Annotated in this window: 51 protein-coding genes and 1 tRNA gene (1 of these 52 cut by a window edge); 27 read left to right on the top strand and 25 right to left on the bottom strand. The window is 68.6% G+C overall.

Going from position 1 to position 56,551, the window contains the following annotated elements; all coding sequences use genetic code 11:
* The 7 genes from BQ8420_RS29215 to BQ8420_RS29185 all read right to left on the bottom strand — a co-directional run.
* Positions 1 to 552 carry the 5' portion of an alpha/beta fold hydrolase gene (locus BQ8420_RS29215; RefSeq protein WP_200816144.1) on the bottom strand. Its footprint begins 351 nt before the window's first position, so 552 of the gene's 903 nt are visible here — the first part of the coding sequence; the start codon lies at positions 550 to 552; its stop codon lies off the left edge, out of view.
* Complete coding sequence (locus BQ8420_RS29210; protein ID WP_087103376.1) at positions 549 to 1,682, bottom strand: branched-chain amino acid ABC transporter permease; 1,134 nt, start codon at positions 1,680 to 1,682, stop codon at positions 549 to 551. Before BQ8420_RS29210 ends, BQ8420_RS29215 begins: the two co-directional genes overlap by 4 nt.
* The gene (locus tag BQ8420_RS29205) at positions 1,682 to 2,581 is read right to left on the bottom strand and encodes a branched-chain amino acid ABC transporter permease (protein ID WP_087103373.1); all 900 of its coding nucleotides are present in this window, start codon (positions 2,579 to 2,581) and stop codon (positions 1,682 to 1,684) included. Before BQ8420_RS29205 ends, BQ8420_RS29210 begins: the two co-directional genes overlap by 1 nt.
* Entirely contained in the window at positions 2,578 to 3,327 is a 750-nt protein-coding gene (locus BQ8420_RS29200) for an ABC transporter ATP-binding protein (RefSeq protein WP_087103371.1), read from the bottom strand. The genes BQ8420_RS29205 and BQ8420_RS29200 overlap by 4 nt, the downstream gene beginning before the upstream one ends.
* Complete coding sequence (locus BQ8420_RS29195) at positions 3,324 to 4,139, bottom strand: ABC transporter ATP-binding protein (protein ID WP_087103368.1); 816 nt, start codon at positions 4,137 to 4,139, stop codon at positions 3,324 to 3,326. The genes BQ8420_RS29200 and BQ8420_RS29195 overlap by 4 nt, the downstream gene beginning before the upstream one ends.
* A 2-nt stretch (positions 4,140 to 4,141) precedes the next feature.
* The gene (locus BQ8420_RS29190) at positions 4,142 to 5,317 is read right to left on the bottom strand and encodes a substrate-binding domain-containing protein (protein WP_087103366.1); all 1,176 of its coding nucleotides are present in this window, start codon (positions 5,315 to 5,317) and stop codon (positions 4,142 to 4,144) included.
* 188 nt (positions 5,318 to 5,505) lie between these two features.
* Positions 5,506 to 7,263: a PASTA domain-containing protein gene (locus tag BQ8420_RS29185; RefSeq protein WP_087103364.1), complete on the bottom strand. Its 1,758-nt coding sequence runs from the start codon at positions 7,261 to 7,263 to the stop codon at positions 5,506 to 5,508.
* A 117-nt stretch (positions 7,264 to 7,380) separates the two neighbouring features.
* Between BQ8420_RS29185 and BQ8420_RS29180 the strand changes: the two genes are divergently transcribed.
* Positions 7,381 to 8,388 carry an ADP-ribosylglycohydrolase family protein gene (locus BQ8420_RS29180; RefSeq protein WP_235006558.1) on the top strand — a complete coding sequence of 336 codons (1,008 nt, stop codon included), beginning with the start codon at positions 7,381 to 7,383 and terminating at the stop codon, positions 8,386 to 8,388.
* A gap of 1 nt (position 8,389) precedes the next feature.
* On the opposite strand, the gene BQ8420_RS32105 is transcribed toward BQ8420_RS29180, so the two are convergent.
* Positions 8,390 to 10,090: a DUF2207 domain-containing protein gene (locus BQ8420_RS32105; protein WP_087103362.1), complete on the bottom strand. Its 1,701-nt coding sequence runs from the start codon at positions 10,088 to 10,090 to the stop codon at positions 8,390 to 8,392.
* Positions 10,091 to 10,216: 126 nt separating this feature from the next.
* Between BQ8420_RS32105 and BQ8420_RS29170 the strand changes: the two genes are divergently transcribed.
* From BQ8420_RS29170 to BQ8420_RS29155, 3 genes are all read left to right on the top strand, one after another.
* Positions 10,217 to 10,738, top strand: coding sequence for a YbaK/EbsC family protein (locus BQ8420_RS29170; protein WP_087103395.1), 522 nt, complete (start codon positions 10,217 to 10,219; stop codon positions 10,736 to 10,738).
* 209 nt (positions 10,739 to 10,947) lie between these two features.
* Positions 10,948 to 11,136, top strand: a complete 189-nt coding sequence (locus BQ8420_RS29165) for a hypothetical protein (RefSeq protein ID WP_200816143.1) — start codon at positions 10,948 to 10,950, stop codon at positions 11,134 to 11,136.
* Between the two features lie 439 nt (positions 11,137 to 11,575).
* Positions 11,576 to 11,758 carry a DUF397 domain-containing protein gene (locus BQ8420_RS29155; protein WP_087103392.1) on the top strand — a complete coding sequence of 61 codons (183 nt, stop codon included), beginning with the start codon at positions 11,576 to 11,578 and terminating at the stop codon, positions 11,756 to 11,758.
* Between the two features lie 36 nt (positions 11,759 to 11,794).
* Here BQ8420_RS29155 and BQ8420_RS29150 read toward each other — a convergent pair whose 3' ends face one another.
* Positions 11,795 to 12,394, bottom strand: coding sequence for a bifunctional 2-polyprenyl-6-hydroxyphenol methylase/3-demethylubiquinol 3-O-methyltransferase UbiG (locus BQ8420_RS29150; RefSeq protein ID WP_235006557.1), 600 nt, complete (start codon positions 12,392 to 12,394; stop codon positions 11,795 to 11,797).
* A gap of 160 nt (positions 12,395 to 12,554) precedes the next feature.
* On the opposite strand from BQ8420_RS29150, the gene paaZ reads away from it, so the two are divergent.
* Positions 12,555 to 14,588 (top strand): phenylacetic acid degradation bifunctional protein PaaZ, encoded by a 2,034-nt coding sequence (paaZ, locus tag BQ8420_RS29145; protein ID WP_087103360.1) that lies wholly within the window; start codon positions 12,555 to 12,557, stop codon positions 14,586 to 14,588.
* 155 nt (positions 14,589 to 14,743) lie between these two features.
* Complete coding sequence (locus BQ8420_RS29140) at positions 14,744 to 15,220, top strand: SRPBCC family protein (RefSeq protein ID WP_087103358.1); 477 nt, start codon at positions 14,744 to 14,746, stop codon at positions 15,218 to 15,220.
* A gap of 54 nt (positions 15,221 to 15,274) precedes the next feature.
* Here the strand turns inward: BQ8420_RS29140 and BQ8420_RS29135 are convergent, their stop codons facing one another.
* From BQ8420_RS29135 to pdhA, 3 genes are read right to left on the bottom strand one after another with little or no spacing between them, the layout of a single operon-like run.
* Entirely contained in the window at positions 15,275 to 16,681 is a 1,407-nt protein-coding gene (locus BQ8420_RS29135; protein ID WP_087103356.1) for a dihydrolipoamide acetyltransferase family protein, read from the bottom strand.
* The gene (locus BQ8420_RS29130; protein WP_087103354.1) at positions 16,678 to 17,667 is read right to left on the bottom strand and encodes an alpha-ketoacid dehydrogenase subunit beta; all 990 of its coding nucleotides are present in this window, start codon (positions 17,665 to 17,667) and stop codon (positions 16,678 to 16,680) included. Before BQ8420_RS29130 ends, BQ8420_RS29135 begins: the two co-directional genes overlap by 4 nt.
* Before the next feature lies 1 nt (position 17,668).
* The gene (gene pdhA, locus BQ8420_RS29125) at positions 17,669 to 18,754 is read right to left on the bottom strand and encodes a pyruvate dehydrogenase (acetyl-transferring) E1 component subunit alpha (protein ID WP_087103352.1); all 1,086 of its coding nucleotides are present in this window, start codon (positions 18,752 to 18,754) and stop codon (positions 17,669 to 17,671) included.
* A 384-nt stretch (positions 18,755 to 19,138) separates the two neighbouring features.
* On the opposite strand from pdhA, the gene BQ8420_RS29120 reads away from it, so the two are divergent.
* Positions 19,139 to 19,636 (top strand): phosphoribosyltransferase, encoded by a 498-nt coding sequence (locus tag BQ8420_RS29120; protein WP_087103350.1) that lies wholly within the window; start codon positions 19,139 to 19,141, stop codon positions 19,634 to 19,636.
* On the opposite strand, the gene BQ8420_RS29115 is transcribed toward BQ8420_RS29120, so the two are convergent.
* Both BQ8420_RS29115 and BQ8420_RS29110 read right to left on the bottom strand, forming a co-directional pair.
* Positions 19,572 to 21,554 (bottom strand): hypothetical protein, encoded by a 1,983-nt coding sequence (locus tag BQ8420_RS29115; protein ID WP_235006556.1) that lies wholly within the window; start codon positions 21,552 to 21,554, stop codon positions 19,572 to 19,574. The genes BQ8420_RS29120 and BQ8420_RS29115 overlap by 65 nt on opposite strands.
* Positions 21,542 to 22,303: an ABC transporter ATP-binding protein gene (locus tag BQ8420_RS29110; RefSeq protein ID WP_087103347.1), complete on the bottom strand. Its 762-nt coding sequence runs from the start codon at positions 22,301 to 22,303 to the stop codon at positions 21,542 to 21,544. Before BQ8420_RS29110 ends, BQ8420_RS29115 begins: the two co-directional genes overlap by 13 nt.
* 299 nt (positions 22,304 to 22,602) lie before the next feature.
* Between BQ8420_RS29110 and BQ8420_RS29100 the strand changes: the two genes are divergently transcribed.
* Complete coding sequence (locus tag BQ8420_RS29100; RefSeq protein WP_087103343.1) at positions 22,603 to 24,261, top strand: catalase; 1,659 nt, start codon at positions 22,603 to 22,605, stop codon at positions 24,259 to 24,261.
* Between the two features lie 77 nt (positions 24,262 to 24,338).
* Here BQ8420_RS29100 and BQ8420_RS29095 read toward each other — a convergent pair whose 3' ends face one another.
* A complete protein-coding gene (locus BQ8420_RS29095; protein ID WP_087103341.1) occupies positions 24,339 to 25,700 on the bottom strand; it encodes an MFS transporter in 1,362 nt (453 codons plus the stop codon).
* Positions 25,701 to 26,072: 372 nt separating this feature from the next.
* On the opposite strand from BQ8420_RS29095, the gene BQ8420_RS29090 reads away from it, so the two are divergent.
* Positions 26,073 to 27,197 carry a DegT/DnrJ/EryC1/StrS aminotransferase family protein gene (locus BQ8420_RS29090; protein WP_087103339.1) on the top strand — a complete coding sequence of 375 codons (1,125 nt, stop codon included), beginning with the start codon at positions 26,073 to 26,075 and terminating at the stop codon, positions 27,195 to 27,197.
* 66 nt (positions 27,198 to 27,263) lie between these two features.
* Here BQ8420_RS29090 and BQ8420_RS29085 read toward each other — a convergent pair whose 3' ends face one another.
* The gene (locus BQ8420_RS29085; RefSeq protein WP_087103336.1) at positions 27,264 to 28,430 is read right to left on the bottom strand and encodes an RNA-guided endonuclease TnpB family protein; all 1,167 of its coding nucleotides are present in this window, start codon (positions 28,428 to 28,430) and stop codon (positions 27,264 to 27,266) included.
* Between the two features lie 231 nt (positions 28,431 to 28,661).
* On the opposite strand from BQ8420_RS29085, the gene BQ8420_RS29080 reads away from it, so the two are divergent.
* The 7 genes from BQ8420_RS29080 to BQ8420_RS29050 are packed head-to-tail and all read left to right on the top strand — an operon-like array spanning position 28,662 to position 35,022.
* A complete protein-coding gene (locus tag BQ8420_RS29080) occupies positions 28,662 to 29,663 on the top strand; it encodes an ABC transporter ATP-binding protein (RefSeq protein WP_087103334.1) in 1,002 nt (333 codons plus the stop codon).
* Positions 29,660 to 30,472, top strand: coding sequence for an ABC transporter permease (locus tag BQ8420_RS29075; protein ID WP_087103332.1), 813 nt, complete (start codon positions 29,660 to 29,662; stop codon positions 30,470 to 30,472). Before BQ8420_RS29080 ends, BQ8420_RS29075 begins: the two co-directional genes overlap by 4 nt.
* 46 nt (positions 30,473 to 30,518) lie before the next feature.
* A complete protein-coding gene (locus BQ8420_RS29070; protein WP_087103330.1) occupies positions 30,519 to 30,755 on the top strand; it encodes a hypothetical protein in 237 nt (78 codons plus the stop codon).
* 14 nt (positions 30,756 to 30,769) lie between these two features.
* Positions 30,770 to 32,026, top strand: coding sequence for a DegT/DnrJ/EryC1/StrS family aminotransferase (locus BQ8420_RS29065; RefSeq protein ID WP_087103329.1), 1,257 nt, complete (start codon positions 30,770 to 30,772; stop codon positions 32,024 to 32,026).
* Positions 31,974 to 33,398: a dTDP-4-amino-4,6-dideoxy-D-glucose ammonia-lyase gene (gene desII / locus BQ8420_RS29060; protein WP_087103327.1), complete on the top strand. Its 1,425-nt coding sequence runs from the start codon at positions 31,974 to 31,976 to the stop codon at positions 33,396 to 33,398. Before BQ8420_RS29065 ends, desII begins: the two co-directional genes overlap by 53 nt.
* A gap of 27 nt (positions 33,399 to 33,425) precedes the next feature.
* Positions 33,426 to 33,689, top strand: a complete 264-nt coding sequence (locus BQ8420_RS29055; RefSeq protein WP_087103325.1) for a hypothetical protein — start codon at positions 33,426 to 33,428, stop codon at positions 33,687 to 33,689.
* Between the two features lie 43 nt (positions 33,690 to 33,732).
* Complete coding sequence (locus BQ8420_RS29050) at positions 33,733 to 35,022, top strand: activator-dependent family glycosyltransferase (protein ID WP_087103323.1); 1,290 nt, start codon at positions 33,733 to 33,735, stop codon at positions 35,020 to 35,022.
* Between the two features lie 71 nt (positions 35,023 to 35,093).
* Here BQ8420_RS29050 and BQ8420_RS29045 read toward each other — a convergent pair whose 3' ends face one another.
* Entirely contained in the window at positions 35,094 to 35,810 is a 717-nt protein-coding gene (locus BQ8420_RS29045) for a class I SAM-dependent methyltransferase (RefSeq protein ID WP_087103320.1), read from the bottom strand.
* A complete protein-coding gene (gene rfbB, locus BQ8420_RS29040; RefSeq protein WP_087103318.1) occupies positions 35,797 to 36,822 on the bottom strand; it encodes a dTDP-glucose 4,6-dehydratase in 1,026 nt (341 codons plus the stop codon). Before rfbB ends, BQ8420_RS29045 begins: the two co-directional genes overlap by 14 nt.
* 1,492 nt (positions 36,823 to 38,314) lie before the next feature.
* On the opposite strand from rfbB, the gene BQ8420_RS29035 reads away from it, so the two are divergent.
* Genes BQ8420_RS29035 through BQ8420_RS29010 form a run of 6 tightly spaced genes read left to right on the top strand, consistent with a single transcriptional unit; the run spans position 38,315 to position 44,561 of the window.
* The gene (locus BQ8420_RS29035) at positions 38,315 to 38,998 is read left to right on the top strand and encodes a hypothetical protein (protein WP_087103316.1); all 684 of its coding nucleotides are present in this window, start codon (positions 38,315 to 38,317) and stop codon (positions 38,996 to 38,998) included.
* Positions 38,995 to 40,020: an aminoglycoside phosphotransferase family protein gene (locus BQ8420_RS29030; RefSeq protein WP_087103314.1), complete on the top strand. Its 1,026-nt coding sequence runs from the start codon at positions 38,995 to 38,997 to the stop codon at positions 40,018 to 40,020. The genes BQ8420_RS29035 and BQ8420_RS29030 overlap by 4 nt, the downstream gene beginning before the upstream one ends.
* Entirely contained in the window at positions 40,017 to 40,928 is a 912-nt protein-coding gene (locus BQ8420_RS29025; protein WP_087103312.1) for a T3SS effector HopA1 family protein, read from the top strand. Before BQ8420_RS29030 ends, BQ8420_RS29025 begins: the two co-directional genes overlap by 4 nt.
* Complete coding sequence (locus BQ8420_RS29020; RefSeq protein WP_087103310.1) at positions 40,925 to 41,788, top strand: hypothetical protein; 864 nt, start codon at positions 40,925 to 40,927, stop codon at positions 41,786 to 41,788. Before BQ8420_RS29025 ends, BQ8420_RS29020 begins: the two co-directional genes overlap by 4 nt.
* A 23-nt stretch (positions 41,789 to 41,811) precedes the next feature.
* Positions 41,812 to 42,456, top strand: coding sequence for a flavoprotein (locus tag BQ8420_RS29015; RefSeq protein ID WP_087103308.1), 645 nt, complete (start codon positions 41,812 to 41,814; stop codon positions 42,454 to 42,456).
* Complete coding sequence (locus BQ8420_RS29010; RefSeq protein ID WP_087103306.1) at positions 42,453 to 44,561, top strand: prolyl oligopeptidase family serine peptidase; 2,109 nt, start codon at positions 42,453 to 42,455, stop codon at positions 44,559 to 44,561. The genes BQ8420_RS29015 and BQ8420_RS29010 overlap by 4 nt, the downstream gene beginning before the upstream one ends.
* Here BQ8420_RS29010 and BQ8420_RS29005 read toward each other — a convergent pair.
* The gene (locus BQ8420_RS29005) at positions 44,500 to 45,693 is read right to left on the bottom strand and encodes a sensor histidine kinase (RefSeq protein ID WP_087103304.1); all 1,194 of its coding nucleotides are present in this window, start codon (positions 45,691 to 45,693) and stop codon (positions 44,500 to 44,502) included. The two genes, BQ8420_RS29010 and BQ8420_RS29005, sit on opposite strands and share 62 nt — an antisense overlap.
* An 80-nt stretch (positions 45,694 to 45,773) precedes the next feature.
* Between BQ8420_RS29005 and rfbA the strand changes: the two genes are divergently transcribed.
* The 3 genes from rfbA (at position 45,774) to BQ8420_RS32100 (ending at position 47,663) form a co-directional block, all read left to right on the top strand.
* Positions 45,774 to 46,664, top strand: coding sequence for a glucose-1-phosphate thymidylyltransferase RfbA (gene rfbA / locus BQ8420_RS29000; RefSeq protein WP_087103302.1), 891 nt, complete (start codon positions 45,774 to 45,776; stop codon positions 46,662 to 46,664).
* Entirely contained in the window at positions 46,654 to 47,367 is a 714-nt protein-coding gene (locus tag BQ8420_RS28995) for a DNA-binding response regulator (protein WP_235006555.1), read from the top strand. The genes rfbA and BQ8420_RS28995 overlap by 11 nt, the downstream gene beginning before the upstream one ends.
* A gap of 137 nt (positions 47,368 to 47,504) precedes the next feature.
* The gene (locus BQ8420_RS32100; protein ID WP_157090917.1) at positions 47,505 to 47,663 is read left to right on the top strand and encodes a hypothetical protein; all 159 of its coding nucleotides are present in this window, start codon (positions 47,505 to 47,507) and stop codon (positions 47,661 to 47,663) included.
* A gap of 131 nt (positions 47,664 to 47,794) precedes the next feature.
* On the opposite strand, the gene BQ8420_RS28990 is transcribed toward BQ8420_RS32100, so the two are convergent.
* A complete protein-coding gene (locus BQ8420_RS28990) occupies positions 47,795 to 48,478 on the bottom strand; it encodes a TetR/AcrR family transcriptional regulator C-terminal domain-containing protein (RefSeq protein ID WP_087103299.1) in 684 nt (227 codons plus the stop codon).
* 39 nt (positions 48,479 to 48,517) lie between these two features.
* On the opposite strand from BQ8420_RS28990, the gene BQ8420_RS28985 reads away from it, so the two are divergent.
* Together BQ8420_RS28985 and BQ8420_RS28980 are read left to right on the top strand one after the other, a co-directional pair.
* Positions 48,518 to 49,408 carry a CPBP family intramembrane glutamic endopeptidase gene (locus BQ8420_RS28985; protein WP_087103297.1) on the top strand — a complete coding sequence of 297 codons (891 nt, stop codon included), beginning with the start codon at positions 48,518 to 48,520 and terminating at the stop codon, positions 49,406 to 49,408.
* A 76-nt stretch (positions 49,409 to 49,484) separates the two neighbouring features.
* Complete coding sequence (locus BQ8420_RS28980; RefSeq protein WP_235006554.1) at positions 49,485 to 49,925, top strand: NUDIX domain-containing protein; 441 nt, start codon at positions 49,485 to 49,487, stop codon at positions 49,923 to 49,925.
* 100 nt (positions 49,926 to 50,025) lie between these two features.
* Here the strand turns inward: BQ8420_RS28980 and BQ8420_RS28975 are convergent.
* The 5 genes from BQ8420_RS28975 to BQ8420_RS28955 all read right to left on the bottom strand — a co-directional run bounded on the left by BQ8420_RS28975 (position 50,026) and on the right by BQ8420_RS28955 (position 56,518).
* Positions 50,026 to 50,102: transfer RNA gene (locus BQ8420_RS28975), tRNA-Ile, on the bottom strand.
* Positions 50,103 to 50,301: 199 nt separating this feature from the next.
* On the bottom strand, positions 50,302 to 50,910 hold the full coding sequence (locus BQ8420_RS28970; protein ID WP_087103293.1) for a DUF3566 domain-containing protein: 609 nt from the start codon (positions 50,908 to 50,910) through the stop codon (positions 50,302 to 50,304).
* Positions 50,911 to 51,011: 101 nt separating this feature from the next.
* On the bottom strand, positions 51,012 to 53,633 hold the full coding sequence (gene gyrA / locus BQ8420_RS28965; protein WP_200816142.1) for a DNA gyrase subunit A: 2,622 nt from the start codon (positions 53,631 to 53,633) through the stop codon (positions 51,012 to 51,014).
* 49 nt (positions 53,634 to 53,682) lie between these two features.
* Complete coding sequence (gene gyrB, locus BQ8420_RS28960; RefSeq protein ID WP_087103289.1) at positions 53,683 to 55,620, bottom strand: DNA topoisomerase (ATP-hydrolyzing) subunit B; 1,938 nt, start codon at positions 55,618 to 55,620, stop codon at positions 53,683 to 53,685.
* 439 nt (positions 55,621 to 56,059) lie between these two features.
* Positions 56,060 to 56,518 carry a DUF721 domain-containing protein gene (locus BQ8420_RS28955; RefSeq protein ID WP_200816145.1) on the bottom strand — a complete coding sequence of 153 codons (459 nt, stop codon included), beginning with the start codon at positions 56,516 to 56,518 and terminating at the stop codon, positions 56,060 to 56,062.
* Positions 56,519 to 56,551 lie beyond the last annotated feature (33 nt).

The raw sequence follows: 56,551 nt of genomic DNA, 5'->3' as shown, positions 1-56,551 counted from the left end.
GTCCACCCAGTCGTTCCAGCGTCCGACGAAGGCCGGGTGCTCCCTCCAGAAGTCCCGGTAGGCGTCGGGGGACTCGAAGGTCATGCGCAGGCGTGCCATCGCCGGGCCGATGACGGCCTCGATGTCGGTGTCGGGCGGCACGGGCAGGCCGAACCCACCGTCCACCAGGAGCAGCCCGGCCACCCGGTCGGGGCGGCGTACGGCCAGCATCGCGGCGACGAACGCGCCCATGGAGTGGCCGACGACCACCGTCCGTCGCACCCCGAAGCCGTCGAGTACGGCGATGAGGTCGTCGGTGTGGGCGGCCAGACCGTGTGGTCCGGGCAGGTGCCCGCTGGCGCCCCGCCCCCGCAGGTCCGGGGCGAGGAGGGGTGGTCCCCCGCGCACCGCGAGTTCGGCCGCGGTGCGGGCGAAGGAGTAGCCGTTGGCGGTGATGCCGTGGACGGCCAGGACCGGGACCCCGGGGCCGGAGCCCCAGGTCGTCACGGCCAGGTCGCCCCCGACGACGGGGACGGTGTGCTCGTCCCCGTCGATGCGGGAGGGTGTGGTCACGCCGGGTCCGCCTTTCGTGTGCGTTCGGTGCGCCGGTCCCGGACGGCCGCCCTGATCCTCCCCGGGAGGGCGACGAGGCCACCGGGGAAGAAGAAGACCATCAGGACGAAGAGCGTGCCGAGGATGAACAGTGGCTGGGAGAGCGGGGCGCCGATCCAGGCGGGCAGGGCTTCGAAGGCCCCTCCCGACTGGAGGAGTCGGTGCTCGGCGTAGGTGTACAGGGCCGCGCCGAGGAGAGGACCCCATCGGGTGCCCGCGCCGCCCAGCGCGACCATCACCAGGAGGGTGAGGGTGAACTCGGCGGTGGTGATGCCGGGGGTGACCCCTCCGTTGACCAAAAGGTAGGCCACACCGCCGAGGGAGGCCAGGCCACCGCCGACGGTGAACGCCACCAGCTTGTAGGGGTAGGGGTTGATGCCCAGGACCGCCACGCGTTGTTCGTTCGCGCGGATGCCCTGCCAGACCCGTCCCACGGGCGAGGCGCCCAGCCACCACACCACGGCCAGGACCACGACCAGGTAGCCGACGGCCACCCAGTACAGGTTGACGGTGTTGACCACGCCCACGAACGCGTCGGGTACGGCCTCGGCGCTGAGGGAGAGCCCTTCCTCACCGCCGGTCCAGCGGCCGGGGTCGCGGGAGATGAGGATGGATCCGGCCTCGGCGAAGGCGAGGGTGACCATGGCCAGCGCGATGCCGTTGACCCGCAGCGAAACCGCGCCGAGCAGCAGGGCCAGGAGGGTCCCGCCGGTCACCGCGATCACCGCCGCCCACAGCAGTGGCAGATCCAGGACCGACATGAGCAGGGCCGCGACGTAGGCGCCGCAGGCGAAGTAGAGGGCGTGTCCGAAGGAGAGCAGCCCCACCCGCCCGTAGAGCAGGTCGTAGCTGGTGGCCAGACCACCGAAGACCAGGCACAGGGCGAGCAGGTGCAGGGTGGAAGGGCTGTTGAGGGCGCCCTCGAACAGCCCGGGGATGTAGAGCGTGGAGAAGGGCAGGGCCAGCGCCACCACGAGGACCACGGCGGGCACCGCCCACCAGGGCAGGGAGCGGCGTCGACGCACGTCGGAGATGTCGGTCCGCTTCGGGGAACCGGTGCTCTCGCGGACGGTCGTGTCGGTGTCGGTCATCAGGCCACCCTCTCCGCGGACTTCTTCCCGGTCAGACCGCCCTGTCTGGTGAGCAGGACCGCGGCCAGCACGGCGACCACGGCGATGTCGCCGAGGCCCGCGACGGTGTAGTAGTTGGCGAACTGCTGGATGAGGCCGACGGTCACCGAGGCGATCGCGCAGCCGGTCAGCGAGGTGGTGCCACCGATCACGACCACGATGAACGCGAAGATCAGCAGCGACATCCCCTGGGTGGGCGTGACCACGCCGAAGTAGAGGCCGCCCAGGGATCCGGCCAACGCGGCGGCGGCCCCGCCGATCGCGAACACCAGGGTGAACGACTTGCGCACGTCGATGCCGAGGGCGGTGACCATGGCGCGGTCCTGCACGCCGGCGCGGACGATGAGCCCGTAGCGGGTGCGGGAGTTGAACAGCCACAGGGCGACGAACACCACGATCGCGGCGAGGATCAGCAGGTAGCGGTCCTTGGGCACGTTGACGCCCAGCAGCGGGAGCGTGCCCGACACCAGTTCCGGCTTGGGGAAGGTGTGCGGGTCGGCGCCCCAGATCGCCTGGATGAGGGCGGGGACGGCCAGGCTCAGGCCGACGGTGGCGAGGATCTGTTCGCGGTGTCTGCCGTACAGCGGACGGATGACGCACAGTTCGACCAGGACCGCGGCGAGCGTTCCGGCCGCCACGCCGAAGACCATGGCGAGCAGGAATCCCACCCCGGCCGGTCCGGCTCCGGGCAGGTTTTCGGCGGCCCACCAGGTGCCGTAGGCGCCGATCGCCAGAAACGCGCCGTGAGCGAAGTTGAGGACGTCCATCAGGCCGAAGATCAGGGACAGGCCCGAGGCGATGAGGAAGTACAGGGCGCCGAGTCCGAGCCCGGTGACGATGAGGAGTACGACGGTGCTCATGTGGTGTCCACCCGGCTCTCGGTGGGTTCGTCGGTGGCGGTCCGTGCCACGCCGAGGAGGGAGCGGACGCGGTCGGCGTCGTCGAGGAGCTCCGACGCGGAACCGGTGTGGATGACGTGTCCGGCGTCGATCACCACGGCCTGGTCGGCGACCCGGCGGACCAGGGAGAGGTTCTGTTCCACGAGCAGCACGGGGACGCTTTCGGCGGCGGTGGCGACGGCGTCGGCGACCTCACGGACGATCCGGGGCGCCAGGCCCTTGGTCGGTTCGTCGACGATGAGCAGTCGGTTGTCGTTGAGCAGGGCCCGTCCGATGGCGAGCATCTGCTGTTGGCCTCCGGAGAGGGTGCCCGCCGGTTGGTTCGCCCTCTTGCTCAGTTCCGGGAAGAGGTCGTGGACGAGGCCGTAGCGCGGTTCGCCCGGGCGTCGTTCGGCCAGGCGCAGGTTCTCGGCGACGGTAAGGGCCGCGAAGATCCCGCGTTCCTCGGGGACGTAGCCGATGCCCTTGGTGACGATGGCGTGGGTGGGGCGCTCGGTGATGTCGTCGCCGTCGAAGACGACCCGGCCGGTGCGCGGCACCAGGCCCAGGAGCGCCTTGACCGTGGTGGTCTTGCCGACGCCGTTGCGGCCCAGGACCGAGGTGACGCCGTGGTCGGGCACGGCGAAGGACACCCCCTGGAGGATGTGCGATCCCTCGATCCACACGTGCAGGTCGTCCGCTTCCAGGAGCGGTACGGGCGCGCTCACGCGCCGTCTCCGAGGTAGGCGGCCTGGACGTCGGGGTCGGCCATGGCGGTCTCGGGGTCGGCGTAGGTGAGAAGGGCGCCGTGATGCATGACGGCCAGTCGGTCGGCCATGTCGAGGAGCACCTCCATGTGGTGTTCGACCATGAGGACCGTGCATCCCTGTTCGCGGTGCACGTCCTGGATGACGTTGGTGAGTTCGCCGATCTCACCGGCGCTGACCCCGGCCATGGGTTCGTCGAGGAGGATGAGCCGGGGGCCGCGGGCCAGGAGCAGGGCGAGTTCGAGCTTGCGCTTGTCGCCGTGGGAGAGGTCCCCGGCGAGGTAGTCCACGCGGTGGGAGAGTCGGACCAGGTCCAGGACTCGGGCGGCGTCCGCCCCACCGGCGGGGGTGGCCAGACGCCAGAAGCGGCGGGACTCCCCCGTGCGGGCCTGAACGGCCAGGCCGACGTTGGCGCCGACGGTGAGGTCGCCGAAGACGCTGGAGGTCTGGAAGGTGCGGCCCATGCCCAGGCGTGCCCTGCGGTGGGGCGCGTGGCGGCCGATGTCCCGACCCGCGAGCCGGATCGTGCCGGCCGTGGGCTTGGTGAGGCCGCTGATCAGGTTGAACAGGGAGGTCTTGCCCGCCCCGTTGGGGCCGATGAGGGCCACGAACCCGCCTTCCTCGACGGACATGGTGATGTCGTCGACGATGACGGCGCCGCCCACGGACCAGCTCAGGTTCTGGAGGGCGAGGACGGGCGTGGTGGTGCCGGGCGCGGTCGCGCCCCCGTCGGGCGCGGAGGTCGCGCCCGACGATGGGGTGTGGGTCGTCATGGCTACTCCGCGATCGCGGGTTCGACGTCGGCGGCGGGGATCTCCGCGACGAGTTCGGGGTGGGCGTCGTCGCCCTCGCCGACCAGTTCGACCTGGTACATCGGCTGGATGAGGGCGTGGTCCTCGGGGCGGACGTGGAGTTCGCCCTTGACGCCGTCGAAGGTCCAGCCGGAGAGGGCGTCGACGCGGTCGGCGGTCTCGTCGCCGGCGGTGGCGGCCCGCACGACCATCTGTGCGGCGGTGAAGCCGTCGGGGGTGAACAGGTCGACCTCTCCGCCGTCGGCCTCGATGGTCTCCTTGAGGATCTGCGCGATCTCGGTTTCGGACGCCCCGTCGAAGTAGTGGGACAGGAAGGAGATGCGGTCGCCCGCCGCACCGAAGATCGGGTAGGAGGGTTTGATGTCGAGCCCGGTGACGACCTCGGTGGAGTCGAGGATGCCCTGCTGGTCGAGGGACTGCCACATGGCGGAGGCGGTCTCGCCCGCCCAGGCGACGAAGACGAGGTCGGGGTCGGCCTGGTTGACCTGCTCGGCGAAGGGGGTGAGGTCGGTGCTGTCCGGCGGGGCGAGGACGCTGTCGACGTTGGCGCCCTCGGCTTCGAGCACCTCGGTCGCGGCGCCGACGTTGTCCTGACCGAAGGCGTTCTGTTGGGCGAAGACGACGACGTCGGAGCCCTCGGGGTCGTCCATGAAGCTGGCGGCGGCGAGGATGTCCTGGTAGGTCTGCCGGCCGGAGCGGAAGGTGTTGTCGTTGATCCCGGTCACGGCGTCGGTGGCGGCGGCTCCGGAGATGAACAGGACGTCGTTCTGTTCGGCCAGGGGAGCGACCTGCACGGCGATGCCGGAGGCGGTGGATCCGGCGATGATGCCGTGCCCCTCGCCGATCAGTTCGCGGGCCGCGGATACGGCCTTGTCCGGTTCGCCGGCGTCGTCCAGGTAGGAGACCTCGATCTCCCGTCCCTCGATCTCCCGGGTGTCGTTGGTGGCGTGGTCGAGTCCGGCCTCGAAGCCCTGCCGGTACTGCTCGCCGTAGGTGGCCAACGGCCCGGTCGACGAATAGACGATGCCGACCTTGATCGGCCCTTCGCCGTCGGTTCCCGCGGCGTCGCCGGGACTGCCGCAGGCGGTCATGGCGAGCGTGGCCGCGAGGGCTCCGGCGGCCAGAGGGGTCTTTCGCATGTTCTTCCTCCAGTCGGCACCCGCCGTTGGTCGCGGCGCGACCCACCGGGGGAGGGGGGTGCCATCCCGAAGTTAGATCCGTGGTGATCGGTTTCACATGTAGCGAAGGCATACATTCGGTCGCGAACCGATGTAGCGATCGCCCACAGAGCCGAAGTCCCCTTCGGAGGGGGTGCGGGCGTTACCGATCAGCAGGGGCCTTGGTCGGACCAGGCGCCCCACTCACCGCCGACGTTCGGGGGGAGGGCCACGGTCCACCGTCGGGCCTCGTACACGCGCCCTTCGTACTGGACACGGTCACCGGAGTCATAGGTGGAGCCCGAGTCCCAGGCCTGGGCGGAGCACTCGGCGGGTGCCTCCGGTTCCTCCTCGGCCGGGTCCTCTTCCGGGTCGGGGTCGGCCGCCTCGTCCTCGGTCTCCTCATCCTCCGGTTCCTCGACCTCTTCCGGACCGGTGGAAACGGTGAGGGTGACCTCGCCGTCATCGGGGATGACCGTTCCGGGTTCCGGGTTCTGGGCGGCGACCCACCCCTCGGTGACGGTCTCGCTGGACGCCTCCACCAGGACGGCGGTCAGTTCCAGTGATTCGAGGGCGGCGGACGCCTCGTCCCGCGTCATGTCGGTCAGGGTGGGCACGATGACCCCTTCGCTGACGTGGAGAGTGATCCCTTCCTCGCGGTCGCCGTCCTCTCCCACCTCGGGGGTGGTGGACAGGACGGTGCCGGGGTCGTGGTCGGCCGAGTGTTCCTGGACCACCTCGATCTCGCTGAAGCCGGTGTCCCGCAGGAGGTCGCGGGCCTCCGCCTCGGTACCGCCCACCACGTCGGGCACCTCCACGTACCTCGCCCCGATGGACAACGACAGTAGGACCGCGTCGCCCTCGCGCAGTTCCGCCCCGGAGGCGGGGTCGGTCGCCGCGACCTCGCCCGGTTGGGCATCGTCGCTGTAGGTCTCGTCGTAGGAGTACGCCAACCCCAGTTCCAGGGCTTCGAGCTCCACCTCGGCCATCTCGGTGGTGTAGCCGACGAGATCGGGAAGTTCGGCGGTGTCGTCGGGCGCCAGGGCCCAGCCGGCGGCGACGAGCACCAGGGCCAGGACACCCGCGATCACGAGGAAGGGAGCCCGACGCCACAGGGGCACGGGGCGTTTCCCCGTGGACTCCGCCTCGGCGTCGATCACCGGGATCGGCTCCGTGCCCGGACCCGCGTCGCCGTCCGCTCCGGGAAGGGACCGCGCGACCTGTTCGACCATGGCGAGGTATTGGCCGGCGTCGCGTGGCCGATTCCTCGGGTTGGACTCGGTCGCGTCGGCGACGAGCCGGTCCAGTTCCGGTGACAGGCCGGGGACCAAGGAGGAAGGGGACGGCACGGTGTCGTCGTCGAACCGGTGCGAACCCGTCAGCAGGGTGTGGAGCAGGCTGCCGACGGCGTGGACGTCGGTGCGCGGGGTGACCCCCTCGATGCCGAGCATCCGGAAGCCGGTGACCGTCACCCGGCCCTCGCCGTCCAGGACCACGCTCCGCGGGCCGAGCCCGCCGTGGACGACGCCTTGGTCGTGGGCCTCGTTGAGCGCGGTGAGCACGCCGGTGACGATCGTCAAGGCGGCGTGCGGCGCGTACCGCAGCCCCCGCTCTCCCCCTTCGAGCACCTGGGCGACGGTCTGGCCGGGGAGGTGTTCGGTGACCGTGTACACGAGGTCGTCGTCGACGCCCTCTTCCAGGATCCGGGCCAGACCGGGGGCGTCGACGCGGGCGAGGGACCGCGCGCGGCCGAGGAAGGCCTGCATACTCGCGTGGTCGGCGGCGACCTCGGGGTCGAGAAGGGTCACCGTGACGGGCTGGTCGGCTTCGGTACCGGAGTAGACGGACACCGTTCCGTCTCCTCGAAGACGGTCACCGATGAGCACACGGCCACGCAGCGTGAGACCGGTGTGGGGGTCGGGGGTCATGAGTCGGATTGTACGGTGCCGAACCCTCACATATCGTCTTCGATCAGGCCGAATTCGGGCGATCACCCGGCGCTAGTCTGGTGTTTCCGAGCTTTCCGCCACCCTCTGTGAGGTGCCGTGATCCCCTCCGCCGTGTTCTCCCCCGACGTGATCGACCGTGCCGCCGGCACCCTGCTGGGCGCCGCTTGTGGAGACGCCCTCGGTGTCCCCTACGAATTCGCCCCGCGCCTGACCGAGGATCGGACACCCGAGATGGTCGGCGGCGGGTTGGGACCGTACGAGCCGGGCGAGTATTCCGACGACACCCAGATGGCGGTGTGTATCGCCGAGGCGCTCCGAGATCACGACGGACCCCGATCTCCGGAGGCCTTGGAGCAGACCGGCCGGAGTTTCCTGACCTGGTTCCGTGAGGGCGCCTCCGACATCGGTGTGCAGACGGCCCGGATCCTGAAGGACACCGAACGAGCCCTCGCCGAGCACGGGGGTGGTGCCGCCGAGGCCATGACCCGCCGTTCCGAGCGGATGTTCGAGGAGGGGGAGCGGTGCGCGGGCAACGGTTCGCTGATGCGCACGGCTCCACTGGCTCTGGCCCACCTGGACGACCGGGAGGGGCTGGCGGAGAGCGCCGCCCGGTACAGCCGGCTCACCCACGGCGACCCGTTGGCCGCCCAGGCCTGTGTGCTGTGGTGCGAGGCGATCCGACACTCGATCGTGCACGGCACCTACGACGGGGTGCGCGGCGGACTGGACCTGTTGCCGCCGTCGGTGCGCGGGGGTTGGGAGGCGCGGTTGGACAAGGCGGAGAAGGAGCCGCCGTCCTTCTTCGCGCCCAACGGCTTCGTGGTGTCGGCCCTGCAAGCCGCGTGGTCGGCGATCGTCCACAACCCCGTGGACGAGTCCTCGCCCGACCGGTACGCCGCACCGGTCATGGCGGCGGTGCGGGCCGGCGACGACACCGACACCGTGGCCGCCATCGCCGGGGCGCTGGTCGGGGCCAGATGGGGGCGTTCGGCCATCCCCGCCTCGTACCTGGATGCGGTGCACGGGTGGCCGGGCTACCGCGCCGCCGGACTCGGTGAACTCACCGAGGCGATCCTGCGGCGGCACACGCGGCACCCTGCCTGAGTCAGCGGCGTCCGCCGCCACCCCCTCCGCCACCACCGCCGGCGGAACCTCCACCGAAACCACCGCCCGAGGAGAACCCGCTTCCCGAGCCACTGGTGTTCTCGGGGTGCGTGTACTTCCGTACCCCTTTGTCCCAGCGGTCGAGGAAGCGGTGGTCCCGGAAGTACGGCGGGGCTGGCCGCAGGTGCCCGTGACCGGAGGCGACGAGCCGGTCGATCTCCTCGCTGGGCAGGCCCACTGCCAACTCCCACGAGGGGGAGCCGGCCACCGACAACGGACCGCCCGAGACCGTGTCCCGCTTGGCCTCACCGAGCAGTTCGCGCACCCGGCGGCCCTTGGCGTTGAACGACCCCATGCCCAGGATCGCGATCGACGCGACCGCGTACGCGATCAGGAGCAGCCCGACGTAGACGCCGCCCTGGGCGGGGAAGTCGGCGCCGAGGAACATGATGATGACTCCGGCGACCGCGCACACGACCGGGAGCAGGACACGGCCCAGGGCGTAGACGACCGGATGGGAGCGCAGTCCCAGGGAGTTCCCCTCGTCGTACATCTTGCGGCCGAGTTCGCCCGACAGGCTCCGGGGCGGGGACTCCGCGAGCGTGGCGAGGTCGAAGCCGGTTCCCTCGGCGAAGAGGTGGCGGACCAACTCCTGCTCGGGCGCGCTCATGTTGGGGTCCTGGGGTTCGGTCCGAAGGTGGAAGACCCAGTCGCCGGGAGTGGTCGGGTGGGGTTCGGAGGCCACCAGCCCGCGTTCCTCCAGTTGCGTCAGCATGACGAGGATGTCGCGGGAATCGGCCCCGCCCGTCGACCGGTGCACGGCGTGCGCGGTCGCCGCTCCGAACCCTTCGGGAATCTCGGTGAAGCGGGCACGGGCCGCCCGGTCGGAGCGGGTCCGGTGCCAGAGCATGAGCGGCACCACCGCGACGACGACTACCGCGAGGCCGATGACCAACGGGCCGACCACCCAGTGCGCCCGGGTCTGCCAGACCGAATCAGTGGTGTCCACCACCCCCTTGGGCATGGATACGGCACCGGTGACGATCTCGCTCCGCGCGAGTCGGGGTTCCTCGATCCGAGCCGTCCCACCATCGTCGCCGGATTCCGTACAGGGGTCCTCGGAACCGTCGAAGCCCCTGTAGCAGGAGAAGTCGATGATCTCCGGCGCGGTCACCTCGACCGAAACGTTCTCGATGGGAACGTCCCACTCGGGCCCGACGAAGTTCCAGTAGAACTCGTCGTGCCCGTCTCCGGCCAGGAGGGATCCCACCAATGTGTAGGAGAGCTCGTAGGTCTGCTCGCCCTTCACATGGGTATCGGGGGCGTCCTCCCGACCGACGAGCACGACGAAGTCCTCACCCTCCACGCCCGCGAAGTCGAGGTGGGTCTCGGCGCCGGTGGGGCTGGAGACCTCCAGGTCCTGGATCCGCACGACCCGTTCCCGGTTCCACTCCTGGTCCAGCACGACCGGGATGTTCCGGGAGATCCCGGGGCTGTCCTCGTCACCGAAGTCGTAGGTGATCGTCTCGGTGACGTCGACCGTCCCGTCCTCGTGGACCATCGCTTCCGTGCGGTACTCGGTGATCCGGTCGTCCGGGGGCGGCGAGTCTTCGGCGTGAGCGGGTGCGCAGGGGAGGGCCACGAACGCCGTGGCCAGAACGGCCGCCCCGACGGAGCGGGTCGTGGATCGGGTGTGCTCCATGGCGTGCACTTTAGGAGACGAACGATCTCCGGATGTGACGGCCCCCTGGCCGGGTACGGCCTTTTCCACTACCGGCCGTGCGGCATCATGGTGCCGCACGGTGCGGAACGCGAGTGGGGAGCGGTCATGACGGAGCGGATCGAGTGGGTGCCCGCGCTGGACCACCCTGAACTGATGGCCGAGCCGGTACGCAAGGCGGTGACCCGGTTCGACGGGTCGGTCCGTGCCGGGGCGATCGATCCGGAGGTCGCGGACACGGCGGCCTTCTGCGAGCGCTACGGGCAGACCCTGGACACCAGCGCCAACTGTGTGGTGCTGGCGGCCAAGCGGGGTGGCGAAATCGAATACGCCGCCTGCATGGTCCTGGCCACACAACGGGCCGACGTCAACGGGGTGCTGCGCAAGCACCTGGGCGCGCGTAAGGCGTCCTTCGCCCCGATGGACGAGGCGACCGAGATGACCGGCATGGAGTACGGCGGCATCACCCCGTTCGGGCTGCCGGAGGGTTGGCCGGTCCTGGTGGACAAGGCCGTCCACGACACCCCCTGGGTGGTCGTGGGCAGTGGCCTGCGCCGATCCAAGCTGCGGGTCCCCGGCCCGCTGCTGGCGGAGTTGCCCGGGGCCGAGGTCTTGTCGTTGACGCGGTAGTCGCCATCAGTCGATTTGTCGACAAAACCATCTGTGGTTAAGGCGCGGCCCAGGTCGATTTCGACCCGGGCCGCGTTGGTTTGTCGATACGTCGCTCTTTCGCCAGGTCGACATGGCCACACGGCGACTTCTCGATATGCCTACAGCGGGGCGGCATGCCCCCTAGGTTGTTGCAGGAGCACACCGCAACAGAAGGGGTCTCGACAGTCATGGGGGACGGGACCGGCGAGGACGGGCAGGTCGTACTTCGTGGCGTGACCGAACCCGCTTCGGACCAGGCGTGGTTTTGGAACCCGGAATGGCGATCGGGAGAGCGGGAGGCCGACGGGCAGCTCGCCACCGGTCGAACCGAGGAGTTCGAGAGCGCGAAGTCGATGTTCGACGCTCTTGACCGGTGAGGTGGACAAGCACCTTGGGGGCAAGGACATTGCATGACATCGCAGCCATACCGGACCCGCTGGACCGAGCCCGCGCGGCTTCCGCCGCCATGACCAGCTTGCAAGGGCAGGGTGTGGAGCTCTCACGTATCCGCCGGGGAGCCATCACCGAGGCTCAACAGGGCGGGATGAGGCAGGAAGACATCGCCCGGCACTTGGGCGTATCCCCGGGCCGTGTATCTCAGATGAAGAAGGCGGGCGGCGAAGAGCCCGTACACAAGGCCCCGTCCGGCTACCGGGGCCGATTTCTGTCCTGATGACTTTCCCGCACGCACTGTACCCGGGGATACGGCGGCTGTGTAGACGATCCCGACCCCACTGGGCCGTTCCACATCAAGGGTTTCAGGGCATTGCCAGGTGCGAGCGCAGCCGATCCGGAGCAGGAGGCACAGCGATGCCCATGGGGAACCCGTCGTATCTTCACTTCCGTAAGTCCAGCTACAGCCAGCCCACTGGCAACTGTGTGGAGGTCGCCGACCTTCCTGGTGGGGCCGCTGTGCGGGACACGCAGGACGGAAAGAACGGTCACCTCTACTTCTCCGCTGCGGAGTGGGCCGCGCTGGTGTCCAGCGTGCGCCTGTAGTGGACGAGCATTCAGGGATCAGGGCACCTTGGATCCTCAGCGGGTGGGGCGGCGGAAGCGGTACCACTTGGGGTTGGTCCGGTTCATCGGCCAGCCGAGACCATCAGTGGAAGCGTTCTCCACGTCGGCCAGCTCCCACTCGGGAAACCCTGCCTCGACCTCCGCTCGCGACACCCCTTCGACCATGCGCCGATAGATCGATGGGCCGAAGGCGAGCATCAGCAGGGTGGCGTCAGGAGCAGCCAACGCCGTGACTCCCCTTCCCTGGGCGGCACGCTGGTTCGCGTCGAGGCCCTGGAAGCAACCGACGTCGAGAAACAGCTCGAACTCACCACCGAGGTCCGCCGACTCCAGGTCGGTCGCGTCTCCGACGACGTAGGTGGCCCCGTCCGGATCCTTCTCGCGGGCGGCCTCGATCGCGGCGGGGACGAGGTCGACGCCGGTGGTCTGCCAGCCGTGGTTGACGAGTTCGGGGGTGAACTGCCCACGTCCGCAACCGATGTCGAGAGCGCGACCGGGGCTTTCGCGTTCTGCGGACTCGCGTTCGAGCCAGGAACGAAGCTGCGCCCCCGCGGCGGGACCGTAGCGCTCCCAGGGGGTGAAACCAAGACGGTACATCCGCGCGTAGTCGGTCATGGATCCACGGTAAGTCGGCTTCCCAAGACAGAGAAGGCGACCCGCACCTTCTAAGGAAAGCACTGGTGGGGCGCGCTCGCACAGACACGCCCCTATTTACTGACCGATCGGTCTGTAATACTGTTCCCGCAGACCCACCGTTCGAGGAGAGGACCGTCAGGTGTCCGAAGTACTGGAGAGCTACGCCCAGGGATCGTGGTTCACCCCCACGGACGAGGGCTCACCCTTGGCCGACGCGAACACCGGCGAGACCGTCGCCCGCATCTCGAAGAACGGTCCCGACGTCGCCGGAATGGTCGAGTACGCGCGCACCGTGGGCGGCCCGGCCCTGCGAGAACTCACGTTCCACCAGCGGGCCAACATCCTCAAGGAACTCGCCAAGCACCTCATGGGGTACAAGGACGAGTTCTACGCGCTCTCCCACCGCACCGGCGCGACCGCCCGCGACACCATGGTCGACGTCGACGGTGGCTTCGGCACCCTCTTCAGCTTCTCCAGCAAGGGCCGCCGTGAACTCCCCAACGCGAAGGTCATCCTGGACGGCCCTCTCGAACAGTTGAGCAAGGGCGGCACCTTCGTCGCCCAGCACGTCTACACCTCCCGCCCGGGTGTGGCCGTGCAGATCAACGCCTTCAACTTCCCCGTCTGGGGCATGTTGGAGAAGCTCGCCCCCGCCTTCATCGCGGGCCTGCCCAGCATCGTCAAACCCGCTGGCCAGACCTCCTACCTGACGGTGGCCGTGGTCAAGCGGATGGTGGAATCCGGACTGCTGCCCGAGGGTTCGCTCCAACTCCTGGTGGGCAGCCACCGCGGCCTGCTCGACGACCTGGGCCCGCAGGACATCGTCGGGTTCACCGGCTCGGCGTCCACCGGCACGATCCTGCGCAACCACCCGAACGTGGTCAGCGGCGGAGTCCAACTGAACGTGGAGGCCGACTCCCTCAACTGCTCGATCCTGGGCCCCGACGTCAAGCCCGAAGACCCCGAGTTCGACCTGTACGTCAAGCAGGTCGTCACCGAGATGACCGTCAAGGCGGGCCAGAAGTGCACGGCCATCCGCCGCGTCATCGTCCCGACGTCGATGGCCGAAGCCGTCACCGAGGCCCTCATCGGCCGGCTCTCCAAGGTGAAGGTCGGCGCCGCCGACAACCCCGACGTGCGCATGGGCGCCCTGGTCTCGCAGGACCAGCGCGAGGAGGTCCGCAAGGCGGTCAAGGCGCTGCGCACCTCCAGCGAACTGGTGTTCGGTGACCCGGAGCGCGTCGAGGTGACCGGAGCCGACGCCGAGTCCGGCGCGTTCATGTCGCCGATCCTGCTTCGCGCCGAGCCCGGCGCGAAGGAACCGCACGACGTGGAGGCCTTCGGCCCGGTCAGCACGATCATCACCTACGACACCGTGGGCGAGGCCGTGGAACTGGCCGCACGCGGCCAGGGCAGCCTGGTCGGTTCGCTGGTCACCAACGACGAGGACGTGGCCCGCGAGGTCGTCCTGGGCACGGCCCCCTGGCACGGCCGCATCCTGGTGCTCAACCGCGACGACGCCAAGGAGTCCACCGGCCACGGTTCCCCGCTGCCCGTCCTGGTGCACGGTGGCCCCGGCCGCGCCGGCGGCGGCGAAGAACTGGGCGGTGTGCGCGGCGTCAAGCACCACATGCAGCGCACCGCGATCCAGGGCTCCCCGGACATGCTCACCGCGATCACCGGTCACTGGACCACGGGCTCGCGCCGAGCCATCGGTGACGTGCACCCGTTCCGCAAGGACCTCACCGAGCTGCGGATCGGCGACACCATCGCGTCGGCCGAACGCACCGTGACCCGCGCGGACATCGACCACTTCGCGGAGTTCACCGGGGACACGTTCTACGCGCACACCGATGAGGAGGCCGCGGCCGCCAACCCGCTGTTCGGCGGGATCGTGGCGCACGGCTACCTGGTGGTGTCGCTGGCCGCCGGTCTGTTCGTCGACCCGGCACCGGGCCCGGTGCTCGCCAACTTCGGCGTCGACCACCTGCGCTTCCTCACCCCGGTGAAGGAGGACGCGGTCATCAAGGTGACGCTGACCGCCAAGCAGATCACCCCGCGCACCAACGCCGACTACGGCGAGGTGCGCTGGGACGCGGTCGTCACCGACCAGAACGACGAGGCCGTCGCCACCTACGACGTCCTCACCCTGGTCGCCAAGGGCGACGAGTAGCCGAAGGGACAAGTCGCCGAATCGCCATGTAGCCGAGTCGACAGAACGACAGAGCGACAGGACGACTGAACGACACACGCCGACGCCCCCGGTCCGAGCACACGCTCGGTCCGGGGGCGCTGTCATGCTGGGGATCTCGACGAAGGGGGAGCGACGTGCGTGAACGTGACCGACGGGTCCCGCCCCGGCGCACCACCACACTGCGGGTGAGCGAGGACTTCCACGCCCCGGTGGAGCGGGTGTTCGCGCTGATCATCAGCGAGGCCGGGTTCCTGGACGCCATGCCTCCCGGCGTGGAGGCCCTGAAGTGGCCCGAACCGTTCGAGGCCGGTGGCGCCCTGAACCTGCGCTGGGGCACGGCCGGGCTCTACCCGGTGCGCTGGAACGCCGTGATCGACACTTTCGAAGCGGGGCGTTCGTTCAGCGACCTCCAGGTACGTGGACCGCTCCGGTATTGGCGGCACACCCACCGGGTCGAGCCGTACGGATCGGGCACCCGGCACACCGACGTGGTCGAGTTCTCCACCGGTCTGGGCCCGCTGGGCGACCTGGCCATGGCCACCGCGCTCCGTGGCGCGTTCGGCCCACGCCTACGCGGGATGCGCGCCACCCTCGAAGACCATCGGGCATGAGAAGCGCCCCGTGGGTGCCGACTCCCCCGGGGCGCTTCCGTTCGGTGTCACCCCTTATAGGCGGGCGATGGCCTTGGCCGGGGCCTCCATGGCGTCGGCGACCACGCGCATGAAGCCCGCGGCCGCGCCACCGTCGCAGACCCGGTGGTCGAAGGCGAAGGACAGCTGCGTGATCTTGCGGACCGTCAGCTCCCCGTCGACGACCCACGGACGGTCGATGACGCGACCGAGCCCGAGGATCGCCACCTGGGGGTGGTTGATGATCGCGGCGCTGCCGTCCACCCGCAGCGAACCGTAGTTGTTGAGGGTGAACGTGCCTCCGGTCAGTTGGGCCGGGGTGGCCTTGCCCTCGCGGGCCCGCCGGGAGAGCTCCTTGATCTCGGTGTCCAGTTCGGCGGTGGTGAGCCGGTGCGCGCCCATGACGGCCGGGGCGACCAGGCCGCGGTCGGTCTGGACGGCCAGGCCCAGGTTGACCCCGTCGTACTGGACGAGTTCCTCACGCTCGGTGTCCACCAGGCCGTTGAGCTCCGGGTGGGCTCGCAGACCGGCCAGGACGAAGCGGGCGACGTAGGCGAGCAGGCCGGGACCCTCCGGGTCGGACCTGCGTAGACGCACCAGTTCGGTGGCGTCCACGTCCACCCACACGGTCGCCTCGGGGATCTCCTGACGACTGCGGGAGAGAGAAGCGGCCACAGACCTGCGGAACGCGCCCATCGGTACCCGCCGAGACTCGGTCAGACCGGTGCGGGTGTCGACCGCACCCGGGGCCACCGGGGCCACCGAGGCCGGGGTGGGATCGGGAGCGGGAGGGTGGACCGCGATCGGGGCGGACGGAGCCGGAGCGGTGGTGATGGCACCGGCCGCCTCGATCGCGGAGCGTACGTCCCGACGGGTGATGAGCCCGCCGGGCCCGCTGCCCTGGACGTCGGCCACGCGGAGCCCGGACTCCCGGGCCATCTGACGGACCAGGGGAGAGGTCACCAACGGGACCCGCCGGGTCGGGACCGGGGTCGGTGTCGCGGCCGGGGCCTGGGTCGCGGGCCGGGGTCCCGGCACCGGTGCCCGATCGCGGGGGCGGCGACGTCGGCCGGAGGTCTGTGCTTCGGGGGTGCCGTAACCGATGAGGACGTTGCCCGAACCCGAGCCGGCGCGTTCCTCCTCGCGGTAGCGCTCACCCGCGGTGTCGGCGGCCGTGCCGGGTGCGGCAGCGCCCGAGTCCGCACCGGAGTCCACGGTGATGAGCGGTTTGCCGACCGCCATCACCTCGCCCTCCTGACCGTGCAGGACGGTGACCGTCCCGGCGTAGGGGGAGGGGACCTCGACGATCGACTTGGCGGTCTCCACCTCGGCGATCGGCTGGTCGAGGGTGACGGTGTCACCGACGGCGACCAGCCACCGGACCACTTCGGCCTCGGTCAGGCCCTCTCCGAGGTCGGGGAGGTCGAAGTTCTGGGCGGTCACTGGTCCTCCCACTGCAGGTCGTCGACGGCGTCGAGGATGCGGTCCACGCCGGGCAGTTGGTACCGCTCCAGCTTGGGCGGGGGGAAGGGGATGTCGAAGCCGGTGACGCGGCGGACCGGGGCGGCCAGGGAGTGGAAGCAGCGCTCGGTGACCCTGGCGACGATCTCGGACGCCACGCTGGCGTATCCGCTCGCCTCGGCGATCACGACGGCGCGACCGGTGGAGCGCACGGCGGCGCACACGGTCTCGTCGTCGAAGGGAACAGGGGAGCGCACGTCCACGACCTGGAGGCTGCGCCCCTCCTGCGCGGCGGCCTCGGCGGCCTCCAGCGCGGTGGGCACGGACGGTCCGTAGGCGATGAGCGTGGCGTCGGTGCCCTCACGTCGGATGACGGCCTTGCCCATGGCGGGCGGCGCGGGGTGGTCGAAGTCCACCTCCTCCTTGGCCCAGTAGAGCTTCTTGGGTTCCATGAACACGACGGGGTCGGGGGAGGCGATGGCTTCGCGCAGCAGGTGGTAGGCGTCCTCGGGGGTGGCCGGGGTGACGACCTTCAGACCGGGGGTGTGGGCGTAGTAGGCCTCGGAGGAGTCGCAGTGGTGTTCGACGCCACCGATACCACCGGCGAAGGGCACCCGGATGACGATGGGCAGGCCGACCCGACCGCGGGTGCGGTTACGGGTCTTGGCCACGTGGCTGACGATCTGTTCGAAGGCCGGGTAGGCGAACGCGTCGAACTGCATCTCCACGACCGGGCGCATGCCGTTCATCGCCATGCCCACGGCCATGCCGACGATGCCGGACTCGGCCAGCGGGGTGTCGAAGCAGCGGTCCTCGCCGAACTCGGCGGTCAGCCCGTCGGTGATGCGGAAGACACCGCCGAGCGGGCCGACGTCCTCACCGAACACGTAGACCGAGGGGTCCTCGGTGAGGGAGTCGCGCAGCGCCCGGTTGAGCGCCTGCGCCATGGAGAGCTTCTCGGTCGCCATGTCAGTTGCCCTCTCTGCTCAGTTCGTCGGCCAGGAAGGCGGCCTGCTCGTTCAGCTGTGGGGTGGGGTCGGCGAACACGTGCGCGAACAGTTCGGCGGGCTCGGGGTCGGTATCCTTCGCGACGCCCTCGCGCATGTGGGCGGCGACGGCCTCGGCGGCCTCGGTGATCTCGGCCTGCTTCGCCTTGGTGAGCACCCGCTTGCGCTTGAGGTACTTCTCCATGCGCGTCAACGGGTCGCGCTCCACCCACGGGTCGACCTCGCCGCTGTCGCGGTAGCGGGTGTCGTCATCGGCGTTGGTGTGCGCCTGCATCCGGTAGGTGTGCGCCTCGACCAACCGGGGACCTCCTCCGGACCGGGCGGACTCGGCGGCGCGTTCCAGGACGGCGAGGACCGCGGCCGTGTCGTTGCCGTCGACCCGCTCGCCCTGGACGCCGTAGCCGACACCCTTGTGGGCGAGGGAGGGCGCGGCGCTCTGCCTGGCCAAAGGCACGGAGATGGCGTACTCGTTGTTCTGCACGAAGAACACGACCGGGGCCTTGAACACGGCGGCGAAGTTCAGCGCCTCGTGGAAGTCGCCCTCGCTGGTGGCGCCGTCGCCGCACAGCGCCATGACGACGGTGTCCTCCCCGCGAAGGCGCGCGGCGTGGGCGACGCCGACGGCGTGCAGGAGCTGGGTGGCCAGCGGAGTGGCCTGGGGCGCGACGTTGTGCGCGTAGGGGTCGTAACCGGCGTGCCAGTCGCCCTTGAGGAGAGTGAGGACCTCGACGGCGTCGACTCCGCGCGCGATGACGGCGGCGGTGTCACGGTAGGTCGGAAAGAGCCAGTCACCGTCGGCCAGTGCGAGCGCGGCACCGGTCTGGCAGGCCTCCTGCCCGTGGGAGGAGGGGTAGACGGCGAGGCGGCCCTGGCGGACGAGGGCACCGGCCTGGTCGTTGACCCTGCGGCCGATCACCAGGGAGGTGTACGCCTCCAAGAGACGCCGGTTGTCGGGCATCGCGAGTCCGGAGCCGTCGACCGGGGTTCCGGTCTCGTCGAGCAGCTGTAGCGGCCGCTCGGAGGGGAGTAGGCCCTGGTGTTCAGCCATGCTGCAACCTCCTGGTGCGCGGAAGATCTGTATGCAGACATGGTGCTGTTTCCGGCCATCTGTTCGCTACAAACCGGACAGAATCGAGAAAATGTCATGAGGAAAGGGTCAATCAGTGGCAAAAGGTCTGAACATGTGACCCAGGACACGACCGCTCGTGGACATGTGGCCCACGACTCAGGGTCGGGTGACCCTCGCCCCACGTGTCGACCCATCGATTCGTCCCCACCTCGACTCGTCGCCGAACCGACACCCGGCGGGCCCACCGCGCCGCCATTCGGGTGCCCGGGCGTCGTTAGCATGTACCGGTGCGGCGGACGGCCTGACCTGCGAGACGCCGCCGTGAACCGGACAACGCCAGGGCTACCAGAGGGAAACCAGACCGTGAGCGACGAGCGCGAGAACCTGACCTACGAGCTCTTCGGCACCGCCATCCGCGAGATGGCCCAGACGATCGCCGACGACGGGTACGAACCCGACATCATCCTGTCCATCGCACGCGGCGGCCTGTTCGTCGCCGGTGGTCTGGGTTATGCCATGGACGTCAAGAACCTGCACGTGATGAACGTGGAGTTCTACACCGGCGTCGGCACCACCCTCGACATGCCCGTCATGCTGCCCCCGGTCCCCAACGTGGTCGACCTGAGCAACAAGAAGGTCCTGGTGGCCGACGACGTCGCCGACACCGGCAAGACCCTCAAGCTCGTGCACGACTTCTGCTCCACACACGTCGCCGAGGTGCGCAGCGCGGTCATCTACGAGAAGCCGCAGTCGCTGATCAAGTGCGAGTACGTGTGGAAGCACACCGACCGCTGGATCAACTTCCCCTGGTCCGTGCTGCCTCCGGTGGTCGAGCGCCCCGACCAGGTTCGCGACGCCTGACCGACGCGTCCGGCACCGGGCGGAACAGGATCCGTGCCATGGCCGCGAGCATCGCGACGCCCAGCAGGACCATCGCCACGGCCACCGGCACCTGCCAGGCCTCGGGCAGGTACAGCGGCAGGTGCCAGGAACGGTTCCGGGTACCGACCAACGCGCCGAACAGCGAAGCCACGCCCTGGTAGATCGGCAGCCAGAAGGTCAGTCCCAGGACCGCCAGTGCGGTGCCGGCACGACTCGACATTCCGTCCAGGTCGCGTTCGAGGCGGGTGAGGAATCCCCGTTCCTCCTCGCCCTCGTTCTCGCCCTCGTGGGAGGACTCGGGTTCGGTCCGCTCCACGCTCCTGCCCGCGGTCGCGTCCCACCCCCAGCGCAACGTGCCGAGCAGTTCCGGCCCGCGACGCTCCAGTCGTCGGTGGGCCGCCCGGCCCAGCCCCCAACCGAGCAGCACCCCTTCGAGCACACCCACCGCGATCGCGACCGGGAACAGGTGCGGGGCGTCGGTGAGGACCGCCAGTGCGGTCAACGCGGCGGGCGGGGCGCAGGAGACCAACAGGATCGGGAAGAGCAGGGTGAACTGGCCCGACGGATCACCCGCCGCCAAGGGGTTTCCTCCATGCCGGTGCGGTTCGGGTCCGGGGGCCGGCCACACCACCGCGAACAGCACGCTCCACCCCACGCTCGCGCCGATCATCGTGGGAAGCAGGGCGGCCACCCACGGCCATGCCCAGTCCTGCCCGGTGAACAGGATCCCGCCCACCGTCACCAGGACCGACGCGGGCACGAAGACCAACAGCCAGGCCAGCTGGCGCCCCCGTACGTCCCGACGTTCGGCGCCGGGGACGAGGAGGGTCTGCCACAGGGCGCTGCCGTCCAGGGCATAGACGTTCAGTGACATCAGACCGGCCAGGGCGACCATGATCAGTCCGGCCAACGGCACCATGAAGGTCAAGCCCGCGGACAGCCCCAGCGCGCACACCAGCACGCCCGTCCACAGGGCCATCCGCAGTTCCAGGGCGCGCCTGGGGTCCTGACCCCAGGTGCGCAGCTCACGGCCGACCACCGCGCCCATCGGGCCGGAGGGCAGTAGTCGCAGCAGCGCCCCGCCGACGCCTCGACCCCGACGCGTGGGGGAGGTGGTCGGGCCCGCCAACCGTTCACGGACGAACACGCCCCACACCACGAGCAGCACGACCGCGAGGGCGGCGGTGCCGGCCAGAGCCCCGAAGGCCTGCGCGTAGGAGCCCTCACCCGCGGCCCGCACGGCGAACAGGCCCCATCCGGAGGGCAGGGCGAGCGCCGCCGTGGAGTACGGAGCGGCGACCCCCTCGTTCCACAGCAGGGCGAAGACGTCGGTGTGCCGGGACACCGCCTGGTAGATCATGAAGATCGAGAACCCCGCGGCGAGCACGGCGGAGTTCTGGATGGCGCTGACCTCGATCCCGATCCGGGTGCGCATCGCCCTTCCCGTGGCCGCCGTGGCCACTCGGGAACACAGGACGATCACGACCACCGTCAGCGGGATCGCGACCACCGCGACCAGGGCGGCGCCGACCCCGAATCGGATCGCCAGGGTGAACAACGACAGGGCGGCCACCGTGGTGACCGGGACCGTGACCCCGACACACGACGAGGCGAGCAGTCCCACCATGAGGGTCCGCGAGGGAACGGGCTCCAGGGCGAAGTACTCCGGGCGCAGCGTCTCGTCCCCGCCGCCGCTGGTGGGTCCGACCACCCAGCAGACGAACCACACGGCGAGGATCACCGCCAGCAGACCGACCACGGCCTCCATCGGGGCGAACACCGACACCAGGACGGTGCCGATCGCCAACGCGAGGCCGATGATCCCACCGATGGTCCGGCGCGCTCCGGAACCGTTGCGCAGGATCGCGAGCTTCATGCCGACCATCACGCCAACCATGCGAACCCCTTCAACGGTTCCGGGGCGCCCACCAGTTCAACGAAGGCCTCCTCCAGGTCACCGTGCGCGCCTCGGACCTCGTCGATGGGCCCGGAGGCCAGGACCCGCCCCCGGGCGATCACCCCCACGTGATCGCAGACCTGTTCCACCAGGGCCATGACGTGACTGGAGATGATCACCGACCCACCGCTCTCGGTGAAGGAGCGCAGGATGCCCCTGATGACGGTGGCGGAGACGGGGTCGACCGCCTCGAACGGCTCGTCGAGGACCAGCAGGCGCGGCGCGTGGATCAGCGCCCCGGCCAGCCCGATCTTCTTCCGCATCCCGGCCGAGTACTCGATGATCAGGGTGTTCTCGGCCTCGTCCAGGCCCAGGCCGGTGAGCAGGTCGTCGACCCGTTCCCGAACCTGTTTCCTGGCCAGGCCGCGCAGCCTGGCCAGGTAGGTGAGCAGTTCTCGGCCGGTGAGACGTTCGGGCATGGCCATGCCGTCCGGCAGGACGCCGATCATCGACTTGGCTCGCACGGGGTCGGACCACACGTCGGCGCCGAAGACCCGGGCGCCGCCGGAGTCCGGCCGCAGCAGGCCCACGGCCATGGTCAGGGAGGTGGTCTTGCCCGCCCCGTTGGGCCCCACGAGCCCGTAGAAGGAGCCGCGGGGGACGGTGAGACCGACATGGTCGACGGCCAGTGTGTCGCCGAAACGCTTACGGAGGTCGTACAGCTCGAAGGCCGGAGTCTGGGTGGACATGCACACCTCGGGGGGGTCGTCGGTGTTCTGGTCGCCGGCGCTTCCGATCGTCGGTGACCTCGACGCTACCGAGGGGTACGGATCAGCGGTGTCCTCCGGCCGGGGCCGTGACGACCTCCGCGTGTCCTCCGTTCGGAGGACGGCGTCCGGGCCCACTCTCGGGCGTTTCACGTGAAACGCCCGATCGCCTTCCCTCGCCCACTTCTCCTTCGGGCAATTGTTCAGTCACATGAGCATCACTGAGCGCAACCACGGGCAGGGGAGTGAGGGGAACACGACCGACACGGGGGACCGACGACATGACCGACGTATCCAGCCAGGGGCCCGAATCCGGAGACGAGCGCGAGGTGCTCACGAACCGCCAGGGCCACCCGGTCTACGACAACCAGAACCAGCGCACGGTGGGCGAACGGGGGCCCGCCACCCTGGAGAACTACCAGTTCCTGGAGAAGATCAGCCACTTCGACCGTGAGCGCATCCCGGAACGCGTGGTGCACGCGCGCGGGGCGACCGCGTTCGGCTACTTCGAGACCTACGGCAAGTGGGGCGACGAGCCGATCGAGCGCTACACCCGGGCCAAGCTCTTCCAGGGCGCGGGCAAGCGCACCGACGTGGCCCTGCGCTTCTCCACGGTGATCGGCGGACGCGACTCCTCCGAGTGCGCGCGGGACCCTCGGGGCTTCGCCATCAAGTTCTATACCGAGGACGGAAACTGGGACCTGGTCGGCAACAACCTCGCGGTCTTCTTCATCCGGGACGCCATCAAGTTCCCGGACGTGATCCACGCGCTGAAGCCGGACCCGGTGACCTTCCGGCAGGAGCCGAACCGCATCTTCGACTTCATGTCCCAGTCGCCCGAGTCCATGCACATGATCATCAACCTCTTCAGCCCTCGCGGCATCCCCTCGGACTACCGGCATCAGCAGGGGTTCGGGGTCAACACCTACAAGTGGGTCAACGAGGCGGGCGACACCGTCCTGGTCAAGTTCACGTGGATGCCCAAGCAGGGTGTGCGCAGCATGACCGAGGCCGACGCCGCCAACGTCCAGGCGAACGAGACCGGGCACGCCACCAAGGACCTGCACGAGGCCATCGACCGCGGTGACCACCCCGAGTGGGAACTGCTCGTGCAGATGATGAGCGACGACGAGCACACCGAACTCGACTTCGACCCCTTGGACGACACCAAGACCTGGCCCGAGCAGGACTTCCCGCCCAAGCCGGTGGGCCGTATCGTGCTCGACCGCAACGTCTCGAACAACTTCGCCGAGAACGAGCAGATCTCCTTCGGCACCGGCGTGCTCGTCGACGGGCTGGACTTCTCCGACGACAAGATGCTGGTCGGCCGCACCTTCTCCTACAGCGACACCCAGCGGTACCGGGTGGGCCCCAACTACCTACAGCTGCCGGTCAACCAGGCCAAGAACGCCGACGTGCGCACCAACCAGCGCGACGGGCTGATGGCCTACGGCCAGGACCAGGGCGGCGAGAACCCGCACGTCAACTACGAGCCGTCCATCACCGGTGGACTCCGGGAGGGGCAGTTCCCCACCCATGACGAGCAGGGGCCCGAGCTCAGGGGGCGGCTCACCCGCAAGCGCATCAGCCGCGCCAACGACTACAAGCAGGCGGGGCAGCGCTTCAGGCTGATGGAACAGTGGGAGCGCGACGACCTGGTGCACAACTTCACCGATCTGCTCTCCCAGTGCGTACGCCCCATCCAGGAACGGATGGTCTGGCACTTCCTCCTGGTCGAGGACGAGCTGGGGCTCCGGGTCGGCGAGGGTCTGGGGATCGCGCCCGGTGACGTGGCCGGTCTGGAACCCCTGCGCGGCCAGGACCTCACGGACGAGGACCGGGAGCGCATGGCGAACCCGGGGTCGAACGGCCCCAGGGACGTGTCCGGTTTGACCATGACCCACTGCGTCCCCAACGAGCGCCACGTGGTCGAGCGCTGAGGCGCCGACCATCGAGCGACGAGGCGGCCCCGGTTCGGCGGTGAACCGGGGCCGCGTCATGCGCGAGGGTCCTTCGTCTACTTGGTCGAGGCGACCTCGTCGACGTGCAGGTCGATGCCCTGGATGTCCTTCTTCACCAGGGAGACCGCGATGAAGGAGATCACGGAGAGCCCCACGATGTAGACGCCGATGGTCCACGAGGCGCCGAAGTTGGTCAGCAGCAGCTCGGCGATCATCGCGGCGAAGGCGCCGCCCAGGATGGCGCCGAGCGCGTACCCGATGGAGACACCCGAGTAGCGGACCTCCGCGGGGAACATCTCCGCGTACAGCGCGGATTGGGGGCCGTAGCTCAGGCCGAAGGTCAGCGTGAAGACGAAGACACCCAGGAAGTACATGAAGATGTTCCCGGTGTCGACCATGAACCACATGGGGACGGCCCAGACGGCGAGCAGGACGTAGCCGATCTGGAAGGTGCGCACACGGCCGATCCTGTCGCAGATCCATCCTCCGTACAGCGTGGAGATGAGCCAGCCGAAGGACGCCAGGGTGGTCGCGAGCAGGACCGGACCGCGCTCCATGCCCAGGCCGAACTCCTCGACCGGACGCGAGGCGTAGGTCACGAGGAAGGCGATGACCAGGTAGCCGGCGGCGTTGTTGGCGACGAAGATCAGCGCGGACAGGACGACCTCGCGGGTGTTCTCGCGGAACAGCCGGCCCAGCGGGGCGGAGGACTTGGCCCGGCGCTCCTGCATGAGCTTGAAGACCGGGGACTCCTCGACCGTCTTGCGGATGAGGTGACCGATGATGATCAGCACGAAGGACAGCAGGAACGGGACGCGCCAGCCCCATTCGAGGAAGGCCTCGGCGCCGATGATCGCGGTGATCAGCCAGACCACGAAGGTCGCCAGGATCATGCCGCACGGCACGCCGATCTGCGGGTAGGCGCCGAAGTAACCGCGCTTGTTCACCGGCGCGTGTTCCACCGACATCAGGGCGGCGCCGCCCCACTCCCCACCGGCGGAGAAACCCTGGAGGACGCGCATGAGGATCAGCAGGATCGGTGCGGCCATGCCGATCTGGGCGTAGGTCGGCAGCAGACCGATGGCGCAGGTGGCCAGACCCATGAGGATGAGAGTGGCGACCAGGATCCTCTTGCGTCCGAAGCGGTCGCCGAGGTGTCCGGCGACGATCGCTCCGAGCGGTCGGAAGAGGAACGAGATACCGATGGTGGCGAAGGACAGGACCTGCGCGACACCGGGGCTGCTCTCCGACAGGGGCGCCAGGAAGAGCGGCGCGAGCACGAGGCCCGCCGCCTGGGCGTAGATGAAGAAGTCGTACCACTCGATGGTGGTGCCGACCATCGTCCCCGCGAGGACCTTGCGCCTCTCCTTCTGGTCGAGTGGCCTGGGGTCGGGGGTCGCGGCGTCGGAAGTCGCCATCAATGCTCCGTATTTCTCAGCCGGCCGTGGCCGGATTCGCTGGCGGGGCCGCGACGCACACTCCACTCCGTCCATGACGGGTGTCATGACACAGGGGTATTTGGTCGGCATGCGTCTGAGCCCTAGGACACCATGGCATGTGAGGCGAACCACTTTCTAGACCAGGGTCCAAATATTCGCAGTTGGGGGCATGTGACCTGACCGAACGGTCGGTGGGGAACCCTCGTTGTTCAGGCACTTCGAACGCCCCGCGACCACAGGGTGACGGTGCAAGGTCGACAAATCCGCACGGCGACAGGTCCACATACCGAGATCCCGCACCGGTAGTACGATCGGGCACCCCTCACACCCCCCGACCAGATTCGAGGCCGCATGGTCATCCACAACTGGGGATACCTGGACGAGTACCGGAACGAACGCGAGGAGCTTCTGGCCGCCGTGGACCGGGCGTTCTCTTCGGGAAGACTGATCCTGGGGGAGGGGGTCTCCTCCTTCGAGGAGGAGTTCGCCGACCACCACGGCGTGGCTCACTGCGTGGGCGTGGACAACGGGACCAACGCGATCGTCCTGGCGTTGCGCGCTCTCGGCGTGGGCGCGGGGGACGAGGTCGTCACGGTCGCCAACACCGCCGCCCAGACGGTCGTCGCCATCGACGCGGTGGGCGCGGTACCGGTCTTCGCCGACGTGGACCCGAAGACCCACCTCATCGACACCGACCACGTGGCGTCGCTGATCGGGGAGCGCACCCGCTGCCTGCTCCCGGTGCACCTGTACGGCCAGTGCGCCGACATGACCGCACTCGTCTCCTTGGCGCGGCGGCACGGTCTGGCCGTGATCGAGGACTGCGCGCAGTCCCACGGAGCTCGTCACGAGGGACGGCTCGCCGGGACCATGGGCGACGCCGGGACCTTCTCCTTCTACCCGACCAAGGTCCTGGGCGCCTACGGTGACGCCGGCGCCGTCCTGACCGGATCACCCGAGGCGGCCGAGTCCCTGCGCACCCTTCGCTACTGCGGCATGCGCGAACGCTTCCACGTCGACGAACTTCCGGGTTACAACAGCAGGTTGGACGAGGTGCAAGCGGAGATCCTTCGGGTCAAACTGCCGCGCCTGGACACCTACGTCGCCCGCCGTCGTGAGTTGGCCGAACGCTACGACCGGGCGTTCGCCGGAACGGAGCTGGCCCTGCCCGTCACGGCCGACGGCAACGACCACGTGTACTACCTGTACGTGGTGCGGCACCCCCGGCGTGACGCCCTCGCCGCCGAGCTGGAGCGTCGCGGGGTACAGACGGCGGTGCACTACCCCCGCCCGGTCCACCTGATGTCGGGGTTCGCCCATCTGGGGCACGCGCCGGGCTCCCTCCCCGTGACGGAGGCCGCGTCCGAGGAGATCCTCTCCCTGCCCCTGTACCCCTCCCTCGACGACGCCGACCAAGAGCGGATCATCACCGCTGTGTGCGAATCCCTTGACGCAGTGTCAACTACCTGTGGCTGAAGCCACGGGCTTGCGGGTAGGCGCCCAGCTGGTGGGTGGGTCTTACCTCCCGCGTCCGACACCCACTCATCTGGAGGGTGTGGGGGCGGTTGACGTGCGCCCCGCAGTCCACACAGCCTGGCCTCGGTGGGCGAGGTTGCGTGAAGCGTTCACATCGGCGTGCAACACCACACCGCACTGACGGCAGACGAACCGGTTCCGGGTGGGCCGGTTGCGTCTGCTGGTGTGGTCGCACTCCGAGCAGGTCTGGGAGGTGTAGGCCGGATCCACCACCAGGACCGGCACCCCCACCCTGCGAGCCTTATAACCGATGAAGTCCCGCAACTGCGCGAAACTCCACGAATGCAACGCGGAACGTTGTCGTTTGGCTTGCCGTACCCGGCCACGGATGCCCTTCAAATCTTCTAGGACGATGCCGTGATCGGTGCGTTCGGCCCGCTCCACGATACTTTTGGAAATCTGGTGGTTCACCTCCCGCGCCCGCCGTGCTTCCCGGCGGCGCAAGCGCTTCAACACCCGTTTGGCGCTCTTGGTGTTCTTCCGCTGGAGTTTGGCGCGGAGCCGGTTCTGCTTACGCCGGTACCGGTTCAACACCCTCCCGGAGAACCGGTCCCCGGCGGAGGTGGTGGCGATCTCCACGATCCCCAGGTCCACCCCCATGAACCCCACCGGTTCAGGGTTCTCCTCCTGTTCGGGCACCTCACAGGTAGCGGCCAGGAACCATTGCCCGTCCCGGTAGATCAGGTCGCTCTCACCCTGGCGGTACTCGGTCAACAGCTTCAGCTGTTCGGGGGAGGTGACAAAGCCCAGGTTCTTCATCCGCCCGGCCACGGTCCAGATCGAGACGGTGCGGGCGTCCATCTGCCAGGACAAACACCGATCATCGAACGGTTGAGCCGCATCGGGTCGAAAGGAGATCGGGGTGGACTCGACCCGCTGACGGCGCGGGGAGCCCTTCCGGCCCAGATTCCCGGCCTTCAGGTTCGCCTGCCGGGTGGTGTAGGCATCGCACACCTTGCCCAGCACCCGCACCGTCGGCTGCGCCGACAAACCGAACCTGGCTTTCAACTCATGGTAGACGGCCCTTTGCAGAGCGTACTTGTTCGTCGCTCCGGTGGCCTGAGCGACCTGGGAAGCGTGGTCGGCCGCCTCATTACAGGTACGCAGGGTCGCCTGGAGTGCCCGCGCCTGTTCCGGCGAAGGCAGCAACTTGACCCGCACCACCAGCTTCATCACCGAACACGCTAACCACCCCCGACCCGGACATGGAGCCGAATCAGAGAACTTCTCCGTGTTCTTCCGGTTTTTGATGGCCGGGAAGAGTGGGCAAGGGCGTTTCCTCCCGACTCTGAAGAACCGGACTTCCACATCCAAAACGTGGTGACAACCCCCCGTGGCTGTCATCCGGATTCCGTGACATCCGGTTACTTACCCGTGTGAGAGCCGCGCTGTGACAGTGAAGGTATGTCTACACCGCCGCTCACCGAACTCGCAGTCGAAGTCGACGGGCTCTGTTACTCCTACGGTTCGTACCAGGCCGTCAAGGACGTCTCCCTGCGCGCCGGTCGGGGCGAGGTGTTCGCCCTGTTGGGCACCAACGGCGCCGGGAAGACCACCTCGCTGGAGCTGATCCAGGGGTACCGGAGGCCGGACGAGGGACACATCCGTGTCCTCGGTCTGGACCCCTTCCGCGACCGCCGCGCCCTGCGCCGTCGTACCGGTTTCATGCTCCAGGAGGCCGGGTTCCTCACCGAGATGACCGTTCGTGAGATGACGGACCTCTGGAGTTCCATCTCGGGTCGGGTCGACGACGTGGACTCCGTCCTGGCGCGCGTCGAGCTCTCCCACCGCGCCGAGGTGCGACTGGACAAGCTCTCCGGGGGTGAGAAGCGGCGCTTGGACATCGCGCTGTCCGTATGGGGCTCCCCCGAGCTGGTGGTGCTCGACGAACCCACCACGGGTCTGGACCCGGAGTCCCGCCGACGTCTTTGGTCCCTGGTCGAGGAACTGCGGTCGAACGGTTCCACCATCATCCTGACCACGCACTACCTCGAAGAGGCCGAGTCCCTGGCCGACAGCCTGGCCATCATGCACCAGGGTCGCGTCGCCGTGGCCGGGACCAAGCGCGAGGTCCTGGCCTCGTACCCGGCCACCATCACCGCCCGCGTCCCCGAGGAGTCGGCGGACCGGCTGCCCGCCATGGCCGGGGCCCCGACCGTGCAGCGGCACACCGACGGTTCGGAACCCTCACTGAGGATCGAGACCTCGACGCTCCAGGCGGACCTGACCCTCCTCCTGAACTGGGCGGAGCGCGAACGGGTCACCCTGACCGACCTGCACGCCCAAGCGGCCACCTTGGAGAACCTCTTCCACGCGGTCCGTGTGGAGGACGAACGACTCTCCCTCGGTGAGCGGCCGAGTGCCGACGCCGAGAGCCGCGTCAAGGAGGATGTGACCACGTCATGACGACGAACGACACGCGCCCGGCCGCACCGAAACAATCCACGTTCCGCTCACGCGGGCGGTTCGCGCTCATGATGGCGTTCACCCTCACCGAACTGCGTCTGCTGACGCGCCGCAAGGGTGTGCTCGCGGTCGCGCTGTTCCTGCCGATGATGCTGGTCGGCCTCTCCTACCTGGGGCAGCGCCCGGACAGCCTGGAGCAGTGGGGCACCACGCTCGGCGTGTACTTCATGTACGCGCTGATGATGACGCCGTACATGAGCACGGCGACCCAGCTCTCCTCGCGCCGGGACACCCTGGTCTACAAACGACTGCGGACCACGGAGCTGGACGGCGCGGAACTGATCGCCGCCAACCTGATCGCGGTCGCGGTGCTCGGCCTCACCCAGATGCTCCTGATGCTGGCCGTCTTCCTCGCGACCGGGGCCCCCGCGCCCGAGAACCTGCCGTTGGTGCTGGCGGGGGTCGTCCTGGGGCTGGTCCTCGCACCGATCCTGGGCACCTTCATCGTGTCCGTGACCGGCAACCACGAGCGCGTCATGTTCACGATGATGCCGTTGCTCATCCTGGCCGTCATCGGCGCCCAGCTGCTCGACTACCCGATCGAGATCGTCGCCTGGATCGCGATCCTCGTCCCCCTCGTCCCCGCGGCGGATCTGATCGCCAAGGGTTGGGGCGGCGCGGGCGCCGGGCTCCAGTCCCTTCCCGTGCCGGTGTCACCGGTGGTCGCCGACATCGTCCTCCTCGTGGGGTGGACGGCGCTCGCGATCTTCGTGACGACGCGCACCTGGCGTTGGGAGCCCCGTTCCTGACCCCGGGTCGTCCCACCGAACCCCTCGGATCCACAAGGAGAAGACCGTGAACTTCCTGTACGCCCTCTCAGGCCTCAAGCTCGGTACGAGCGTCGCCCAGGAGGTCCTCGTCCAGCTCATCACCATCGGTGTCGTCGGGGCCGTCATCTACCTGTTCGTCTCCGACCGGCCGATGATCCAGCTCCTCGGCATGGCGGCCATCCTGGTCTACTCCGTCGGTCGGGTGGTCGTCGTCATCTCCACCCAACGCGCCGACCGGTCGACCTCCGACTCCAACCGCTGAGTGAAGTCCACGCCATGAAGACTTCGGTAACCGACCTGGCGGTACTCGGCGGGAGCCCTGCGTTCACCGAGCCCCTCGCCGTGGGACGTCCCTCGCGGGTGGATCGCCGTTCCTTCCTCGAACGGGTGGAGCGGATCCTGGCGAGCGGACGGCACAGCAACGGCGGACCCTTCGTCGAGGAACTGGAGGCACGACTCGCCGAGCTCGCCGGGGTCCGTCACTGCGTCGCCATGTGCAACGCCACCACGGCGACGCAGGTACTCGCCCGTGCGCGGGGGATCCGGGGAGAGGTGGTCATGCCGTCCATGACCTTCATCGCCACGGCCCACGCGATGCGCTGGATCGGGCTCGACCCCGTCTTCTGCGACGTGGACCCCGTGACCGGGCAGATCGACCCGGGCCAGGCCCGAGCGTCGATCACGCCTCGGACCGAGGCGATCGTCGGTGTCCACCTCTGGGGACGTCCGTGCCCGGCCTCCGCACTGGAGGACGTGGCCGCCGAGTACGGGATCGACCTGTACCTGGACGCCGCCCACGCCATCGGTACCGCCCTGGACGGGCGTCCGGTGGGGGGTTTCGGGAACGCCGAGGTGTTCAGCCTGCACGCGACCAAGATCGTCGGCGGCTTCGAGGGCGGCGCCCTGGTGACCGACGACGAGGAGACCGCCGAACGCGTTCGATCCCTACAGGCCTTCGGGGACGGAATCTGGAACAAGCACGGCGGCACCAACGCCAAGATGAGCGAGGTGTCCGCCGCGATGGCCCTGACCTCGCTGGAGGCCCTCCCCGACACGGTGTCCCACAACCGGCGCAACCACGACCTGTACGTGAAGTGTCTGGACCGTACGCCCGGTGTCTCGGTGGAACGCTTCGACCCCGACCAACGGCCCAACCACCAGTACGTGATCATCCGCGTGGATCCGGCGGAGACCGGCATGGACCGCGACACCCTCCATCGGGTGCTCCTGGCGGAGAACGTGATCACGCGGCCCTACTTCTCACCCGCCTGCCACCAGACGGAGCCCTACTCCTCCCTCCCCACCCCACGTTCCCTGCCCCATACCGAACGGCTGGCCGCGACCGTCCTGGCCCTACCGACGGGCACGGGCACATCGTCCACCGACGTCGAGACCGTGTGCGACATCGTCCGACTCGCGGTGTCGCACGGTGACCGGGTGGTTCGTGGTCTCCAGGCCGGCCCAGCACAGGAGCCCCATCATGACGATTTCGAGCACGGATCCGGTAGCGATCTGCTCTCTGCCCGACAGTGACCCTCGTTCCGCCGTCGAAGCCCTGCGCCATCGTGCCCCGGTCATGGACGCCGACGCCGCCCACCTGGTCGAACTCGCACGTGTCTTCGGCAACGCGCCCTTCACCCCGTTGGAGGAGGCCAGACGGGGGATGGGGGCGGACCGTGCCGGCTTCGCCCGCCTGATCGCACGTTTTCGCGAGGTCCCCGAACTCCGCGCGGCCGTGGAAGCCGGTCCCTCCGGTCAGTACTGGACCAAGACGATCCTGCCGCTGGAACGTCGCGGTGTCCTGGACTCGGTGGTGGAGAACCGGGTGGTGCCGCCGGCCAGTGTGGGTCTCTACCCGGGCCCCACCTGCATGTTCCGCTGCCATTTCTGTGTACGGGTGACCGGCGCCCGTTACGAGGCGTCCGAACTGACCCCCGGCAACGAACGCCTGGCCGCGGTCATCGACGGGATGCCCACCGACGACCCCGACGCCCTCTACGTGTCCGGCGGCCTGGAGCCGCTGACCAACCCCGGGCTCGGGGAACTGGTGTCTCGGGCCTCCGACCGTGGGCTGCGCATCACCATGTACAGCAACGCCTTCGCCCTGACCGGCACGACCCTGAACCGGCAACCCGGCCTGTGGGACCTGGGAGCCGTCCGTGTCTCCCTCTACGGGTTGGACGACCAGGAGTACGAGGACACCACCGGCAAGGCCAAGGCCTTCACCCGGGTCCGGGACAACCTGCGACGTTTCCAGGCTCTGCGCTCCGAGCGCGACTCCACGGTCAGGCTGGGGCTGAACTACCTGATCCTGCCGGGCAGGGCGGACCGTCTCCCGGCTCTGGTCGACTACATCGCCGATCTGGACAGCGCGGCCCCCGACCGCCCAGTGGACTTCCTGACCCTGCGGCAGGACTACAGCGGACGCGACGACGGCATGCTCCCGGAGGACGAGCGTTCGCGTCTTCAGGAGGAACTGCACCGGTTCGCGGCCCTGGCCGCGGAGCGCACCCCTCACCTGAACATCGACTACGGATACGCGTTGCACGGCCTGATGTCGGGTGTGGACGCGGTGCTTCCGCGCATCACACCCGAGACGATGCGGCCCACAGCTCATCTCCAGGCCGCCGCACAGGTCGACATCCGTGGCGACGTCTACCTCTATCGGGAGGCGGGGTTCCCCGACCTGGCCGGCGCCGACCGCTACATCGCCGGACGGGTCGGTCCGGACGCCGGTCTGGTGGACGTCGTCTCCGACTTCGTCACCTCCGAACGGCGGGTGGTCCCTCGCCCCGGCGACGAGTACTTCATGGACGGCTACGACCAGGTCGTGACCGCGCGCCTGAACCAGATCGAATCCGACCTCGCCGCCGGGTGGGGTGCCGACCGGGGTTTCCTGCGCTGAGCGCCCCCACAGAGGAAGGAGCCGGCGATGGACCGGCGGGAACTGCACGAGCGGGTCAGCGCACTGGCGCTGGAGGTCAAGGACATGGTGATGGGCGGGGAGGGCTGGGAGCCCGACGGCACCACATCCGTCCCCCTCGATTTCATGGACGCCTTCACCCTCTTCCAGTTCGGTGTCTACCTGGAGGAGGAGTTCGACGTGCTCCTGGTCGAGGAAGTGGTCAGGTCGTCCGACCACACCACCGAGAAGGTCACCGAGACCGTGGCCCGTGCCCTCGCGGAACAGACCTGAACGCGCCTCGGCGCCTTCCACCCCCCAACGAGAGGATGAACCGTTGCGCACCCTGTTCGTGACCTATCCGGAGGACAGCAACGTCAAGGGGATGGTCTCCCTGGCCTGGGCCCTGGGAGCGGCGGGCCACGACGTCGCCGTCGCCGGCCACCCGGAGTCGGCGGAGTTCGTTCGCAAGGCGGGGCTGACCGCGGTCCCCCTCGGCCGTGACCACGTCATGTGGCACTACATGCGACGCCGCCCCCACCTGGCCGCCGCGGACCGGTCGTCGGCGAGCCCCTTCTACACCAAGGGGGACGGCCCCGACAGCGAGTTGACCTGGGAACACCTTGGAGAACACTTCGGGACCCTGGTGGACTGGGAGTACCGGATGATCAACGACCCCCTGCTCAAGGAGCTGGTCGACTTCTGTCAGGAGTGGTCGCCGGACCTGGTGATCTGGGAGTCCACCACGGTGGCGGGCGCGATCGCCGCCGAGGCGTGCGGCGCCGCCCATGGCCGGATGACCTGGGCGATGGACTTCAAGGGGCGTTACCGGGAACGGTACGTCGCCCTCAAGGAGGAGCGCCCGCAGGACGATCGACCGGACCGCTTCCAGGAATGGGTCACCCGACAGGCCGCCCGCTTCGGCGTGGAGTTCCGGGAGGAACTGACGACCGGCGAGTTCACCATCGACCAGCTCCCGGAGACGTTCCGGCTGCCCTCCTCCCGTGCCGTCCTACCGATGAGGTTCGTGCCCTACAACGGGGCCGCCGAACTCCCACGCTGGATCCTGGAACCCTCCGAGCGTCCGCGCGTGTGCCTCACCCTCGGCGCCACGTTCGCGGATCGGGTGGGGGCTCCCCTGGCGAACGCGCAGGAACTCCTGTCCGCCCTGGAGGGATTGGACGCGGAGGTGATCGCCACCTTCGGCAAGGAGCAGCGCGCCGGGCTCATCGATCGAGTGCCGGAGAACGTGCGCCTGGTGGACTTCGTCCCCTTCCACGCGGTGTTCCCGCACTGCGACGCGGTCGTGCACCACGGGGGAATCGGGGTCTTCTCGACCGCGATGGTCAACGGCGTCCCCCAGGTCATCCTGCCCGAGGTCTACGACACCCCGGCGCGGGCCCGCCGGTTGGAGGACGGGGGCGCGGGACTGGTCGTATCCGGGGGAGAGGGCCTGGGCGCTCGGATCCGGGAGGCCCTGGAACGGGTCCTCTCCGAACCGGCCTTCGCCAAGGGCGCGGCCGAACTGCGGGCCGAGGCCGAGACCATGTCCCTTCCCGGTGAGTTGGTCCCGCTCCTTCAAGAGCACGTCCACGCGCACCGGTCCAAGGGCGCGATGGCGGTGTAGCCACAGGACGCGTCGGCGCCGGCCGGGAGATTTCCCGGCCGGCGCCGACGCGTTCGCTTCCCTGGAGGAGGTCAGACCGGGGAGGTGCCCACCAGTAGCCCTCGTCCCGAGGGTCCCCCCTCGATGAACTCCACCTTCAGCCCCGCGTCGCGGAAGGCCGTCTCGTACTCCTCCCTGGTGAAGAGCGCGATCCGGTGGACGTCGACGAAGTGTCTGACTCCCAGGCCTGCGTCGGCCACCACGAAGTGCACCTCCATGACCGTGTCCCCGCCCTCACGAACCGAGTGCGAGACACGGGAGACGCTGCGCCGTCCCTCCTCCACCACGTGGGCGGAGACGTATCCCTCGATGAACGTCTCGGGAAACCACCAGGGTTCGACGACGACGACGCCACCGGGTTCCAGGTGGCGGGCCAGGCAGGAGAGCGCCAGCCCGAGCTCGATGGTGTCCCGCATGTATCCGATGGAGCTGAACATGCAGGTCACCAGGGAGAAGGTGGTACCGAGCGAGAAGTCCCGCATGTCCCCGGTGTGCAATCGTGCCGAGGGGACCCGTCGCCGGGCGAGGCCGATCATCTCCTCCGACAGTTCGACGCCCTCGGCCCGCTCCACCAGATCGGCGAAGTGCTCCAGGTGCGCACCGGTCCCACAGGCCACGTCGAGCAGGGAGGAGGGCAGGATCCCGCGCCGTTCGGCCAGGTCCATGACCTGGGAGACCTCGGCCGCGTAGTCCTTGCCGCGACCTCGATAGACCAGGTCGTAGACCTCGGCGTGATCAGCGGTGTACATGCTGTCGATCCTCCTGTGCCGGTGGGGCGGGGGTGAGGTGGTCGTCCACCGGGAGGTCGAACCGGTGTCGGTTCTCGCCGTACCACTCGACCGTCCGGGTCAGGCCCTCGACGAAGTCGTGACGGGGCGCGTAACCGAGTTCGTCCCTGGCCTTCGACCAGTCGACCGAGTAACGGACATCGTGGCCGGGTCGATCGTCCACCCTGTCCACGCGATCCCATCCGGCGCCACAGGCCGTGAGGATCAGGTCGGTGAGTTCGTTGTTGGTCAGCTCCGTGCCGCCGCCGACGTTGTAGAGACCTCCGGGGGATCCCAGGGTCCTGACCAGTTCCAGCGCACGTACGTGGTCCTCCACGTGCAGCCAGTCCCGAATCTGGGTGCCGTCCCCGTAGAGCGGCAACCTTCCACCGGCCAGCAGCCGACCGACGAACAACGGGATGACCTTCTCCGGGTGCTGGCGGGGACCGTAGTTGTTGGAACAGCGGGTCACCCGGACGTCCATGCCATGGCTCACGGCGTAGGAGAGGGCCACGAGGTCGCTGGAGGCCTTGGCCGCGGAGTAGGGCGAGCTGGGCCTCAGCGGATCCGACTCGGTGCTGGAACCGGTGGGAACGGGCCCGTAGACCTCGTCGGTGGACACGTGCACGAAGGGGCCCCTGCCATGCCGGAGGGCGGCGTCGAGCAGGGTCTGGGTCCCCAACACGTTGGTGCGCACGAACGCTCCGCCGTCGACCAGGGAGCGGTCCACGTGGGATTCGGCGGCCAGGTGCACGATGTGGTCGGCCCGGGCGACGAGGGGGTCGACCAGGGGCGCGTCGCAGATGTCACCGTGGACGAACGTGAAACGTGGATCGTGGGCGACGGACACCAGGTTCGCGAGATCACCGGCGTAGGTGAGCTTGTCGAGCACGGTCACCGAGGCCACGGGGGGACCCTCGGGGCCGAGCAGGGCACAGACGTAGTGGGAGCCGATGAAGCCGGCCCCTCCGGTTACGAGTACATGCGGGAACAACCGTCGGACACCACCTTGTCGTCATCCTTCGCCCGTGTCCGAAGCCGTACCGGGTGCCCTCGGAAGGGGCGGGACGCGGGCTACGGGGCACAGGGGCCGGGAGAAGTGCTTCGTTTCTAACACGCCTCCGACAGGATCGATAAGGGATTCCTGTCACAAGAACGGGTTACCGCACACTGTGTAATGACCGGCCACCTTCCCTTAACCGAAAGTAATGACGAGTTATTCACAAGAGTTCTTCTTTCCGTGGTTCCGTCAATTCCCTGATAATCATGCCCGATATGATCCGGCACCGGAAATACAGTTTCCGGTCATGGGCCCGTGAGGAATGAGGCTATTTCCGAAACTCTCTTTTCGACGTTCCGCCGCCGCGGCCGGAAAACCGACTTCTCCCACGCCCCCGCTCAACCCCCCGCACCGCGCCGGGCGCCGAAGAGGACTGCGCACCGCCCCCGCCGAAGATTCAAGCCGGGCGCGGGTAAGGGCTTTCCACCTCTGCAACCGTCGAGCACCTCGCCCCCGATGATCACCTACGGCGATGAGGTCGTTTTTGAGAAACTCCCGCGTCTTACTCACGTTCATCGGGAAAACCTCAGGGGAACCGAGTTCCTGGTTCCTCCCCACCAACTCGGAGACAGTGGAACCTGGACCCACCCGCACAACAGACGGTAGATCGAATACGCACAGCAGCGACATGATCACAGAAGTCCGAACCCCGCCGGCCCGAGTCGGATCGAAAACGCGAGAACGTACCTCGGACAGCCCTCAGGAGAGGGTGGAGCACAGGCGCCGGCACCGAGAAAAGGATCCCCACAGCAGATTCCCATCCTCGACCGATAAACGAACGAAGTCCGACCGACCGTCGATTCCAGACGTATCCCATGACGAAAGAACAGGGAGCTATATGGCCTCGATCAACGCCGCAGACGCGCAGGACTCCTGCCCCGAAACCGACATCGACGACGTGCACGGGGCGGGCAAGAGCGGATATGGGACTGTCATAAATGATCTTGAAAGAAAAACAATGACGACATCACCAGAGCACGCAGGAACGCGCCTCTGGAATGAGAGACGGACTTCCCAGGACCATGCCCGAAACAACGAACAAGCGGGATTCTCAAATATCACGTCCTGGCAGGTCACAGCGCATAATTGAATTTTAAACGAGAAACTCCCCCAAGCCCGGATGTCACGAATCCAGCGAAGCCACAAACCGATACAGAAAACCCATCATGACTTGTCACCACGGTGTCACATTAACGGATCCTTAAGGCCCCCTGAAGCGGAGACCCGAAGAGGATCAGCGAGCGAAACGGTTGAATACGACCGCCCATTCTGGTTATGTTCGGCCGTGCTGGATTTCGAGATTCCGTGGCCCTGACCGCGTACCACGGAGACGCTTCCCCGCTCAGGAGCTCCGGGCCTCGGGCCCCGTGCACTTCGGACGCGAGGTGGCTCTCCGGTCAAGGTCCGTATCCGCATCGGAGGAGACATGGTGTCCCAGACCTCGCTCGGATTTACCGCCACGGACCCGGCGCCCCTGACCACGACGATCAGGATCGAGGCACTGCTCGGCCGTCTGTCCCGTGACCGGGCGGATGACGTCCGGGTCTTTTACCCGGCCCGCATCGGTGCCTGTGTCGCGATGCGGACGACGCCGCACCGTCTGATCACGTCGGGGGCCGGCGTCCGTATCGTCAGTGACCGCCGCAATCTGGAGAACGCGGAGTTGCGCGCGGCCCTGCACCAGATGCAGTCCTCGGGAGCGCACGTCCGGGTGGCCCACGCGGTACCCCACTACCTGGCCCTCATCGACCAGCGGATCGCGGCGATCGCCCCCAGAGCCGAGAGCGCGTCGGACAAGGCCGTCACCCACCGAAGCCCGACGATGATCTCGGGGATGCGCGCCCTGTTCGACCTGACCTGGCGAACGGCCGACACCTTGGACGTCGACGATCCCCCCGCCGGCTCGGCCGCGGGCCCTCCACCGACGGACCCCCTCACCTGCGAGATCATCCGACTCCTCAGTGAAGGGGTGGGGGACGAAGAGGCCGCCACCGAGCTGGGCATGTCACTGCGGACCTTCCGCCGGCACGTGGCCGGCATCAAGGACATGGTCAAGGCCCGAAGCCGCTTCCAAACAGCCGTCAGACTCGCCCGGAGAGGTTTGCTGTGAAGGTCTCCGCCACCTCGACACGTCCCCCCGACTCCCTGGAGTTCCGACTGCGGGGGGCTCGCCCTCTCGCCTTCCACCCCCGAGTCACCCGGGTGGAGCACGAAGGTCGGCACCTCGTCGTCAAGAGGGCCCGGGGTTCGAACAGCGGGTCCGAAGACCTGGCACGCGAACTCCGGGCCAACCTGATCGCCGCCTCGGCGCGGACCCCGGCCGGCGACCCTCTCTGCTCGGCCCCGCTCTGGCACGACGACTCCCGCCTGGTCTTCGACGCGGACCCCGACGACGTGACGCTCCAGGACGCGCTCACCACGTCATGGGAGACCGGTCACGCCCGCCGTTGCGGCGCACTGATCGCCACGACCCACACGCTCGCCCCGGACGGCCTGCCACCGGCCCGGCCGGAACGGCCCCGGCTCTTCCCCCTGACCCCCGAGGAGTACGCCACCACCTCGGATCAGAGCATCGCGATGCTGCGCCGGCTGGACGATCATCCCGAGGCCAGGCGGGCGTTGGAGTCCGTACAGCGACCCACGGTCGACGCGACGATCCTCGTCCACGGCGACCTCAAGCCCGACAACGTCCTACTCAGGCCCGGCGACCCCGACGAACCGCACCTCATCGACTGGGAACTCGCCGGTGGGGGAGATCCGCACGAGGACCTGGCCGCGTTCCTGGCCGGGGTCCTGGCGTCCTCTCTCAACGAGCGCATCCACCGATCGCGCGCGGACCGCCCCGCGGAGGTGGCCTCGGCCCTGAACGCGAGCGCGGCCGCCTCCTTCCGGTACTTCGCACTCCTGATGGAGGGATACCGATCGGTCCGCGACATGGAACCCGACCTCGACCGCCTGCTGCCGCTCATGGGTTCACGACTCCTCTGCCGCGCGCAGTCCCTCGCGACCCTGAGCAGCCAGGTCGGGGCCGTCCCGACCGTTCTGCTGCTGGCGACGACCGGCATGCTCACCGACGTCGCCACGTCCGCGGAACGGCTCCGAACCGTCCTCGCCGAAGGAGCCGAGACATGACGACCACTCCACTGATCCCGGCCACCCGTACGATCCCGGAGGCCACCGTGCACGACTGGTGCGTCCGGGTGTCCCGGGCCCTCGTCCCGGAGGACGGGGGCCGCCGCTGGACCCGGACCGCGACGGGGGAGGTGAGCGAGGAACGCGGCCTCCCGGGACAGGTCCGCCGACTGCGCGGCTGGATCTACCGTGACGTCCACCTGTCCGGGGAGACCGACACCGAGGATCACGGGACCGACCGCGGCGCCGTGGATCTGCTCACCGAACTCGCCACCGGCACCTGGCCCTCCGGCGATTGGCGTGTCCTGGGTGGGGAGGGCGCCGAGGTCGAAGCCGTTCGACGGGGCGTCCGCCTGCGCCTGCCCTCCGACCGGGTGCGCGGAGGCGCCGGCGGTACGGCCACCCTCATGTTGCCCCGCGCCCGTCCCGGCGCGTTGTTCGGCTGGTTCGCTTACACGGGCCCTCAAGGGCCGGCCGACCGACCCGACGCCCGCCTCTACCTCCATCTCCCCTCCCTGTCCGACCGCGCGGTCATGTCCCGGGTGTTCACCTTCCTGGAGGAACTGGACGTGCCCTGGCAGGCCAAGGCGGCGATCCGCGGCCCGGAGCGCCCCCGACCCGACTCCTTCGTCGTCTACCTGGACTCGGCCATGACCGAGCGCGCCGTGGCCGGGCTCCTGGCACACCGGGTCCCGGACGTCCTCGACGCCACGGTTCCCGGGTTCTCCGTGTGTGTGGCCCGAGGCACGGCGTTGGCGGTCCATCCTCCGGGCTTGCGCGCGGGCAGCTTCGGGGCCGGTGTCGCCGACCTCTTCTCGCGGTTCCTCTCGGAGCACGGCACCGACGGCCTCGCCGACCGCATGCTCGACGCCCTCAACACCGCCCCCGAGGAGGTGGCCGCACCATGACGGCGTCGCCCGCCACCACCCGCCGCGTCGAACCGAACGGTGACTCCTGGGACTGGTACCTGCCGTCCTCGGGGGCCCTCCCCACCCGGAACCGCCCTCCGGTCTCCCTCCCCGCCCGGGAGATCGGAGGGTCCGTGGCCTTCCTCCCGCCCTCGCCCTCCGACGACGGATACGAGATCTACCGTTCGGTGCGGGGTCGGCTGACCATCGCCGACGCCCTACGGGCACCTGTCGCCCTTCCGATCGAAGCGGAGCGGGGACTGCCCCATCTGGTCCACCTGGCGGTGAAGGGCTGTTCCTCGGAGGACGACACCGGCACCGATCCCTCCCCCGCGCTCTGGGAGGTGGCGCACCGGTTCCTGGAGGAGTGCGCGGATCTGGGGATCGAGGAGGCGTCCCGTGTACGCGCCCTGTTGGGTCGTGTGTCTCCGGATCCGGCCTTCCTCCGGTACTCGTCCCAGAGCACGCTGGGTCTGGGTCGCCTCGTGCTCGGTGCCCATCCCGACACCGGAGAGCCCCGTTTCGACACGGCCACGGCGCTGGTCCCGTCGGTCTCGGTGCCTCTCGTGCTGAACCTCAGCCGGACCCTCGCCGAGATCCAGCTCACCACCCGTCTCTTCGCGGCCGCCGGCAAGTCGAGCGCTCCCTCGCTGTCCCGTGTGGCCGCTTCCTACGGTGCCCTCGCCGTCGGGGACTCCCCATCGAGGGTGGCGACCCTGCGCACGGGCGCCGCGGTGCTGGTGGTGGACCACGCCCGCCGGTTGGCCTCCGTGAACGGGATCGACCCGCCCACCGTCGCCCTGGAACTGTCCGTCGCCGCGGCGCTGCTGGACCGGGCGGCCGACGGATCCCGCACCTGATCCTCCCTACGAAGGAGAACGGTATGAAGCTCCCCCACATCCCGCTTCCGCGGGGCAATCTCCTGATCGTCGGGACCGGTGCCCTTCCCGTGTCCCTGTTGCCGGGATGGGTCCTGTACCTGCGCGAACTCATGGGCTGGAACACCAGGGTGTGCCTGACCCACTCCGCCACCCGCTTGGTCTCACCCGAGGCCTTGGCCTCGTTGTCCGGCCGGCCCGTGCTCGGACCGGACTGGGCGCCCGAGACCGGGACCGTCGACCATCGTGAGGCCGCCGAGTGGGCCGACCTCGTCCTGGTCGTCCCGGCCACCGGTGCCTTCCTGGCCAAGAGCGCCCACGGCATCACCGACAGCCTGGCCCTGGCCACCGTCGGGTTCACCCGGGCCCCCGTGTTCCTCGTCCCCTCCCTGGGAGGTCCGCGCGTGGGCGCGGGCGCGGTCCGACGCAACCTGGCCCTGCTCGGTGAGGACGGCTACCACGTGGTGCCACCGGAACGAGGGGTGTCCGCGCACACCGGGTCCGGAGAGGAGGGGGCCATGCCGTCGGTCTTCTCCGTGCTCCGGTTCGTGGCGGACTCCGGCGCCCTGGGCGACCCCCACGAACCGTCCGAACCGGAAACGGAGGCCGGAGGAGCCCGCGAGAGGGAGAAGGAGGCGAGTCGGGCGTGAGCACACCACACCACGGGGGACGCCCCGTCATCCCCGCCGACGGGGCGGACCTCTTCCATTGGCTGGAGGACGGCACGAGCGAGGACGTTCACGCGTGGGAGATGGAACGGGCCGCGGAGTTGTCCGCGCACCTGGACCGTGACGGCCTGCGCGGGGCGGCCCGGGAACACCTGGCCCCCTTCATGGAAGTCGGTGGCTACGGTCTTCCGCGCCGCATCGGCGACAAGTCGATCTATCTCCGTTTCGAGCCGCACCGGGATCACCCGGTTCTCGTCATGGCGGACGGGATCGGGGCGGAGGCCGACCTCTCGGCGCTGGTGATCTTCGACCCGCGGGAACGTGACCCCGAGGGTTCCGACCTCCTCGTCGACTGGTCCGTCTCCCCGGATGGACACCGTCTCGCGGTCGTCCTGGCGCCCGCCGACGGGGGCCCGGCCAGGATCGAGCTGATCGACCCGTGGACCGGCGCCCCGGCGGGGGATCCCTTGGAGGGCTGCCACCCCTTGGCGCCCGTCTGGTTCCCCGACGGTTCCGGGATTCTTTACGTCCAATCCCGGGGCGGCGGTGGGTCGACACCGCGCAGAACCGCGGCCCTCCACCTTCTCGACCGTCCCGAGACCCCCGAGTACGAGATCCGGGGGGTACCCGAGGACTTCCTGGTCCAGCGGGTCGGGGTCGCCCGGTCCGGCCACCGACTGATGGTGCAGGCCAGGCGCGGGCGCGCCACTGGTGTGTGGCTCGGCGCCCTCGACATCACCGGTGCGAACACCTCCGTGTCGGCCGTCCACGCCGCGTCGGACTGCGTCGCGTCCTTCCGCGGCGACCACCTCGACATCCTCACCCGGCACGAGGCCCCGCGCGGGCGACTGCTCACCCTGTCCTTGGACGGGGACATGGGTTGGCGGGAGACCGTCCCCGAACGGCCCGACGAAGTCCTCGTCCAGGCCGTGGGGACCGGGGCCGACGACCGCCTGCTCACGGTCTGGCGTGCCCAGGGCGCTTCCCTGGTCCGGGCCCATCGACCCGGTGACGACCCCGGTCCGGGCGAACGGGTCGACCTCCCCGGGATCGGCTCCGTGACCGATGTGGGGGCCGACCCCTCCGGTGACACGTGGATCTCGTGGACCGACTTCGTCACCCCGCCGTCCCTTTTGCGGTACGCGGCCGGCGGGGCCGAGGCCGTACCGACCCTGTGGGCCCCGGGGTCCGCCCCGCCCGGGCTCGTGTCCTGCGAACGCCACGATGCCATCGCCGACGACGGGGTGGCCGTGCGCGTCTTCGTCATCGGTCCCTCCGCCCCGCGAGGGCCCGCGCCGACCCTGCTCACCGTGTACGGGGGGTTCGGCCTGGCGTACACGCCCACCTTCTCCGCGGCCGCCCTCGCCTGGACCACGGCGGGCGGCCGATGGGCGATGGTCACCGTTCGCGGCGGTGGGGAGGAGGGGGAACAGTGGCGGGAGGCCGCGCGCGGACGCGCCAAGTACCGTTCGGTGCGCGACCTGCACGCCGCCGCCGACCACCTCGTCGACTCCGGGGTCGCCGCCGCCGGACATGTCGGGCTCCTGGGCTCCTCCCACGGCGGCATGTTGGCGGCGGCGGCCGCGGTGGACCGGCCGGGGACCTACGCGGGCGTGGTCGCGTCGGCCGCGCCACTGGACATGCTGGGTTTCACCCGATGGCCCGCCGGAAGGGCCTGGATCCCCGAGTACGGGGACCCGGAGGACCCACTGGACCGGGCGGCCCTGGCCGCCTACTCGCCGTACCACAACCTGCGTCGCGGCACCCGTTACCCGCCCTTCCTCCTGACCGCGCTGGAGTTGGACGGTCGGGTCGACCCCGCTCACGCGCGCAAGTTCTGCGCCGCCCTGCGGATCTGTCAGGACGGTGCCACGGAGGAGCCACCGGGTGTCGCGCTCTACGCGCTGCGGCCGCGGCTCGGACACGGATCCGGGACCCTGTCGGCCCGCAAGGCACAGGCGGTGGACGAGTTCTGCTTCCTCGCACGTGCTCTGGGGCTGTCTCTGGACGAGCGACCGACGTCGCTCACCACCAACGCCGCGCCGGGCGATCGGTCACCGCTACCGGCACCCGGGCCACGAGGGTGAACGTGCCGTCATGCTCCTCAGCACTCAGTCCACCCCCGCGTTCGGCGACACGTCGACGCATTCCGCCGATGCCGTTTCCCCCGTCGGGGTCGGCGGCGGTGCTCGCCCGCGGCACCCCGTCGTTGCGCACCGTGAGTTCCAGGTGATCACCCTCGCGCGACCACCGGATGAGGCAGGTCGTCGGGGTAGCGTGACGCAGCATGTTGGTGACCGACTCGCGGACCACGCTCCCGAACACCCCGCTCAGTTCCTCGTCCACGTCGTCGAAGTCGCCCTCGATCTCGCAACGCACGGAGGCCGAACGCAGGAGTCGTTCCGCGGCGCGCACCTCCTCGGGCAGATGGGTGGCCCGACGGTTGCGCACCAGTGCCCTCACGTCGTGCACCGCGCCACGCGCGACCGACTGGATCTCCTCCATCTCGGCGCGCGCACGCTCGGGTTTCGCCTCCACAAGCCGTGCCGCGAGCTCACCCTTGAACGCGACGACCTCCAGGGCCCGGCCCAGGATGTCGTGCAGATCCTCGGACAGGCGCAGCCGCTCCTCGGCGACCGCGAGCCGCAACGTCGTCCGCTCCGCACTGACGGTGCGCTGCCACAGCATGGGACCGGTCGCCTCCCAGTACCCGATGAACATGACGACGAAGAAGGCGAGCAGGGCCTGCTGGCCGCTGTCCGCGTCGGCCTCCTGCGTCTTGACCAGGTACACGCAGGTCGCCGCCGCCATCCCGACGGAGAGCGCGTAGTAGGGACCCAGCCGGTTCCGGTGGGCGGTGATCACGTCCGCGGTCGCGGTGCCCGGGAGCAGCAGCCACATCCAGGGGACGGCGACCCACTCCATCGCGAACCAGGTGGCCGCCATCGATACCAGCACCAGCATCCACGTGATGACCGTACGACCCCGCGGCGAAGGCCGCCAGGGCAGGACATCGGACGTCAAGGTGCGCAACAGGAAGAACACACCGACCAGCGCGACCAGGAACAGGGCCCGGAACGTCCCGGGAAAACCCGCGACCAGGGAGACCACCGGGACGACCACCACGAAGACCATCGTGAGGTAGTGGTTCCGGCGCACGTGACGCAGGACCACACCATCCGGGGTGATGGCCTCATCGGGCCGCTGACGATCGCTCATGGGGCCCGCTCCCTGGAGGGTGACGTCGGCATGCGGACCGATCGTACAAACGATTCCCAGACAAGGAAGGCACCGAAGGTATGAAGGGGATCCTCCTCGCGGGCGGAACCGGCAGCCGGCTGTACCCGCTGACCCACTGCACCTCCAAACAACTCCTACCGGTCTACGACAAACCCCTGATCTACTACCCCCTCTCGGTTCTGATGCTCGCGGACATCCGCGACATCCTCATCATCTGCGCACCCGACTCGATGGCCCCGCTCCAGACGCTCCTGGGCGACGGATCCCATCTGGGCCTGAACCTGACCTACGCGCTCCAGCACGAACCCCGGGGGATCGCCGACGCCTACGTCATCGGCGCCGACCACGCGCGCGGACAGAGGTCCGCGCTGGTCCTGGGGGACAACGTGTTCCACGGGTCCGGGTTCTACGACCTGCTCGCCCGCGCGCGCCGGGAATTCACCGGATGCGCCCTGTTCGGGTACCCGGTGTCCGATCCCCGGCGCTACGCGGTCGGTGAGGTGAACGAGAGGGGCGAGCTGACCTCGTTGGAGGAGAAACCGCTCGACCCCCGTTCGGACAACGCCGTGACCGGGTTGTACTTCTACGACCAGGACGTGGTGGACATCGCCGCCGAGGTGAAACCGTCCGAGCGCGGCGAACTGGAGATCACCGACGTCAACCGCGAGTACGTTCGACAGGGTCGGGCCGACCTCGTCCAGCTCGGCCGCGGGTTCATGTGGCTGGACGCGGGAACACACGATTCCCTGTTGGAGGCCGGTCACTACGTGGAACTGCTGGCGAACCGGCAGGGGGTGCGAGTGGCCTGTGTGGAGGAGATCGCGGCCCGAATGGGCTTCATATCCACCGACGAGTGCCACGAGTTGGGGGCACGCATGTCCGGTTCCTCCTACGGCTCCTACGTGATGGCCATCGCCAAGGACCTCACCGTCCCCTCCGGTGCCGCTTGAACGTCCCCCCGACTTCTCTGGCGCCCGCACCCCGGGGCCGACGATAATGGCCCTACCGTGCGACAAGGCGTCGCACACGGACGTCCCCGGGGAGGGAAACCTGATTCGTGTACTGCTCGCCGAGGACGAGGCGATGACCCGTGAGGCCATCGCGGCTCTCCTCGATCTGGAGCCCGACATCTCGGTGGTCGGCCAAGCGGACAACGGCGGCGACGCCTTCAGGGCCGCGTTGGAGCTGCGCCCGGACATCGTCATGTTGGACATCGAGATGCCCGACGGTGGACTCGTGCTTCTGGGCAGGTTGAGGAAGCACTGCCCGAACGTGCGCTGTGTCATCCTCACCCGCCACGCCAACCCGGGAACGTTACGACGGGCGTTGAAGGAGGGCGCGACCGGCTTCATCGCCAAGAGCACGTCCGCCCAGAGCCTGTCCAAAGTCCTCAGGCGCGTCGCGGTGGGGGACCGGTACGTCGACCCCTACCTGGCGGCCGACGCGCTCGCGGAGCCGAGCTGTCCACTGAGCGAGCGGGAACTGAGCATCCTGGCCGAGGTCGACCAGAGCAACACGACCAAGGACATCGCCGCCAAGCTCCACCTGGCCAACGGCACCGTGCGCAACTACCTGTCGGGGATCCTGGAGAAAGTCGACGTCAAGACCCGTTACGAGGCCGCCGAGCTGGCACGTGAGGCGGGCTGGATCTGAGGCTCCGTGGCACTTAGTTGCCAATTTTCGGAGAGACCTTGGCTGAGCGAAGGAAATATTCGATTCTCGTAAGGGCCCAGCCAGTGAGGCGCAGGGATCCCCCCGATCCCCGCCCATCACACCAGAGGAGAATCGGTATGAACCAGTCCGCGAACATCTTCGGTGACATCGAGCTGCTCAGCACCGCCGGCGCCCAGGCCGCTCAGGAGGACATGAGCGTCACGCTGGACGAGGGTGTCGACGCGCCGACCAGCGTCCCCTGCGGCATCACCATCTCCATCACCCTCGACTGCTAAGAGCCTTCGAGTTTCCTTCCCCACGGTTCGGGCCGGTCTCCGCATGGAGGCCGGCCCTCCACGTGTTCGGGGGACTTGTCGACATGACGATGCGCCTCGTTGTCGACATGGCGACCCTGGCCGCCCAAAGGTCACCCACGGCGTCGCGCTTCGGCCCCCGCGAGGATCAGGTCCAGGGCCTGGTCGAAGTAGGTGTTCTCCACCGCCAGGGCGTCGGCCTTGGCCAGCGCGGCGGAGACCGCGCCCTCGTGCCCCTCGGGATGGTCGGCCTTGGCCACCCGCATGGCCACGGCCGACGTGGCCGCACCGAGGATCTGGTTCGACACCGCCCTGATCATGACCGCTTGGCCCTCCTCGTCGGCACCGGACCCCTGGATCGCCTCGACGATCCGCCGTGACAGGGCGATCGCGTTGGGGCCGAGCAACGGTCGCGACCCGGCGAACTCGGCGGCCCACGTATGCTCGGTCAGGGCCATGTAGAAGCGATGCGCGGTCTCTCTGACCGCGACGTCCCAAGGCACGTCCGCCCCGGGCAGGGCCGAGGCGGCCCCCGCCAAGACCTCGTCCACCGCCAGGTCCACCAGGTCCTCGCGGCGTTCCACGTACCAGTACAGACTCGTCGCGTGCACCTCCAGTTCGGCGGCGACCTTGCGCATGGTGAGCGCCGAGGTCCCGTCACGGTCGAGCAGGGCGATGGTCCCTCCGACGATGCGGTCCCTGCTCAGCGCCGGCTTCGCGCGGCGTTTGCGCGGCGAGCGCTGGAAGACGCTGTCGAACTGCTGCTCGGATCCTGTATCAGCCATGTCCGACAGCATATCCACAATCCGACGTTGTATGTCTTAATCCAACAGTGTATGTTTCTGGGCATGGCAACAACGAACCCCTCCACGCACCCCTCCACGCACCCCTTGTCCTCCGCCCCTTCCACCCCCGACCAGTCCCGCACGACGGTCGTCGCCCCCCACGGACTCAGCGCCTTCTTCCTCCTGGCCTTCGCCTTCTCCTGGACGACCTGGTGGATCTTCCCCCGCCTGTTCCCCGGCGCCGACCCGACACCGGCCGTTGTCATCGGAGCCTTCGGCCCGATGGTGGCGGCGGTCATCGTCACCGCGGCCACTCAGGGCCGCCAGGGGGTGGGCGCGCTCTTCCGCCGCCACTCCCTTCGCCGCCGGGGCGGACTCATGCCCTACGCGGCCGCCGCCCTGATCCTTCTCGCCATCGCCGGATCAGCGGCGCTGCCCGTGTACTTGGGCCAAGCGACCCTGGACGAGGCCGCCCTTCGGCAGGCCCTGATGACCGTTCCGATTCAGTTCCTGGTCATCGCTCTGGTCGGTGGCGGCAACGAGGAACTGGGCTGGCGGGGCTTCGCCCTGCCGAGGCTCCAGGGAGCGCACAGCCCCCTGGCCGCGAACGTGATGCTGGGGATCATCTGGGCCGTCTGGCACGCCCCGCTGTTCTTCATGGCGGGCACCTCCCAGGCGAACATCCACTTCCCCTCGTACGTCCTCCTGTGCCTCGGGATCACCGTCGTCCTCGGCTACGTGTTCAACACGGCCCGAGGCGGAGTGATCGCCGCGGTGATCACTCACGCCGCGATCAACGTCGCCTCGGGACTCAAGGGTGTGGCCGTGGGCGCCCCGGCCTCGCCCATCGAAGTCGGGCTGGTCCTGCTGGTCGCCCTGTTCCTTCTGGTCTGCACCCGCGGACGCCTGGGCCTGAGCCGGGACACTCGCGTCGAAGGCTGACATGACGAAGACGACCCTGCTCGCGCTTGAACGCGCGGGCAGGGCATGGCCGCGTTCCGTTCATTAGGGTTCCGGTATGGACACACGAGTGACGGGCCTCCTCGTGGAGAACGGGAGAGTACTGCTCCTGGACCAGGACACCGACGGTCCTCGCAGATGGAGTCTGCCCGGCGGGCGGGTCGAGGAGGGTGAGCGGCTCGGCGACGCCCTGGTGCGCGAGATGCGCGAGGAGACCGGGGTCGAGGTCGAGGTGGGACGCCTGTTGTACCTGTGTGACCACATCGTCCCGGAAAAGGGTTTGCACGTCGTGCACATCACCTTCGAGGTTCGCCGTACGGGTGGTTCTCTGGGGGATATCGTGGAAGGGCTCGACTCGCGGCCGATCCGAGGCGTGGAATTCGTGAAGACGAGGGATCTTCCCCAGCTCGGATTCAGCGAGCGTTTCGTCCGATTGGTCGAGGACGGGTTTCCCGGGGCCGGTTCCTACATGGGACCGAAGTCAGCGATCGGACTGTGACAGGACGTTGATCAGCCGCTGGTCGTGTTCGCCCGACCCCGCGTGGCGCACGCCTTGGCGCAGGGCATGAGAAAAGGCCCCCGTGTGGGAGCCTTTTCGCTGGTGGGCGTACCAGGACTTGAACCTGGGACCTCATCCTTATCAGGGATGCGCTCTAACCGACTGAGCTATACGCCCTCGTTCCGTCAGGAACTCTACCGTATCCGGGGGGCCTGGGCGAACCGGAGACCTCCTGGCACGAGGGAGGGGACACGGAATGAACCGCGTCCCTCTTCACCTCCCATTTTAGCCGGTTCCCGCAGTGCTCGGGCCGGTCCGGAACGCACGTCGGGCCCGGCTCTTACCAGGAGAGCCGGGCCCGAAGGGTACCGAAGCGCTACTCAGCCTCGGAGAGGGTGACGTCGACGCCGCCGACCAGGTCAGCGACCAGGTTGTACACCATCGCCCCGACCGTGGACAGAGCGGTCAGCAGCACGACGTTCAGCGCGCCGATGACACCGGTGTATCCGAGGACACGTCCCGGCGAGAACCAGGCGGCCGGGTTCAGACCCAGCTCGTCGTCGCCACCATCGCCCTCCAGGAGGGCGTTGATCATGTTGGTCAGTTCGTCGAACACACCCAGCATCGACAGGACCGCGTAGATCACCGCGACGGCGACGAACAGGATGATGAAGCACACGAGGGCGACCACGAAGCTGAACTTCATGACCGACCACGGCTCCACCCTGGAGACCGTCAGATGCGCCTTCCGGCTCGCCAACGTCGCCTTGACGGCGGTCGGGCTCTCCGGTTCGGGTGTGGACTTGGGCTCGGTCGTGGATTCCGACGTGGATTCAGACACCACTGTGCTGCCCCCCGTTTCCTGCTCGGCGGTCGCCTCCGAGGAGTCCGCAGCGGTCGGTTCCGCCGTCTCCACGTTCGAGTCCCCGGCGCCACCCGCCGCGTCGGAATCGTTGCTTCTGGTGTTCGACTGATTCTCAGACATAGAAACGTTACCGCTGGACTTTCGTTGAGACGGGTCGATCCGTGAGTCCCGTGGGGCCGCCGAAGCGAACCCCACGGGACGTACTGCGTATAACGCGCAGTCTAGGCCTCGGGGTTGCCTTCACCCGCGACCTGGCTGTCACCCGTGTCGGCGTTCGCGGCCTCGGCCGCCTCGACGGCGTCCGCGACCTCCTCGGCCTCGGCCTCTTCGGCGGCCTCCGCGTTGGCGGCCACGGCGACGATCTTGTTGCCCTTGGCGAGATTCATCAGCCGAACGCCCATGGTGGTACGACCGGACTGCTTGACCTCGCCGGCACCGGTACGGATGACCCCGCCGGCGGAGGTGATCGCGAAGATCTCGTCGACCTCCGGGTCCACCATCAGGGCGCCGACCAGCTTGCCGCGGGCCTCCACGACCTTGGCCGTCAGCACACCCTTGCCGCCACGGTTCTGCGTCGGGTACTGCTCCGAGGGGGTCCGCTTGGCGTACCCGTTCTCGGTGGTGACCAGGACGTCGGTCGACCCGTCACCGGGCCGGATGACGTCCATGGACAGTAGGTAGTCGCCCTCCAGGAAGCGCATGCCGATCACACCGCTGGTGGCACGTCCCATGGGACGCAGCGACTCGTCGGAGGCGGAGAAGCGGATCGCCTGGGCATCGCTGGAAATCAGCAGAAGGTCGTCCTCGGGGAAGACCAGTCGGGCGGCGATCAGCTCGTCGTCCTCCCGCAGGTTGATCGCGATGATGCCCGCCGCGCGCGCGGAGTCGAAGTCCTCCAGGCTCGACTTCTTGACCAGACCCTCGCGGGTGGCCAGCACCAGGTACGGCGCCGCTTCGTAATCGCGCAGCGCCATGATCTGCGCGATCTCCTCGCCCGGCTGGAACGGCAGCAGGTTCGCGACGTGCTGACCGCGCGCGTCACGGGCGGATTCCGGCAGCTCGTAGGCCTTCGTCCGATACACCCGACCCTGGTTGGTGAAGCAGAGGATCCAGTGGTGGGTGGTGGTGACGAAGAAGTGCTGGACGATGTCGTCCTGCTTGAGCTGAGCCCCGCGCACACCCTTGCCGCCGCGCTTCTGCGCCCGGTAGTTGTCGATGCGGGTGCGCTTGGCGTATCCACCGCGGGAGATCGTGACGACCACGTCCTCCTCGGCGATGAAGTCCTCCATACGCATGTCACCCTCGAACGGGATGATGTGCGTACGCCGCTCGTCGCCGTACTTCTCGACGATCTCGCCGAGCTCCTCACGGATGATCGCGCGCTGGCGCACGTCGGAGGCGAGGATGTCGTTGTAGTCGTCGATGAGCGCCATCAGCTCGTCGTACTCGGCGGTCAGAGCGTTGCGCTCCAGCGCGGCGAGCTTGCGCAGCTGCATGTCGAGGATGGCACGGGCCTGGATGTCGTCGATCTCCAGCAGACCCATCAGACCGGTACGCGCCTCGTCGGCCGAAGCGCTGGCCCGGATGAGGTTGATGACCTCGTCGATGCGGTCCATGGCCCGCAGCAGCGCGCGCAGGATGTGCGCCCGCTCCTCGGCCTTGCGCAACAGGTACTTCGTCCGGCGGACGATGACCTCGACCTGGTGCTTGACCCAGTGCCGGATCATCTGGTCCAGACGCAGGGTGCGCGGCACCCCGTCGACCAGCGCCAGCATGTTGGCGCCGAAGGTGTCCTGGAGCTGGGTGTGCTTGTACAGGTTGTTCAGCACGACCTTGGCCACGGCGTCGCGCTTGAGCACGATGACCAGACGCTGACCGGTACGGCCGCTGGACTCGTCGCGCACGTCGGCGATGCCGTTGATCTTGCCGTCCTTGACCAGGTCGGCGATCTTCAGCGCGAGGTTGTCCGGGTTGACCTGGTAGGGCAGCTCGGTGATCACCAGGATCTGGCGACCGCGGCTGTCCTCCTCCACCTCCACCACGGCGCGCATGGTGATCGAGCCGCGCCCGGTACGGTACGCCTCCTCGATGCCACGCTTGCCCACGATGAGGCCGCGGGTCGGGAAGTCGGGGCCCTTGACCCGGGCCATCAACTCGTCGAGCAGCCGCTCGTCGTCGACCTCGGGGTGGTCCAGGTACCAGTAGACACCCTCGGCGATCTCGCGCAGGTTGTGCGGCGGGATGTTGGTCGCCATACCCACCGCGATACCCGAGGAGCCGTTGACCAGCAGGTTCGGGAATCGGGCCGGCAGAACGACGGGTTCCGAGGAACGACCGTCGTAGTTGGGCCGGAAGTCGACGGTCTCCTTGTCGATGTCCCGGAGCATCTCCATGGCCAGGGGAGCGAGCTTGCTCTCGGTGTAGCGCATGGCGGCGGCCGGGTCGTTGCCCGGCGAGCCGAAGTTGCCGTTCGGGTCGACCAGCGGCATCCGCATCGACCACCACTGGGCCAGACGGACCAGGGTGTCGTAGATGGCGCTGTCGCCGTGCGGGTGGTAGTTACCCATCACGTCACCGACGACGCGGGCGCACTTGAAGTAGCCGCGGTCGGGGCGGTAGCCGCCGTCGTACATGGCGTACAGGACGCGCTGGTGGACCGGCTTGAGGCCGTCCCGGACGTCGGGGAGGGCGCGTCCGACGATGACGGACATCGCGTAGTCGAGATAGCTGCGTTGCATCTCGACCTGGATGTCGACGGGTTCGACCCGGTCCGTCACACGTTGCGGGGACTCCATGGAGGGGTCTCCGCCCTCAGGGGCGTCGGGGTTATTCGCATCCGTCACGGATGTCGATCCCTTCTAAGCTTGCTGGAGCGAGTGGAACGGGGAGGACCTAGATGTCCAGGAAACGGACATCCTTGGCGTTGCGCTGAATGAAGGAACGCCGGGACTCGACGTCCTCACCCATCAGCACGCTGAACACCTCGTCGGCTTGGGCCGCGTCCTCCAGGGTGACCTGGAGCAGGACACGGTTGTCGGGGTCCATCGTGGTGTCCCACAGCTCGTTGGCGTTCATCTCGCCCAGACCCTTGAAGCGCTGGACCATGTCGCGCGGGCGCGGGTCCCTCTTGCCGGCGGCGATGCCTTCCTCGATGACGCGGTCGCGTTCGGCGTCGGAGAAGGCGTAACTGGCGTCCGAACCCTTCTGGTCCCACTTGATCTTGTAGAGCGGGGGTGCGGCCAGGTAGACGTTCCCGGCCTCGACCAGCGGCTTCATGAAGCGGAACAGCAACGTGAGCAGCAGGGTACGAATGTGCTGACCGTCGACGTCGGCATCGGCCATGAGGACGATCTTGTGGTACCGGAGCTTCTCCTGGTCGAAGTCCTCGTGGACCCCGGTGCCCAGGGCGGTGATGATCGCCTGGACCTCGTTGTTCTTGAGGATCCGGTCGATCCGGGACTTCTCCACGTTCAGGATCTTGCCCCGGATGGGCAGGATGGCCTGATTGTGGGGGTTACGACCACCCTTGGCGGAACCACCGGCGGAGTCACCCTCGACGATGTAGAGCTCGCACTCCTCCGGGGCCGTGGACTGACAGTCCGACAGTTTGCCCGGCAGGGAGGTGGTCTCCAAGAGGGTCTTGCGACGGGTCAGGTCACGGGCCTGGCGGGCGGCCACGCGGGCGCGGGCGGCCTGACTGGCCTTGGACACGATGTCCTTGGCCTCGCCGGGGTTGCGCTCGAACCAGTCGCGCAGGTGCTCGTTGGTGACCTTCTGGACGAAGGACTTGGCCTCGGTGTTGCCGAGCTTCGTCTTGGTCTGGCCCTCGAACTGCGGGTCGGCGAGCTTGACCGAGATGATCGCGGTCAGACCCTCACGGATGTCGTCACCGGTGAGGTTGTCCTCCTTCTCCCGCAGCAGCTTCTGGTCCCGGGCGTACCGGTTGACCAGGGTCGTGAGCGCGGAGCGGAAACCCTCCTCGTGGGTGCCGCCCTCCGTCGTGTTGATGGTGTTGGCGAAGGTGTGCACCGACGAGGTGTAGGACTGGTTCCACTGCATGGCGATCTCGGCGGAGATGCCCTCACCGTCCTCCTCGAAGGAGATGATCGACGCGTGCGCCGGCTCCTTCTTGGAGTTGATGTAGTTGACGAAGTCGGCCAGACCCTGCTCGTAGTGGTAGGTCTGCACCAAGGGACCGTCGTCGGTGTGCTCGGGGCGCTCGTCCCGGATGGTGATGGCGAGCCCCTTGTTGAGGAAGGCCATCTCCTGAAGTCGACGGGAGAGCGTGTCGAACGAGTACGCGGTGGTCTCGAAGATGGAGTCGTCGGCCCAGAAGGTGAGCTGGGTACCGGTCTCCTCGGTCGCCTCGCCCTTGACGAGGTCGCCCGTGGGGGCGGTCATCTCGTAGTGCTGGCGCCACACGTATCCGTCCTTGCGGATCTCCACGTCCAGTGCCGTGGAGAGCGCGTTGACGACGGAGATACCGACACCGTGCAGACCGCCGGAGACCGCGTAGGACTTACCGTCGAACTTACCGCCCGCGTGCAGCGTGGTGAGGACGACCTCGACGGCCGGGCGCTTCTCCACGGGGTGGAGGTCGATCGGGATACCGCGACCGTTGTCGGCCACCCTGACACCGCCGTCGGCGAGCAGGGTCACTTCGATCGCGTCGGCGTAACCCGCCAACGACTCGTCGACCGAGTTGTCGACCACCTCGGAGACCAGGTGGTGCAGACCACGCTCCCCGGTGGAGCCGATGTACATACCCGGACGCTTGCGTACTGCCTCAAGCCCTTCGAGAACCGTGATTGATCCTGCGTCGTAGGCCAAGTGGGAACACCCTCCTGCTGGGGACGCCTGTCGGCCGCGGCCGAACGGACGACGGTCAACCCACGGCAGGGTGACCGACAAGGGGCGGCAAGCCGCGGACCTGGGGTGTCACCGTTCGCCGCACGGGCCGCCCGCCCACCCTCTACATGGGGGCGTGGTACCGGCTACAGGCGTCTGAAGAACCGACTCCATGATACCCCGCGCGGCGCGACAAAGTGGCATTGGCGGCGCTGTGCCGCACCAGAACGAACGATCGGGGCGGGAGCCGAGCCCCTACACGCGGGAGACCCCTTGAACAAGTTCCCGCGTGCTTCAGTGCCCTCCGAGGGGCCGACGGCCCCCCTCTCCTCGGATCGGTGCCGGAGGGAGCCAAGTGGAACCCGAGGCGACCACCGCCCCTCAACCCACTCAAACCACCCTAAAACCCCTGGTCACAGAGTCACCTCCGGCGGGATCCCGGCCCCTTGACCTTGATGGTGACGACGGCGCCGTCTCCCAACTCCTCGTTCAGACGTCGCATCAGATCCCGCACCATCGCGCGTGCGTGAGCCGCCATCGTCGGTGAATCGGCGACGACGACCAGTTCACCTTCCGAATAACTCTCAGGGTGGAGATGTTCGGCATTGAAATCGCCCACGATGTCAGCCCAGCGTCCGAAGACCCCGCCGACGGCCACCTGCTCCTGCCAGCCGTGTTCGATCAACCACGTCCGAACGGCGTCACCGAACAGTTGGGGTTCGTTCCGTGACCGCAATCGGCCACGCCTTCGTGCCCGTGGAGCACCACGGGGGACCGCACCGCGTTCCCGTGCCTCGGCCCGAGCCCGGGCGAGAGCCTGTCGGGCCAGATCCGCCCCGGTCGCCGACGGGGGAGCCGGCGTCGTGTCCGCACCGGAGATCGCACCGGACGTGGACGCGGGGGAGGGGGAGGG

Source organism: Nocardiopsis sp. JB363, from assembly GCF_900143625.1.
Lineage (GTDB): Bacteria > Actinomycetota > Actinomycetes > Streptosporangiales > Streptosporangiaceae > Nocardiopsis.
This window is presented reverse-complemented; position numbering and strand designations above follow the sequence as displayed.

What these genes read in the sequence shown, in the direction of transcription:
- BQ8420_RS29210 (WP_087103376.1), bottom strand. Translation starts at nt 1,682, where the DNA reads ATGACCGACACCGACACGACCGTCCGCGAGAGCACCGGTTCCCCGAAG.
- BQ8420_RS29205 (WP_087103373.1), bottom strand. Translation starts at nt 2,581, where the DNA reads ATGAGCACCGTCGTACTCCTCATCGTCACCGGGCTCGGACTCGGCGCC.
- BQ8420_RS29195 (WP_087103368.1), bottom strand. Translation starts at nt 4,139, where the DNA reads ATGACGACCCACACCCCATCGTCGGGCGCGACCTCCGCGCCCGACGGG.
- BQ8420_RS29190 (WP_087103366.1), bottom strand. Translation starts at nt 5,317, where the DNA reads ATGCGAAAGACCCCTCTGGCCGCCGGAGCCCTCGCGGCCACGCTCGCC.
- BQ8420_RS29185 (WP_087103364.1), bottom strand. Translation starts at nt 7,263, where the DNA reads ATGACCCCCGACCCCCACACCGGTCTCACGCTGCGTGGCCGTGTGCTC.
- BQ8420_RS32105 (WP_087103362.1), bottom strand. Translation starts at nt 10,090, where the DNA reads ATGGAGCACACCCGATCCACGACCCGCTCCGTCGGGGCGGCCGTTCTG.
- BQ8420_RS29170 (WP_087103395.1), top strand. Translation starts at nt 10,217, where the DNA reads ATGACGGAGCGGATCGAGTGGGTGCCCGCGCTGGACCACCCTGAACTG.
- BQ8420_RS29165 (WP_200816143.1), top strand. Translation starts at nt 10,948, where the DNA reads ATGGGGGACGGGACCGGCGAGGACGGGCAGGTCGTACTTCGTGGCGTG.
- BQ8420_RS29155 (WP_087103392.1), top strand. Translation starts at nt 11,576, where the DNA reads ATGGGGAACCCGTCGTATCTTCACTTCCGTAAGTCCAGCTACAGCCAG.
- BQ8420_RS29150 (WP_235006557.1), bottom strand. Translation starts at nt 12,394, where the DNA reads ATGACCGACTACGCGCGGATGTACCGTCTTGGTTTCACCCCCTGGGAG.
- BQ8420_RS29130 (WP_087103354.1), bottom strand. Translation starts at nt 17,667, where the DNA reads ATGGCGACCGAGAAGCTCTCCATGGCGCAGGCGCTCAACCGGGCGCTG.
- pdhA (WP_087103352.1), bottom strand. Translation starts at nt 18,754, where the DNA reads ATGGCTGAACACCAGGGCCTACTCCCCTCCGAGCGGCCGCTACAGCTG.
- BQ8420_RS29115 (WP_235006556.1), bottom strand. Translation starts at nt 21,554, where the DNA reads ATGGTTGGCGTGATGGTCGGCATGAAGCTCGCGATCCTGCGCAACGGT.
- BQ8420_RS29110 (WP_087103347.1), bottom strand. Translation starts at nt 22,303, where the DNA reads ATGTCCACCCAGACTCCGGCCTTCGAGCTGTACGACCTCCGTAAGCGT.
- BQ8420_RS29100 (WP_087103343.1), top strand. Translation starts at nt 22,603, where the DNA reads ATGACCGACGTATCCAGCCAGGGGCCCGAATCCGGAGACGAGCGCGAG.
- BQ8420_RS29095 (WP_087103341.1), bottom strand. Translation starts at nt 25,700, where the DNA reads ATGGCGACTTCCGACGCCGCGACCCCCGACCCCAGGCCACTCGACCAG.
- BQ8420_RS29090 (WP_087103339.1), top strand. Translation starts at nt 26,073, where the DNA reads ATGGTCATCCACAACTGGGGATACCTGGACGAGTACCGGAACGAACGC.
- BQ8420_RS29085 (WP_087103336.1), bottom strand. Translation starts at nt 28,430, where the DNA reads ATGAAGCTGGTGGTGCGGGTCAAGTTGCTGCCTTCGCCGGAACAGGCG.
- BQ8420_RS29080 (WP_087103334.1), top strand. Translation starts at nt 28,662, where the DNA reads ATGTCTACACCGCCGCTCACCGAACTCGCAGTCGAAGTCGACGGGCTC.
- BQ8420_RS29075 (WP_087103332.1), top strand. Translation starts at nt 29,660, where the DNA reads ATGACGACGAACGACACGCGCCCGGCCGCACCGAAACAATCCACGTTC.
- BQ8420_RS29065 (WP_087103329.1), top strand. Translation starts at nt 30,770, where the DNA reads ATGAAGACTTCGGTAACCGACCTGGCGGTACTCGGCGGGAGCCCTGCG.
- desII (WP_087103327.1), top strand. Translation starts at nt 31,974, where the DNA reads ATGACGATTTCGAGCACGGATCCGGTAGCGATCTGCTCTCTGCCCGAC.
- BQ8420_RS29055 (WP_087103325.1), top strand. Translation starts at nt 33,426, where the DNA reads ATGGACCGGCGGGAACTGCACGAGCGGGTCAGCGCACTGGCGCTGGAG.
- BQ8420_RS29045 (WP_087103320.1), bottom strand. Translation starts at nt 35,810, where the DNA reads ATGTACACCGCTGATCACGCCGAGGTCTACGACCTGGTCTATCGAGGT.
- BQ8420_RS29035 (WP_087103316.1), top strand. Translation starts at nt 38,315, where the DNA reads ATGGTGTCCCAGACCTCGCTCGGATTTACCGCCACGGACCCGGCGCCC.
- BQ8420_RS29025 (WP_087103312.1), top strand. Translation starts at nt 40,017, where the DNA reads ATGACGACCACTCCACTGATCCCGGCCACCCGTACGATCCCGGAGGCC.
- BQ8420_RS29020 (WP_087103310.1), top strand. Translation starts at nt 40,925, where the DNA reads ATGACGGCGTCGCCCGCCACCACCCGCCGCGTCGAACCGAACGGTGAC.
- BQ8420_RS29015 (WP_087103308.1), top strand. Translation starts at nt 41,812, where the DNA reads ATGAAGCTCCCCCACATCCCGCTTCCGCGGGGCAATCTCCTGATCGTC.
- BQ8420_RS29005 (WP_087103304.1), bottom strand. Translation starts at nt 45,693, where the DNA reads ATGAGCGATCGTCAGCGGCCCGATGAGGCCATCACCCCGGATGGTGTG.
- rfbA (WP_087103302.1), top strand. Translation starts at nt 45,774, where the DNA reads ATGAAGGGGATCCTCCTCGCGGGCGGAACCGGCAGCCGGCTGTACCCG.
- BQ8420_RS32100 (WP_157090917.1), top strand. Translation starts at nt 47,505, where the DNA reads ATGAACCAGTCCGCGAACATCTTCGGTGACATCGAGCTGCTCAGCACC.
- BQ8420_RS28990 (WP_087103299.1), bottom strand. Translation starts at nt 48,478, where the DNA reads ATGCTGTCGGACATGGCTGATACAGGATCCGAGCAGCAGTTCGACAGC.
- BQ8420_RS28985 (WP_087103297.1), top strand. Translation starts at nt 48,518, where the DNA reads ATGTTTCTGGGCATGGCAACAACGAACCCCTCCACGCACCCCTCCACG.
- BQ8420_RS28980 (WP_235006554.1), top strand. Translation starts at nt 49,485, where the DNA reads ATGGACACACGAGTGACGGGCCTCCTCGTGGAGAACGGGAGAGTACTG.
- BQ8420_RS28970 (WP_087103293.1), bottom strand. Translation starts at nt 50,910, where the DNA reads ATGTCTGAGAATCAGTCGAACACCAGAAGCAACGATTCCGACGCGGCG.